The 43,974-nt window shown below is 66.0% G+C and carries 48 protein-coding genes; 15 read left to right on the plus strand and 33 right to left on the minus strand.

Features of this window, described 5'->3' with window-relative positions; genetic code table 11:
- Window positions 1–585, plus strand: a 585-nt coding sequence (locus GJ693_RS16710; protein WP_197041864.1) for a hypothetical protein, incomplete at its 5' end; no start/stop codon positions are given.
- A gap of 131 nt (window positions 586–716) precedes the next feature.
- Window positions 717–2,525, plus strand: coding sequence for a translation elongation factor 4 (gene lepA / locus GJ693_RS01225; RefSeq protein ID WP_156254515.1), 1,809 nt, complete (start codon window positions 717–719; stop codon window positions 2,523–2,525).
- 163 nt (window positions 2,526–2,688) lie between these two features.
- On the opposite strand, the gene GJ693_RS01230 is transcribed toward lepA, so the two are convergent.
- The 13 genes from GJ693_RS01230 to GJ693_RS01290 form a co-directional block, all read right to left on the minus strand.
- On the minus strand, window positions 2,689–3,579 hold the full coding sequence (locus tag GJ693_RS01230; RefSeq protein ID WP_156254516.1) for a hypothetical protein: 891 nt from the start codon (window positions 3,577–3,579) through the stop codon (window positions 2,689–2,691).
- Window positions 3,580–4,471: 892 nt separating this feature from the next.
- Window positions 4,472–5,455 (minus strand): L-histidine N(alpha)-methyltransferase, encoded by a 984-nt coding sequence (gene egtD / locus GJ693_RS01235; RefSeq protein ID WP_156254517.1) that lies wholly within the window; start codon window positions 5,453–5,455, stop codon window positions 4,472–4,474.
- On the minus strand, window positions 5,448–6,695 hold the full coding sequence (gene egtB, locus GJ693_RS01240; protein ID WP_156254518.1) for an ergothioneine biosynthesis protein EgtB: 1,248 nt from the start codon (window positions 6,693–6,695) through the stop codon (window positions 5,448–5,450). The genes egtD and egtB overlap by 8 nt, the downstream gene beginning before the upstream one ends.
- A 141-nt stretch (window positions 6,696–6,836) precedes the next feature.
- Complete coding sequence (locus GJ693_RS01245) at window positions 6,837–8,681, minus strand: SLC13 family permease (protein ID WP_328598809.1); 1,845 nt, start codon at window positions 8,679–8,681, stop codon at window positions 6,837–6,839.
- Between the two features lie 646 nt (window positions 8,682–9,327).
- Window positions 9,328–11,040, minus strand: coding sequence for an amidohydrolase (locus GJ693_RS01250; protein ID WP_156254519.1), 1,713 nt, complete (start codon window positions 11,038–11,040; stop codon window positions 9,328–9,330).
- Window positions 11,041–11,112: 72 nt separating this feature from the next.
- Entirely contained in the window at window positions 11,113–11,790 is a 678-nt protein-coding gene (gene gpmA / locus GJ693_RS01255; RefSeq protein ID WP_156254520.1) for a 2,3-diphosphoglycerate-dependent phosphoglycerate mutase, read from the minus strand.
- A gap of 90 nt (window positions 11,791–11,880) precedes the next feature.
- Window positions 11,881–13,311 (minus strand): ammonium transporter, encoded by a 1,431-nt coding sequence (locus GJ693_RS01260; RefSeq protein ID WP_156254521.1) that lies wholly within the window; start codon window positions 13,309–13,311, stop codon window positions 11,881–11,883.
- Window positions 13,295–13,633 carry a P-II family nitrogen regulator gene (locus tag GJ693_RS01265; protein ID WP_156254522.1) on the minus strand — a complete coding sequence of 113 codons (339 nt, stop codon included), beginning with the start codon at window positions 13,631–13,633 and terminating at the stop codon, window positions 13,295–13,297. The genes GJ693_RS01260 and GJ693_RS01265 overlap by 17 nt, the downstream gene beginning before the upstream one ends.
- Before the next feature lie 106 nt (window positions 13,634–13,739).
- On the minus strand, window positions 13,740–13,943 hold the full coding sequence (locus tag GJ693_RS01270; RefSeq protein ID WP_156254523.1) for a putative signal transducing protein: 204 nt from the start codon (window positions 13,941–13,943) through the stop codon (window positions 13,740–13,742).
- On the minus strand, window positions 13,943–14,500 hold the full coding sequence (locus GJ693_RS01275; RefSeq protein ID WP_156254524.1) for a pyridoxamine 5'-phosphate oxidase family protein: 558 nt from the start codon (window positions 14,498–14,500) through the stop codon (window positions 13,943–13,945). Before GJ693_RS01275 ends, GJ693_RS01270 begins: the two co-directional genes overlap by 1 nt.
- A gap of 18 nt (window positions 14,501–14,518) precedes the next feature.
- Window positions 14,519–15,949, minus strand: coding sequence for a metalloprotease TldD (gene tldD, locus GJ693_RS01280; RefSeq protein ID WP_156254525.1), 1,431 nt, complete (start codon window positions 15,947–15,949; stop codon window positions 14,519–14,521).
- 67 nt (window positions 15,950–16,016) lie between these two features.
- Complete coding sequence (locus GJ693_RS01285) at window positions 16,017–16,955, minus strand: hypothetical protein (protein WP_156254526.1); 939 nt, start codon at window positions 16,953–16,955, stop codon at window positions 16,017–16,019.
- Window positions 16,952–17,152, minus strand: coding sequence for a zinc-finger domain-containing protein (locus GJ693_RS01290; RefSeq protein ID WP_156254527.1), 201 nt, complete (start codon window positions 17,150–17,152; stop codon window positions 16,952–16,954). Before GJ693_RS01290 ends, GJ693_RS01285 begins: the two co-directional genes overlap by 4 nt.
- 87 nt (window positions 17,153–17,239) lie before the next feature.
- On the opposite strand from GJ693_RS01290, the gene GJ693_RS01295 reads away from it, so the two are divergent.
- Window positions 17,240–18,169: an ABC transporter ATP-binding protein gene (locus GJ693_RS01295; protein WP_156254528.1), complete on the plus strand. Its 930-nt coding sequence runs from the start codon at window positions 17,240–17,242 to the stop codon at window positions 18,167–18,169.
- A complete protein-coding gene (gene nadB, locus GJ693_RS01300) occupies window positions 18,150–19,787 on the plus strand; it encodes an L-aspartate oxidase (RefSeq protein ID WP_197041865.1) in 1,638 nt (545 codons plus the stop codon). Before GJ693_RS01295 ends, nadB begins: the two co-directional genes overlap by 20 nt.
- A 10-nt stretch (window positions 19,788–19,797) precedes the next feature.
- Here the strand turns inward: nadB and GJ693_RS01305 are convergent, their stop codons facing one another.
- From GJ693_RS01305 to GJ693_RS01375, 15 genes are all read right to left on the minus strand, one after another.
- Window positions 19,798–22,038 carry a putative bifunctional diguanylate cyclase/phosphodiesterase gene (locus GJ693_RS01305; protein WP_197041866.1) on the minus strand — a complete coding sequence of 747 codons (2,241 nt, stop codon included), beginning with the start codon at window positions 22,036–22,038 and terminating at the stop codon, window positions 19,798–19,800.
- A gap of 382 nt (window positions 22,039–22,420) precedes the next feature.
- Window positions 22,421–23,836 carry a 3-isopropylmalate dehydratase large subunit gene (gene leuC / locus GJ693_RS01310; RefSeq protein ID WP_156254530.1) on the minus strand — a complete coding sequence of 472 codons (1,416 nt, stop codon included), beginning with the start codon at window positions 23,834–23,836 and terminating at the stop codon, window positions 22,421–22,423.
- Between the two features lie 175 nt (window positions 23,837–24,011).
- A complete protein-coding gene (locus GJ693_RS01315; RefSeq protein WP_156254531.1) occupies window positions 24,012–25,265 on the minus strand; it encodes a cysteine desulfurase-like protein in 1,254 nt (417 codons plus the stop codon).
- Between the two features lie 29 nt (window positions 25,266–25,294).
- Entirely contained in the window at window positions 25,295–25,837 is a 543-nt protein-coding gene (locus GJ693_RS01320; RefSeq protein WP_197041867.1) for a peroxiredoxin family protein, read from the minus strand.
- A 40-nt stretch (window positions 25,838–25,877) separates the two neighbouring features.
- Window positions 25,878–26,891: a Holliday junction branch migration DNA helicase RuvB gene (ruvB, locus tag GJ693_RS01325; protein WP_156254533.1), complete on the minus strand. Its 1,014-nt coding sequence runs from the start codon at window positions 26,889–26,891 to the stop codon at window positions 25,878–25,880.
- 12 nt (window positions 26,892–26,903) lie between these two features.
- The gene (ruvA, locus tag GJ693_RS01330; protein ID WP_156254534.1) at window positions 26,904–27,500 is read right to left on the minus strand and encodes a Holliday junction branch migration protein RuvA; all 597 of its coding nucleotides are present in this window, start codon (window positions 27,498–27,500) and stop codon (window positions 26,904–26,906) included.
- The gene (ruvC, locus tag GJ693_RS01335; RefSeq protein WP_156254535.1) at window positions 27,497–27,988 is read right to left on the minus strand and encodes a crossover junction endodeoxyribonuclease RuvC; all 492 of its coding nucleotides are present in this window, start codon (window positions 27,986–27,988) and stop codon (window positions 27,497–27,499) included. The genes ruvA and ruvC overlap by 4 nt, the downstream gene beginning before the upstream one ends.
- Entirely contained in the window at window positions 27,985–28,398 is a 414-nt protein-coding gene (locus GJ693_RS01340) for a DUF4440 domain-containing protein (RefSeq protein WP_197041868.1), read from the minus strand. The genes ruvC and GJ693_RS01340 overlap by 4 nt, the downstream gene beginning before the upstream one ends.
- A gap of 23 nt (window positions 28,399–28,421) precedes the next feature.
- A complete protein-coding gene (locus GJ693_RS01345) occupies window positions 28,422–29,162 on the minus strand; it encodes a YebC/PmpR family DNA-binding transcriptional regulator (RefSeq protein ID WP_156254537.1) in 741 nt (246 codons plus the stop codon).
- A 63-nt stretch (window positions 29,163–29,225) separates the two neighbouring features.
- Window positions 29,226–29,555: a heavy metal-binding domain-containing protein gene (locus tag GJ693_RS01350; RefSeq protein WP_197041869.1), complete on the minus strand. Its 330-nt coding sequence runs from the start codon at window positions 29,553–29,555 to the stop codon at window positions 29,226–29,228.
- 11 nt (window positions 29,556–29,566) lie between these two features.
- Window positions 29,567–30,343: an FAD binding domain-containing protein gene (locus GJ693_RS01355; protein WP_156254538.1), complete on the minus strand. Its 777-nt coding sequence runs from the start codon at window positions 30,341–30,343 to the stop codon at window positions 29,567–29,569.
- The gene (locus tag GJ693_RS01360; protein WP_197041870.1) at window positions 30,336–30,812 is read right to left on the minus strand and encodes a (2Fe-2S)-binding protein; all 477 of its coding nucleotides are present in this window, start codon (window positions 30,810–30,812) and stop codon (window positions 30,336–30,338) included. Before GJ693_RS01360 ends, GJ693_RS01355 begins: the two co-directional genes overlap by 8 nt.
- A gap of 48 nt (window positions 30,813–30,860) precedes the next feature.
- A complete protein-coding gene (locus tag GJ693_RS01365) occupies window positions 30,861–31,499 on the minus strand; it encodes a glutathione S-transferase family protein (RefSeq protein WP_156254539.1) in 639 nt (212 codons plus the stop codon).
- A 14-nt stretch (window positions 31,500–31,513) separates the two neighbouring features.
- Window positions 31,514–31,753 carry a DUF2312 domain-containing protein gene (locus GJ693_RS01370; protein ID WP_156254540.1) on the minus strand — a complete coding sequence of 80 codons (240 nt, stop codon included), beginning with the start codon at window positions 31,751–31,753 and terminating at the stop codon, window positions 31,514–31,516.
- Window positions 31,754–31,788: 35 nt separating this feature from the next.
- Window positions 31,789–32,109, minus strand: coding sequence for a DUF1244 domain-containing protein (locus tag GJ693_RS01375; protein ID WP_156254541.1), 321 nt, complete (start codon window positions 32,107–32,109; stop codon window positions 31,789–31,791).
- Window positions 32,110–32,185: 76 nt separating this feature from the next.
- Between GJ693_RS01375 and pyk the strand changes: the two genes are divergently transcribed.
- Entirely contained in the window at window positions 32,186–33,637 is a 1,452-nt protein-coding gene (pyk, locus tag GJ693_RS01380) for a pyruvate kinase (protein ID WP_156254542.1), read from the plus strand.
- On the opposite strand, the gene GJ693_RS01385 is transcribed toward pyk, so the two are convergent.
- On the minus strand, window positions 33,631–34,239 hold the full coding sequence (locus tag GJ693_RS01385; RefSeq protein ID WP_156254543.1) for an HAD family hydrolase: 609 nt from the start codon (window positions 34,237–34,239) through the stop codon (window positions 33,631–33,633). The two genes, pyk and GJ693_RS01385, sit on opposite strands and share 7 nt — an antisense overlap.
- An 86-nt stretch (window positions 34,240–34,325) precedes the next feature.
- Window positions 34,326–34,451 (minus strand): type B 50S ribosomal protein L36, encoded by a 126-nt coding sequence (ykgO, locus tag GJ693_RS01390; protein WP_086116581.1) that lies wholly within the window; start codon window positions 34,449–34,451, stop codon window positions 34,326–34,328.
- Window positions 34,452–34,598: 147 nt separating this feature from the next.
- On the opposite strand from ykgO, the gene GJ693_RS01395 reads away from it, so the two are divergent.
- The 4 genes from GJ693_RS01395 to GJ693_RS01410 all read left to right on the plus strand — a co-directional run bounded on the left by GJ693_RS01395 (window position 34,599) and on the right by GJ693_RS01410 (window position 37,687).
- Complete coding sequence (locus tag GJ693_RS01395) at window positions 34,599–34,994, plus strand: RidA family protein (RefSeq protein WP_156254544.1); 396 nt, start codon at window positions 34,599–34,601, stop codon at window positions 34,992–34,994.
- Window positions 34,995–35,060: 66 nt separating this feature from the next.
- Window positions 35,061–35,696: a DUF4136 domain-containing protein gene (locus GJ693_RS01400; RefSeq protein WP_197041871.1), complete on the plus strand. Its 636-nt coding sequence runs from the start codon at window positions 35,061–35,063 to the stop codon at window positions 35,694–35,696.
- Entirely contained in the window at window positions 35,693–36,826 is a 1,134-nt protein-coding gene (locus GJ693_RS01405; RefSeq protein WP_156254546.1) for a M14 family metallopeptidase, read from the plus strand. Before GJ693_RS01400 ends, GJ693_RS01405 begins: the two co-directional genes overlap by 4 nt.
- 60 nt (window positions 36,827–36,886) lie before the next feature.
- Window positions 36,887–37,687: an enoyl-CoA hydratase-related protein gene (locus GJ693_RS01410; protein ID WP_156254547.1), complete on the plus strand. Its 801-nt coding sequence runs from the start codon at window positions 36,887–36,889 to the stop codon at window positions 37,685–37,687.
- Here the strand turns inward: GJ693_RS01410 and GJ693_RS01415 are convergent, their stop codons facing one another.
- The gene (locus tag GJ693_RS01415) at window positions 37,688–38,791 is read right to left on the minus strand and encodes an NAD(P)-dependent alcohol dehydrogenase (RefSeq protein WP_197041872.1); all 1,104 of its coding nucleotides are present in this window, start codon (window positions 38,789–38,791) and stop codon (window positions 37,688–37,690) included.
- Window positions 38,792–38,939: 148 nt separating this feature from the next.
- Here GJ693_RS01415 and GJ693_RS01420 point away from each other — a divergent pair, with 148 nt between their 5' ends.
- From GJ693_RS01420 to greA, 6 genes are all read left to right on the plus strand, one after another.
- Complete coding sequence (locus GJ693_RS01420; protein WP_156254549.1) at window positions 38,940–39,182, plus strand: exodeoxyribonuclease VII small subunit; 243 nt, start codon at window positions 38,940–38,942, stop codon at window positions 39,180–39,182.
- Window positions 39,183–39,195: 13 nt separating this feature from the next.
- Window positions 39,196–40,095, plus strand: coding sequence for a polyprenyl synthetase family protein (locus tag GJ693_RS01425; RefSeq protein WP_156254550.1), 900 nt, complete (start codon window positions 39,196–39,198; stop codon window positions 40,093–40,095).
- 278 nt (window positions 40,096–40,373) lie between these two features.
- Window positions 40,374–40,874, plus strand: coding sequence for a pantetheine-phosphate adenylyltransferase (gene coaD / locus GJ693_RS01430; protein ID WP_156254551.1), 501 nt, complete (start codon window positions 40,374–40,376; stop codon window positions 40,872–40,874).
- Window positions 40,871–41,605 (plus strand): peptidylprolyl isomerase, encoded by a 735-nt coding sequence (locus tag GJ693_RS01435; protein WP_156254552.1) that lies wholly within the window; start codon window positions 40,871–40,873, stop codon window positions 41,603–41,605. The genes coaD and GJ693_RS01435 overlap by 4 nt, the downstream gene beginning before the upstream one ends.
- A gap of 67 nt (window positions 41,606–41,672) precedes the next feature.
- Window positions 41,673–42,728, plus strand: coding sequence for a tRNA preQ1(34) S-adenosylmethionine ribosyltransferase-isomerase QueA (queA, locus tag GJ693_RS01440; RefSeq protein ID WP_156254553.1), 1,056 nt, complete (start codon window positions 41,673–41,675; stop codon window positions 42,726–42,728).
- 1 nt (window position 42,729) lies between these two features.
- Complete coding sequence (gene greA, locus GJ693_RS01445) at window positions 42,730–43,209, plus strand: transcription elongation factor GreA (RefSeq protein WP_156254554.1); 480 nt, start codon at window positions 42,730–42,732, stop codon at window positions 43,207–43,209.
- On the opposite strand, the gene GJ693_RS01450 is transcribed toward greA, so the two are convergent.
- Window positions 43,206–43,571 (minus strand): hypothetical protein, encoded by a 366-nt coding sequence (locus GJ693_RS01450; RefSeq protein WP_156254555.1) that lies wholly within the window; start codon window positions 43,569–43,571, stop codon window positions 43,206–43,208. The genes greA and GJ693_RS01450 overlap by 4 nt on opposite strands.
- Window positions 43,572–43,589: 18 nt before the next feature.
- A partial coding sequence (locus tag GJ693_RS16715; protein WP_197041873.1) for a hypothetical protein occupies window positions 43,590–43,974 on the minus strand: 385 nt, incomplete at its 5' end.

The following is a 43,974-nucleotide window of genomic DNA, read 5'->3' on the forward strand; positions in this document are numbered from 1 at the left end:
GCCGGCAATCTCGCCGCCGCGCTGCCGCACCTGGCCGCCAGTACCAACCTCGAAGCCCGCGCCCCGGCGCTCACCCGCGCCGCCACACGCCTGGCCACTGGCAACGCGCTGCGCATCGCCGCCACCCTGGCCGATGTCGCCCAGGCCGATGCCGTCACCACCCCGGTCTATATGCTGGGGCTGGAGGATCTCGCCGCCGGCCGCATCGCCCAGAGCGCCAAGCTGAAATTGTGGGCGCAGATCCTGCCCACCGAAGCCGGCGCGGTATCGGCCGAAGCCCGCGCCAGCGATGCGGCGTTCGCGCAGATGTCCAACGGGATTGGCGCCAGCCGCTTCCGCAACGCGCTCACCCGCATGGCCGCCGCCCCGCCCGCCGATGATGGCGAGGTGGCGCAGCTGCGCATCCCGGCCCTGCACATCAGCTGCCTGTGGCTGAAGGGCGGCCGCGGCGGTGACCGGTTCGAGGTGATCGAAGCGCCGCCGGGGGTGCTCACCGTCGGCCAGACTCTCAGCGCTGCCCAACTGGCCGCCGCGCTGAAAACCCATGCTGTCAGCCGCCTGGCCAACCGCGATGCGGATGGCTGAGACGGCTGTGTGGTGAGGGCCCGTCCGGGGCTGGCCGCGCCAGTGGCCGGCCCCGGATGTGGCCGGCCCCGGATGTGGGCGCGACGGCCTGACCGTTGCAACATGGGCCATGCCTGCTAAAGCCGGGGCCCATGTCCACACCGCAAGACCGTATCCGCAATTTCTCGATCATCGCCCATATCGATCATGGGAAATCGACGCTGGCCGATCGCCTGATCCAGACCACCGGCGGCCTCGCGCTGCGCGAGATGTCGGAGCAGGTGCTCGACAACATGGATATCGAGAAGGAACGCGGCATCACCATCAAGGCGCAGACCGTGCGCCTCGATTATCGCGCGGCGGACGGCAAGGATTATGTCCTCAACCTGATGGACACGCCCGGCCACGTCGATTTCGCCTACGAAGTCTCCCGGTCCCTCGCTGCCTGCGAAGGCGCGCTGCTGGTGGTGGACGCAGCGCAAGGCGTCGAAGCGCAGACGCTGGCCAACGTCTATCAGTCCATCGAGCACGACCATGAGATCGTGCCGGTGATCAACAAGATCGACCTGCCCTCGGCTGACCCTGACAAGGTGAAGAAGGAGATCGAGGACATCATCGGCCTCGATGCCTCCCAGGCCGTGCTGGCCAGCGCCAAGTCCGGCATCGGCATCACCGAGGTGCTGGAAGCCATCGTCACCCGGATTCCGCCGCCGAAGGGCGATCCGGACAAGCCGCTGAAGGCGATGCTGGTCGACAGCTGGTACGACCCCTACTTGGGCGTCGTCGTGCTGGTGCGCATCATCGATGGCACGATCAAGAAGGGCCAGCAGATCAAGTTCATGGCCGCCGACTCCATCCACCTGGTGGACCGGGTCGGCGCCTTCCGCCCCAAGATCGAACAGTTCACCGAACTCGGCCCCGGCGAAATCGGCTTCATCACCGCCCAGATCAAGGAAGTCGCCCAGGCCCGCGTGGGCGACACCATCACCGACGCCAAGAAGCCGGCCAACGAAGCCCTGCCCGGCTTCAAGGAAGTGCAGCCGGTCGTCTTCTGCGGCCTGTTCCCCACCGACGCCGCCGATTTCGAGAAGCTGCGCGACAGCATCGCCAAGCTGCGCCTGAACGACGCGAGCTTCAGTTTCGAGATGGAAACCAGCGCCGCCCTCGGCTTCGGCTTCCGCTGCGGCTTCCTCGGCCTGCTCCACCTCGAAATCATCCAGGAACGCCTGAGCCGCGAGTACGACCTCGATCTGATCACCACGGCGCCGTCGGTCGTCTATCACATCGCCATGCGCGACGGCAGCATCCGCGAACTGCACAACCCGGCCGACATGCCCGACCCGTCGTCCATCCTGCAGATCGACGAACCCTGGATCGAAGCCACCATCTATGTGCCGGATGAATATCTCGGCTCCATCCTGAAACTCTGCCAGGATCGCCGCGGCATCCAGAAAAACCTCACCTACGTCGGCGGCCGCGCCCAGGTCGTCTATGAACTGCCGCTCAACGAAGTCGTGTTCGATTTCTACGACCGGCTGAAATCCATCAGCCGCGGCTACGCCAGCTTTGACTACCACCAGATCGGCCACCGCGAAGGCGACCTGGTGAAGATGTCGATCATGGTCAACATGGAGCCGGTCGACGCCCTCTCCATGATCGTCCACCGCAGCGCCGCCGAAGCCCGCGGCCGCCACATGTGCGAACGGATGAAAGACCTCATCCCCCGCCACCTGTTCAAGATCCCGATCCAGGCCGCCATCGGCGGCAAAGTCATCGCCCGCGAAACCATCGCCGCCCTGCGCAAAGACGTCACCGCCAAATGCTACGGCGGCGACGCCTCCCGCAAACGCAAGCTGCTGGACAAGCAGAAGGAAGGCAAGAAGCGGATGCGGCAATACGGGAATGTGGACATCCCGCAGGAAGCCTTCATCGCCGCGCTGCGGATGGGGGATGATAATTGAGGCCATGATCCTCTCCCGCTGGGGGAGGTGGCGCCCGCTGGGCAACGAGGGGACGACGCCCTCTACCACAGAGTCCAAGCAGGGGCCTCCGGCGGGCAGGGTCGCAGACCCTGCACCCATGAGTGGAGTGTAAGCCTAATTGTGAGAGCGGACTTGTCTGCTACTAGCCTTGTTCCTTTTTGCGCCTTTCCTTGCGAAGGAAGATCTCCAGATAGTCCGCTAAGTCGCTCAGGCCGCTCGCAGTGATGGTTTCGGGGAAGATGAGTGTGACATCGCCGTCATCTAAGGGGAACATGGCCTTCCGCATTCCCTTTGCAGGCGGCTCGGGCGGCTCTTCTTTCGGCAGAGGCATCGTTGGGCGTTCCAAAGGAGCGCCATCTCCACCGAGTGGTCGTTGCTTAACGAAAACGTTGGCGACCTCCAGTCCAACCTCGCTGCCATCGACGAAAACCCATTTCGCGTCGCTCGAAATAGCGCGAACCCGCAACGGTTCCGCGTTAGCAATTACTCCTCCGATTTCGTAATCAACCAAGTCTCCTACTTGAGGGGCGCCAAAACGGGACTCTTCGCCAGGTTCGTTTTGCGACCCCTCGTCAGATTGCCTCTGACCTGCGCTTTGCTTGCTGGCTCCTTCATCAGTGAGTAGCTGCAGGGTGTCCAGGTAGGCCTTTGCTGCCGGCCGAATAGCAGACTGGTTGAAGCCTTTGCGGTTCAGAAATGTTTCAACGCCTTCATACGGCGGAATCATGTCGGGATAGCGGTCCTGCAACTCCCTGAACAAATTTGGTTCAAAGGCGGCAAATCTCAGCTGCTCCCTCTTCTCGGATTCGTGGTCCGGATGTAGGATTGCCTTAGCGCGAGCAGTCACCCGCATTTCGCCTTTTCCTGCCCGTTCGACCAACCCGTACTGTGCCAGCGCGGCCAAGGCTTTGTTGGCTGGGCCGCTAAGTCCCGAATAGCCAATCAGCTTCGCAGCAGCTTCTCGATCAACATTTGCATTCCGATAAAGGCGTTCAATTTTCCTCACCTCGTCCAATGCCTCACCCAAAGACATGTTTGGGTAGGATGGGCTCCGAACAGGCTGTGTCGCTGCGGCCATGTCATTCCTCCTGCGTCTCGTCAGCCTTTTGCCATATCCGAGAAAAAACAGCAATAGCGATTACTCGATGACTTGACGTCATGGCTGCCGATCCCCTATAGTGTCACGTGTGCCCAGTCGACGTAGTGCGACGCACATCGAAAGGCGGTCAGAATTATGGGCTGATGTAACGGAGCCGGCGCCGAGAGCCGGACAAGAAAAGGGCCGACCCAAAGGGCCGGCCCGTGGTTCAATCTCAGCGCCGAAGCGTCGCGATCTCTCCGTGTGGTAACTGAGAAATCGCACTTTCCGGCGCTGACTGCAAGGAAAATGCGATGATTTGGGTTTCCGCCTATCTTCGCGTGCGGTTTGGGCGTGTGGAACACGTCCGGCCGCACTGGCGTTCCTATCCTTTCTAAATAGAAGGGCTTGAGCCGTCGGAGTGCATTGCACCGCTGACTGAATTCAAAACTCTCGCCCCGCTTCGGCGGGGCGTTTTTTTGGAAATTGGGGGTTACCCTAAAACAAGCGGGTGCAGGGACTGCGTCCCTGCCCGCCGGAGGCTCCCTTTCCTCCCTCGTTGCAGCGCGCGCACATCGGGACGCTGTCCTACAGGGCGCTGGTGGCGGTATGATCGGCGTCCGATTGCCCGGGTGCTCTTTCCACTATTGACCCTGTCCAGGCGCGCGTGCGCATGAAGGGCGATTTGTAAGCTTTGTAACCTACAGCGGCGACGGCCGATGAATCGGAATCCGACACGAATCGTCAACAGTGTCAAAAATCACCGGCGCATAAGCGCTTGAAAACAAACGGGTGCAGGGACGAGTCCCTGCCCGCCGGAGGCCCCTCTTTCTTCTCCAACCGCCCTTCAGGGCTGCAGCGCGCCGTCGTGATGCCGCCACAGCTGCACGGTGAAGCGGTCGGCGTTGTCGGTCCAGGCGTGGGCGGGTGTCCAGCCGCTGGCGTGGGCCATCAGGCGGATTTCGGCGGGCGTCCATTTGTGGCTGTTTTCGGTGTGGATGGTCTCGCCCGCGGCCAGGCGGAAATTCTGCCCGGCGGCGGTGAATTGGGTGTCGCGGCGGGCGACCAGGTGCATCTCGATGCGGCCGAGGGCGGCGTTCCAGACGGCACGGTGAGCGAAATCATCGACGCGCACCGTGCCGGCGAGTTCGCGGTTGATGCGGTGGAGGAGGTTGCGGTTGAAGGCGGCGGTGACGCCGGCGGCATCGTCATAGGCGGCCTCCAGCGTGGCCACCGATTTGCCGGCGCCTGGGGCCAGATCGAAGCCGATCACCAGCCAGCTTTCCGGCCCGAGCAGGCTGGCAAAGCCGCGCAGCAGATCGATGGCGGCGCCGGGTGCCAGATTGCCGATGGTGGAGCCGGGGAAGAAGCCCAGGCGCGGCCGCGCGGCCACCTGTGCCGGCAGCGCGAAGGGCCGGGTGAAATCGGCGACCACCGGCAGGATCGGCAGGTGGGGAAACTGCACGGCCAGCGCCGCGGCCGACTGGTTCAGGAATTCGCCAGAGATGTCCACCGGCACATAGGCCGCCGCCGCCAGCGGCCGCAACAGCAGCGGGGTTTTCGCCGATGATCCCGATCCATATTCGATCACCGCCCGCCCCGGCCCCACCGCTGCGGCAATGGCGGCGGCACAATCGGCCAGGATCGCGGCTTCGGTGCGGGTGGGATAATATTCGGGCAGCTGGGTGATCGCTTCAAACAGCGCCGATCCGGCCTCATCATAGAAAAACCGGGCCGGGATGACCTTTTGCGGCTGACGCAACCCGATCAGCACGGCGCGTGCAAAGGCGTCGGCCGTGGCCGGGCCGGCCGGTTCAACCATGTCAGGCATCGCGCGCCAATCGCAGGCCGGTGAATTGCCAGCGCTGGTGGGGGACGAAGAAATTGCGCACGCTGGCCCGCGAACTGCCGCGCGGCGTGGCGCAGCTGGCGCCTTTCAGCACCATCTGCCCGCTCATGAACTTGCCGTTATATTCGCCCACCGCGCCGGGTGCCGGGCGAAAGCCGGGGTAGGGCAGAAACGCCGAGGCCGTCCATTGCCAGCAATCGCCGAACAGCCCGTCGCTGGCGCCCGTCGGCTGCACGGCCGCTGCACTGTCGAGCTGGTGGCCGGCCGCCGCATCCTGGCCGTGCGCGGCGACTTCCCATTCGGCCTCGGTCGGCAACCGGGCGCCGGCCCAGGCCGCAAAGGCGTCGGCTTCAAAATGGCTGATGTGCGTGACCGGCGCGTGCGGTGCCAGCGGCTGCCGGCCGGCCAGCGTCATGCTGGTCCAGCCATCGGTGCCGGCCTGCCAGCGCAATGGCGCCGTGATCGCGCAGCGCTGCACCCAGGCCCAGCCGTCCGACAGCCACAGGCGGGGATCGGTGTAGCCGCCATCCGCGATGAAGGCCTGCCATTCGGCGTTGGTCACCAGCATGTTCGCCAGTTGAAAGGGCCGCAGCAGCACATCGTGCGCCGGCCCCTCGCAATCAAAGGCAAAGCCGCTGCCGGCATGGCCGATCCGCACGATGCCGCCTTCATGGCTTTCCCAGCGACGGGCGCGGGCCGGCGCGTCGATCGGTGGCGCCGGCAGATAGGCCGGCTCCAGCGGATTGGCGGCAAACAGATCGAGGAGATCGGTGAGCAGCAATTCCTGATGCTGCTGTTCGTGATTGATGCCCAGCGTCACCAGCGCCAGCGCGTCCGCATCCAGCCCGGGCAGCGCGGCGGCCAGCGCGTCATCCACATGGCCGCGCCAGGCCAGCACATCGGCCAGCGCCGGCCGGGTGAGCAGGCCGCGCCGATCCCGGGCATGGCGCGGGCCAGCCGCCTCATAATAGCTGTTGAACAGAAAGCCGTAGCGATCATCAAACGGCCGATAGCCTGGCACATTGGCCAGCACGAACGTTTCGAAAAACCAGGTCGTGTGCGCCAGATGCCATTTCGCCGGCGAGGCGTCGGGCATCGACTGCACACTGGCATCGGCATCCGACAGCGGCGCGGCCAGCGCCACGCTCAGGCTGCGGGTGCGGTGCAGGGCAGACTGCAACGACGCCAGATCAACAGTTGCTGTGCCAGTGTTGGTGGCCATGCGGCGGTGCCCTCCCGGTCAGTCAGCAGTTCGCATCGGGCAGCGAAGGCGTTGCACCCTTTGCCTTACCCTCGCCACGGCCAGCCGAAAATGCAAGCCCGGCGGCCGTTGCGACCAGGGCCGGCAGAGCAAGGCAGGCCATCACAGGCCATAGCGCAGCGCGAGCAAGGTCGAGAGCGTGACCACCATCAGCGCAACCAGCGGCAGGCCGGTGCGCAGATAGTCTTTGAACTGATATTCGCCCTCCGACATGATCATCATGTTGGTTTGATAGGCAACGGGCGTCGCATAACAGAGATTGCAGCCAAACAGCACGGCCAGCACCAGCGGTTCGGCCGGCAGGCCCAGCGTGTTGGCCAGGCTGAAGGCAATCGGCGTTCCCACCGCGGCCGCCGTCGCGTTCGATGCGAAATTGGTCAGCACCGTCACGAACAGCATGATCGCGGCCAGCACACCGGCCGCCGGCAGATTCTGCATGCCCGATGCCAGCAGGCCGCCAATCCAGGCAGCCGCACCGCTCACCAGAACGAACTTGCCCAGCGCAATCGAAGCCGCCACCAGTACGATCACCTTGGCCGATAGCGCCCGCCCGACCCGATCAAACTTCACGCAGCCGGTGATGAACATCAGCACGGCGCCGCCCAGCGCCGAAACCGCGATCGGCATGACTCCGGTGCTGGCCAGGCCAACGGCAACCGCCATGATGATCAGCGCCAGGGTGGCCTTGTTCGATCGCGGCATCTCGCGGCCGCCTTCCAGGATCAGCAGGCCGTCGCGGCGGGCAAAGGCCTGGGCGTTGGTGATGGTGCTCAGCACCAACAGCACATCGCCCTCGCGCAGCAACGCCTCGGCTGACTGATCGGCCGTGTCGTGCATCAGCCGGCGCACCCGGTGCACCCCCAGCACCGCCACAGCTTCCAGGCCGGCGGTCTGCAGCGTCAGGCCGATCAGCCGGCTGTCGGGCGCGATGGTCATCTCGATCTGCGCCAGATCCTGTCCGTCCATCGCCGCTTCCCGGCGCAAGCGCGTCAACAGCCAGTCCGGCGCCGGCGTGGCGCCCAGCCGCCGCGCCGCTTCCTCCAGCGCCTCCTGCGAGCCTGACAGGTTCAACCGCGCGTCCGGCAACACGCTGGCATCGCCGCCCGGCGCAATGGCAACATCGCCCGGCAGCATCGCCGCCAGTTGCGCCATTGATTTGCCCAGCGCCGGCGCGTCCGATCCGAAACGGAAGGTGGCATGATACAGCCGCAGCTCTGGCGTGAGCGCGCTGCTGTTATCAGGTAGCAGGCGCGGCATCACCAGCCAGATATAGGGCAAGGCCACTGCGGCTGCCGCCAGCACGATCCCGGTGTAATGGAACACCCCGATCGGTTTCATGCCCAGATCGGTCGCGATCGACACCACCAACAGGTTGGTGGACGTGCCGATCGTCGTCGACATGCCGCCGATCAGGATCGCCGAATTGACCGGGATCAGCGTTTTCGACGCCGGCATGCCCCCCTTGCGCGCCAGCTGCACCAGGATCGGCAGCAGCAGCACCAGCACCGGCGTGTCGTTGATGATCATGCTGGCAAACAAGGCAATCACCAGCGTGACCAGCAGTCCGACCCTGGTGTTGAACCGCCACACCGTGTTGAGCACCCGCGCCGCCGGATCAAGCGCCCCCGTCACCACCAGCCCGCGCCCCAGCACCATCAGTGCGCAGATGGTGATCAGGGCATGATGGCCAAACCCCTCGAACGCCAGCGCCAACCCGTCCTGCGGCGCCGTACCCGGCAGCGGATAGAAATAGAGGCCCAGCGCGAGTGCGCCGATGGTGAGCAGCGAGATGATCTCGATCCGCGCCCGCCCCCGCGCAAACCCCGCAAACATCGCCACCGCCAGCGCGATCGCTGCAATCGCGTGCCAGGGGGGAAAAGCGGCCATCAACAAGATGTAGGCCGGACCCGGCCGCTTGACCACCACGTCCCACACGCGCCGCCGCACCACCCCCACACCCGGCCGCCAGCGGTGGCAAGGCGATTACCCGCGCCTGGGGCGGGGCGGACTGAGGGACGTCAGGTGGAAAGGAAGACGGCTTCCGGCGGGCAGGGTCTGAGAACCTGGGCCCACGTTCGTTGGCATCGCCCCTTTCCCCATCACCCGGGATTTGTTGCAGCGCGCACATCGTGGCGCTGTCCTACAGGGCGCTGGCGGGGTTATAATCGGCGACCGGCCCGCCCGGATGCTCTTTCCACGATTGATCCTGTCCAGACGCGCGTGCGCATGAAGGGCGATTTGTAAGCTTTGTAGCCGACAGCGGCGACGGCCGATGAATCGGAATCCGACACGAATCGTCAACAGTGTCAAAAATCACCGGGGCATAACCGCTTGAAAACAAACGGGTGCAGGGACTGAGTCCCTGCCCGCCGGAGGCTTGGCTGGCTGTCGTTCGCGACAAAAACGGCGAGATTTGGGGAAAGCCTGTGTTTTCAGGCTTGTAGACGGTTCAATCTGTCAAATGTGTCAAATAAGCCGGCAGGCGCCACCCCCTCCACCACGGCCCCTCCACCACCTTCGGTGGTCCCCCTCCCCGTCCTGCGGACAGGGAGGATCAGTCACCCCCGTCCTTCGGGCAGGGAGGAATGGCGGATCAGGGTTTGCGTTCGAACACCACTTTGCCCCGGAACAGCGTCATGTCGGCCTTCATGTCCTTCACCGCGGCGGTGGGGACCGAGTAGGGGTCTCGGTCCCACACGGCGATGTCGGCGGATTTGCCCACGGCGAGCACGCCGGAGTTGTCGGCGCGGATCAGGGGGGCGGCCCAGCGGGTGTAGCTGGTGAGCGCGGTGGTGATGGGGACGGACTCGGCCGTGCCGAAGGGTTGGGCGCCCCACACCTTGCCGCTGGTTTCGCGGGCGGTGGAGGCCCAGAGGCCGAGGCGGGCGGGGAACGGGGTGACGCCGGTGTCGGAGCCGCCGCCCCAGCGGATGCCGTTTTTCACGTAGGTGGCGTAGGGGTTGAGGCGCTGGCTGCGGGCCGGACCGAGGTTGGCGGCGTAAATGTCGCCGATCCACCAGGTGAAGGTGGGCTGGGTTTCGGGGTAGCCGGAGCCATAGTCGCGTTGCAGGGCGGCCATGGTGGCAATCGCGTGATCGGTGGGAATGTTGGCGTGGATGATGGAGAGGCGCAGGTCCTTGGTCGGGTGGGCCTTCAGGGCGTCGGCATAGCCGTCCACCACCCAGTCGATGGCCTTGTCCCCGATCGCATGGGTGCCGATGCCGATGTCTGAATTGATGAACATGGCAATCATCTGGCGATATTCGGCCGGGTCGATCTGGGGATAGCCGCTGTTGCCCCTGGCGATTTCGGTGCGGTGGTGGTTCCAGTCCTCATACATCCAGGCGGTGGGCGCGGCGCCGCTGCCGTCCATGAACAGCTTGACGCCGCAGACGGCGAGGCTGCTGTTCTTCACCGGCGCGATTTCCGCCTTGGCCTGTTTGATTTCGGCCAGCGCCTTGGTGGCCGTGGCCAGGGAGCGGCCGCCGGAAAAGAGCACGCAGGCGTTGATCGGGAATTGGCCGGCCTTCACCAGTCCCAGATAGGCCAGCCAATCCTCGCGGCCGATGGAGGGGTCCTTGAAGCCGGTCATGCCTTCTTCGTGGAGGCGGCGGATCATGTGGGAGAGCGCGGCCTGGCGCTGGGCCACTGTGGGTTCGGGGATGAGGCGGGTGACGAGTTCCTGCGCGGTTTCCTTCATCACGCCGGCGGGGCTGCCATCGGGCAGGCGCTCGATGGTGCCGGCGGTGGGGGTGGCTGTGGCGGCAGTGACGCCGGCCATTTTCAGGGCGAGGCCGTTGGCGACGCCATAATGGCCGGTGGTGTGTTCGAGCCAGACCGGGTTGTCGGGGGAGACGGCGTCGAGATCGGCAGCGGTGGGATAGGTGGTGGTGGCGAACTTGCCTTCATCCCAGCCGACGCCGAGGATCCACTGGCCCTTGGGCGTGGTGGCGACACGGGCCTTCACCGCGGCCACCATGTCCGCCACCGAGCGGGCGCCCGCCAGCGGGATCTGGTTCAGCTCACCCAGGCCGGTGGAGAGGATATGGGCGTGGGTGTCGATCAGCCCGGGGGTGGCGGCGCGGCCATGCAAGTCGATCACCTTCGTCCTGGGGCCGACCAGTTTCTTGATGGCGGCATCGCTGCCCACTGCGCTGATCTTGCCGCTGGTGATGGCGAGGGCCTGCACGACGCTGTCCTTCGCGTCGGCCGTGAGGATGCGGCCGTGGAGGAGGACGGTATCAGCGGGCGCGGCCAGTGCCGGCGAGGCGAGAATCATCGATGCTGCGAGGAATGTCCGGATCATGTCTGCCCCCTGCCCTGTGGTTGCCGGCAGTCTGGCAGTATCTTGACACTCGTCAAGCTGTTGGGGTGGCCCTCAGATGTAGCGCCGGGAGATCGCCGTCAGATCGTCCGCCAGCTCATAGACCATCGGCTGGCCGGTCGGGATTTCCTCGTGGACGATCTCGTCGTCGGACAGGCCGGAGAGGTGCTTGACCAGGGCGCGCAGCGAGTTGCCGTGGGCGGCGATGATGACGCGCTTGCCGGCCTTGAGTTCGGGGGCGATGGCGGCTTCCCAATAGGGCAGCACGCGGGCGATTGTGTCTTTCAGGCTTTCCGCAGTGGGGATGGCAATGCCGGCGTAGCGGCGGTCGGCGGCAAGATCGAAGTCGCCACCGGGGGCGAGCGGCGGCGGCGGCACGTCGAAGCTGCGACGCCAGATCTTCACCTGGTCCTCGCCATATTTGGCGGCGGTGTCGGCCTTGTTGAGCCCGGTGAGGCCGCCATAGTGGCGTTCATTGAGGTGCCAGTCTTTCGTGACCGGCAGCCAGAGGCGGCCCATGCTTTCCAGCGCCAGGTTGAGCGTCTTGATGGCGCGGCTCTGCACGCTGGTGAAGGCGAGATCGAAGTCGAGGCCGGCAGCGGCAATGCGCTGACCCGCGGCGATGGCCTCGGCGATGCCCTGGTCGGTCAGGCCGACGTCCCACCAGCCAGTGAAGCGGTTTTCGAGGTTCCACTGGCTCTGGCCGTGGCGGAGGAGGACGAGTGTCGGCATGGGCAGCGTCTTAGCGGCGGCCTTGGGCAAAGCCAAAAGAAAATGGCCGGGAGGTTTCCCTCCCGGCCATGCTTACGCTGGGTACGCCACTCAGTAGTTGTAGGCGCGTTCGCCGTGATCGTTGATGTCGAGGCCTTCGCGTTCGACATCGGCGGTCGGGCGCAGGCCAATCGTCTTCTTGATGACGAAGAACAGCACGAAGGAGACAAGGCCGGACCAGACCACGGTATAGCCCACGGCGGTGGCCTGGGTGATGACCTGGCCCATCATGTCGTAGGCGCCGGCGGTGGCCGGGAACACGGTGTAGTCAACCCAGCCCTGGCCGCCCAGCGCCGGATCAGCGACAATGCCGGTGCCGATGGCGCCGACGATGCCGCCGATGCCGTGCACGCCGAACACATCGAGCGAGTCGTCATACTTCAGCATCGACTTCACCTTGGAGACGAACAGGAAGCAGATCGGCGAGACGATGAGGCCAAGCAGGATGCTGGTCATCGGCGCGGCAAAACCCGACGCCGGGGTGATGGCGACGAGGCCGGCGACGGCACCCGAGGCAGCGCCCAGCATGGAGGGCTTGCCGTGGACGATCTTGTCGCACAGCGCCCACGACACGGCGGCCGCGGCGGTGGCGACGAAGGTGTTGATGAAGGCCAGGGCAGCAAGGCCGTTGGCTTCCAGGTTGGAGCCGGCGTTGAAACCGAACCAGCCCACCCACAGCAGCGAAGCGCCGATCATGGTCATGGTCAGGCTGTGCGGGGTCAAGGCCTCCTTGCCGTAACCGATGCGCGGGCCGATCACGAGGCAGCCCATCAGGCCGGCGATACCGGCGTTGATGTGGACGACCGTGCCACCAGCGAAGTCCAGCGCGCCCTTCAAGTAGAGCACACCGGCGTCGTCCTTGGCGTCGGACAGGAAGTCAGGGCCAGCGAAATACCAGACCCAGTGGGCGACCGGGAAATAGACGATGGTCAGCCACAGCACGGTGAACACCATCAGGCCGGTGAACTTCACACGTTCGGCAAAGGCGCCAACGATCAGCGCCGGCGTGATGCAGGCGAAGGTCATCTGGAAGATCACATAGGTATATTCGGGGATGTAGACGTTGTTGGAGAACGTCGCGGCATAGGTGCCGACGTTGACGCCCTGCAGGAACGCCTTGGAGAAGCCGCCCACCCACGGCGAACCGCCAGTGAAGGCCATGGAATAGCCGTAGCAGACCCAGAGCAGGGCGGCGACCGAGACGATCATGAACACCTGCATCAGCACGCTGAGCATGTTCTTGGTGCGCACCAGGCCGCCATAGAACAGGGCCAGGGCCGGGATCGACATCAGGAGCACCAACGCGGACGAGACGAGCATCCAGGTGGTGTCACCCTTGTTCACCATGCCCGCCATCTGTTCGGCGGTGGGGGCCTTGATCAGGTCTGCGGCCAGGGCGGGCGCACTGGCAAGGCCCGCCAGCAGCCCGGCGGGCACCAGGGCCAGCGCACGGCGCGGCGAGAGGTCAAAGAGCGGTTTCATCAATTTCCCCTGTTCTGATCCGGACAGCCGTTTCGATACCGGCCACGAAGATCTTGCCATCCCCGATGCTGCCCGTGTGGGCAGCCTGGGTGATGGCATCCACCACGCGGGCGGCATCATCATCTTCCACGACCACTTCGATTTTCAGCTTGGGCACCAGGTTGACGTTATATTCTGCACCCCGATAGATTTCGGTCTGGCCCTTCTGGCGGCCGAATCCGCGCACTTCGGACACGGTCATGCCCTGCACGCTGCACAGCATCAGCGCCTCGCGGACATCTTCCAGTTTGAACGGCTTGATGATTGCCGTGACCAGCTTCATGGCCAAACGCTCATCCTTGTGGTTGCAGTGCAGCAGCCTTGCCGCAGCGCGCGCGGCCGCAACATAAGGCGTTTGCCGCAGCGGCAGGCCGCCGCCGCCGGCTGCGTCAGTGCGGGCTGGCGAGGATGGCGCGGGCGGCGCTGGCATCTTCTTCGGCCACCATCAGGCGGATGCCGGAAATGCCGGGGCCGATCAGGCTGGCGATGCCGGCATCGAACAGCACGGCGGGAATGCCGGCCGAATCGAGCAGGCTGCGCAAGATTTCCGCCTCCACGGGTGAGAAGACAGTTTCAACGCAGGCGAGCGCCATCAGCTGTAAGGCAGCAGCGACGGCGGCGTGACCGGCAGCCCATCGATGGAGCGGTTGCGCTGTTGATATTTGGCCAGGCGTTCGGCCGGCTCTTCCTGGGCGTGGAACTTGCGTAGGGTCTGGCGTTCCTCGACCAGCTTCATCTTGGGCACCGCCCAGCCGCAGCTGGTCTGGGTCGATTCGACGCTGATCACGAAGATTTGGCGCACACCGCGTTCGATGGTGAACTGCGCGGCCAGGCCATCCCATTCCGCATCCTGCGGCAACACGAAGCGGCCGCGGCCATAGATGCGGTAGATCAGCGCCGGCTGATCAAAGGCGCAGAACATGATGGTAATGCGGCCATCGGCGGCCAGGTGCGCGTTGGTTTCATTGCCGCTGCCGCCATAATCGAGATAGGCGCAGCTGCGCCCGTCATTGAGCACACGGAACGTGTCGAGCCCCTTAGGGCTGAGATTGATGCGCGAATCGGGCGCGGCGGTGGCGACGAAAAACACCGGCTGGCGGGCGATGAAGGCCGCGTGATCGGCCGTGATATGATCAAAAAAGTCCGACATGCCGCCCTCCCGCTGTGTTCAGGCGGCCGTGCCGCCGACGGTCAATCCTTCCACCAGCAAGGTCGGCTGGCCAACGCCGGCCGGCACGCTCTGCCCGGCCTTGCCGCAGATACCGACGCCTTCATCGAGCGCCATGTCGTTGCCGATGGCCTTCACCCTGGTGAGCACGTCCGGGCCGTTGCCAATCAGCGTGGCGCCCTTCAGCGGACGGCCAAGCCGGCCATTTTCGATCTCATAGGCCTCGGTGCAGGAAAACACGAATTTGCCGCTGGTGATGTCAACCTGGCCGCCGCCGAAGCTCTTGGTGTAGATGCCCTTCTTGACGCTGGCGAGGATATTGCCCGGGTCTTCATTGCCGCCCAGCATGAAGGTGTTAGTCATGCGTGGCATCGGGGCGTGGGCATAGGATTCGCGGCGGCCGTTGCCGGTGGGGGCGACCCCCATCAGGCGGGCGTTCAGCCGGTCCTGCATATAGCCCTTCAGGATGCCGTCCTCGATCAGCACCGTGCGACCTGTGGGCGTGCCTTCATCGTCCACGGTCAGGCTGCCGCGGCGCTGATCGAGGCTGCCGTCGTCCACCACGGTCACGCCCGGCGCCGCCACGCGCTCGCCGATGCGGCCGGAAAAGGCGCTGGTGCCCTTGCGGTTGAAATCGCCTTCGAGACCGTGGCCGATGGCTTCGTGCAGCAGGATGCCTGGCCAGCCGGGGCCAAGCACGACCGTCATCTCGCCGGCCGGGGTATCGACGGCGTCGAGGTTCACCAGCGACTGCGCCAGCGCGATGTCGATGGCACCTTCCCAGGCATCGTCCTTGAACAGCGCATCATAGAGATAGCGCCCGCCGAGGCCGTGGAAGCCGGTTTCGCGGCGGCCATTCTTTTCGGTGACGATCTGCACGTTCAATCGCACCAGCGGACGAACGTCGCGCACGCGGGTGCCGTCACCGCGCAAGATCTCGACGACGCTCCAACTGCCGAGCAGGCTGGCCGAGACCTGGACGACACGCGGATCACGGGCGCGGGCGGCGGCATCGATCTGCTGCATCAGCGCGACCTTGGCCGAAAAATCCACGCCAGAGAGCGGGTTGGCATCGGTGTAGCGGCGCGCGTTGGTCGGCATCGGCGGCAGCGCCATGGTGCCGCCATGGCCATCGCGCACCACCTTGATGGTGTCAGCGGCGCGGGCAATCGCGGCCTGGCTGAGCTCGTTGGCGTGCGCAAAGGCAGTCATCTCGCCAGCGACGCCGCGCAGGCCGAAGCCCTTCATCGTGTCGAAGCTGGCGGATTTCAGCCGGCCATCATCGAAGGCGAAACTCTCCGACACCGCATATTGCAGATAGAGCTCGCCATCATCGCAGCCATTCAGCGCATCAGCGACCTGGGCGGCAGTGCGGTCCGGATCGAGGCCGGTATCGGTGTAGAACAGCTGGGTGGCATCAGGGGTCGTCATGGCCAAGATATGGGCCAGCGGGGGCAAAAGGGAAAGGGGGGCGGCAATCAGGCCAGCCGCTTGGCGCTCAGCTGAACTTGCAGGTGAGCAGCCAGCGTTCGCCGACACGATCGAAGCTGATGCGGCTGCAGTAATCGAGCACGTCGCGGCCGATCAGGATCCACGGGTCGCGGCCGCGCTTGCGCTTGCGATCGGCGGACACGGTGATCGTGTCCTCATCGTCACTGGCAGTCGACGTTCCCTTCGCAGCCGCATCGATGGCGCGGGCCTGGCTTTCCGACACGCGCACGCCCAACTGCCGCATCGGCAGGCCGGCGATGGTCAGCCCCGATTTCGGTGTCAGCGCCTGGTAAGGCAGCGCGACGCCCGGGAACGGCCGCCAATAGCCGACCGCGTTGGCGCGCTTCGCCAGGCCGGCCTCCACCAGCGCTTCACCGGCGCGGGCGTTCATCACCGTGGTCGGGCTGTTGAGCTCCAGGCTGACATCCACCTCCTCGTCACCGATTCGCGAGGTGATGCCGGTTTCGCCGCTGCCCTTTTTCTTGAGGACAAAAGTCTGGCTGCCTGGCGGCGTCTCTTTCAGGATCACGTCGATGCGGTCGGCCTTCAAAGCGCCGATGGTCAATATGCCATCGGCGTCGCTGGCGATGGCGCGGCTCACCCACACCGCCGGCACCTTCTTCGATGGCAGGCCGGCCGGCGTCATGGTGGCAAGGTTGAAGCGGAAGGTCGCCTCTCCGCCGGGGATCAAGGCGTTCTTGAAGGTGCGCTTGCCAAAGAAGGGAAAGGGCTTCAGTCCGGCGCGGGCGGCCGGATCCATATTGAGGATGAGCGCAGTGTCGAAGCTCAAGGCGATGCGGATGTTGAGCGTCGCCTGCTTCACCGTGACTGGCAGATAGGGGTTGCCGGTTTCGGCCGCGCGCAGCGTAAACACGGCCGGCGGAGCGATCTTGGCCGCGTTCACCGGCACCGCCGCCAGCAGCGCCAGCGCCAGCAGCGCCCTCATCGCTTGTCAGCCGGGCCGCCCGCCAGGATAAAGCGGCGATCGCAATAGCCGCAATCGGCAAAGCCCGACGCATCGATCTGGATCCACACGCGCGGGTGGCCGTCGCCGCCGCGTTCATCGCCATCACAATAGACGCGGGCGGTGTCGGAGACGTAGGTTTCGGGGGCCGGAATGGCGAGGGCGCGGGGCACAGTCATGACCTTATTCTATCAGCGCGGCGCGGCAAAGTCACCCTGCCGCACCCTCCCCTTGCCCCACTTCCCGCCCCGGTCTATCCCCAAGCCATGAGCGACACTGCCATCAGCCTGAAGGGCCTGACCAAGACCTATGCCGGCGGCAAGCAGGCGCTGAAGGGCATCGATCTCGACATCCCGCGCGGCTCCATCTTCGGCCTGCTCGGGCCAAATGGCGCCGGCAAGTCGACTACCATCAACATCCTGGCCGGTCTGGTGAACAAGACCGCCGGCACGGCGCGCATCTGGGGCTTCGACATCGACGAGCATCCCAGGAACGCCAAGGCCAGCATCGGCATCGTGCCGCAGGAACTGGTGTTCGATGCCTTCTTCACGCCGTTCGAAACGCTGGAATTGCAGGCCGGCCTGTTCGGCGTTCCCAGGGCGCAGCGCCGCACGATGGAGTTGCTCAAGGCCGTGCGCCTCGACGACAAGGCGCATGTCTATTCGCGGACACTGTCAGGCGGGATGAAGCGGCGGCTGCTGGTGGCCAAGGCACTGGTGCACAACCCGCCCGTGCTGGTGCTGGATGAACCGACGGCGGGCGTGGATATCGAGCTCAGGCAATTGCTGTGGGATTATGTCCGCACCCTGCACGCGGCCGGCACCACCATCGTGCTGACCACCCATTATCTCGAGGAAGCCGAGAGCCTGTGCGACCGCATCGCCATCATCAACCATGGCGAAGTGGTGGCCAATGACGAGACGGCCAAGCTGCTCGGCACCACTGGCGACAAGGTGCTGGAAGTGGTGGTGGACCGCGATCTTGCCGCCGTGCCGCCGGCGCTGGCCGGGTGCAAGGCGGTCGAAATGAAGGGCCCGCGCACGCTGGTCATCACCTATGACAAGCGCACCAACAATGCCGGTGCTGTTCTGGCGATGGTGGGTGCTGCCGAGCTGGGCGTGGTCGATGTCTCCACCCGCGAGGCCGATCTGGAAGACGTCTTCCTGGAATTGACCAGTGGCAAGACTGCCGCCTGAGGCCCGCCATTTCGATGCCATCGTCATCGGATCGGGCGCGGCCGGGCTGACGGCGGCGTTGCACCTGGCCGAACGCGGGACCGTAGCTGTGCTGGCCAAGGGCGATCTGGCCGACGGATCCACTGCGTGGGCGCAAGGCGGCATCGCGGCGGTGCTCGATGCCGGTGACACGGTGGAAGCCCATGTCGAAGACACGATGGTGGCCGGCGCCGGGCTCAATCACCGCGCCACGGTGGAATATGTCGCCGCCAATGCCAGTGCCGCGATTGATCGGCTGGCAGCGTTGGGCGTGCCGTTCAACCCGGGCGAGACGGTCTCCGAACGCTGGCACCTTACCCGTGAAGGCGGCCACAGCCATCGCCGCATCGTGCATGTTGATGATGCCACCGGATGGGCGGTGAGCCAGGCGCTGATCAAGGCGGCGCAGGCGCACCCCAACATAACACTGGTGCCGCACATGGCCGCGGTGGATCTGATCACCCATCGCCACGTGCTGCACGAACGCTTCCCGGCGCGACGCTGCCATGGCGTCTATGCGCTGGATGTGAAGAAGCGCCATGTCGTGCGCTTCCTGGCGCCGGCCACCGTGCTGGCCACCGGCGGGGCGAGCCGCGTCTATCTTTATTCCACCAACCCCGATGGCGCGACCGGGGACGGCATCGCCATGGCCTGGCGCGCCGGCTGCCGTGTGTCGAACATGGAATTCAACCAGTTCCACCCGACCTGCCTCTATCACCCCAAGGTGCGCAATTTCCTGATCACCGAAGCCGCGCGCGGTGAAGGCGGCCAGTTGAAGCTGCCCGACGGCAGCCGTTTCATGGACCGTTATGACGAGCGGCTGGAACTGGCGCCGCGCGACGTGGTGGCCCGCGCCATCGATGCCGAAATGAAGCGGCTCGGTCTTGAACATGTGCTGCTCGATCTCACCCATCTCGGCGCCGATTTCGTTACCTACCATTTCCCCACCATCCACGCCCGTCTGCTGGAACTGGACATTGATTGCACGCGCGTGCCGATCCCGGTGGTGCCGGCCGCGCACTACAGTTGCGGCGGCGTGATGGTCGATCTGGACGGCCGCACCGATCTTGATGGCCTGTGGGCGGCTGGCGAAGTGACACAGAGCGGCCTGCACGGCGCCAACCGGCTGGCGTCGAACTCGCTGTTGGAATGTCTGGTGTTCGGCCAGGCCGTGGCCGACGATATCAATGCCCAGCGAATCCACGCCGCTTCCGCCCCGGCGGCGGCGCCCGAGGTGAAACCGTGGGATGAAAGCCGGGTGACCGACAGCGACGAGGAAGTGGTGATCGCCCACAACTGGGACGAGATCAGGCGCACCATGTGGGATTATGTCGGCATCGTGCGCACCGATAAGAGGCTGGAGCGCGCGGCCCACCGGGTGAAGAATCTGCGCAAGGAAGTGCAGGACTATTACGGCAATTTCCGCGTCACGGCCGACCTGATCGAACTCAGGAACCTGGTGACCGTGGCCGATCTGATCGTGCGCTCTGCCCGGCGCCGCCGCGAAAGCCGCGGGCTGCATTACAGCACCGATTATCCCGGGCTTGCCACCGAGGCTGTGGACACCATCCTCGATCCCAGCCTGACCCGCGAAGCGTGAAATTCAGGGCCTAGGCTGCAGCCTGGCGCGGTTCCGGGAACGGCTTGGGCTGGCCATAAAGGAAGCCCTGGGCCAGGTCGCAGCCCATTCGGCCCAGCACCGTGGCCTGGCTTTCGGTTTCGACGCCCTCTGCCACCACCTGCTTGCCCATGCTGTGCGCCAGATCGATGGTGGCACGCACCACCTGCTGGTTTCCGGCTGATTCTGCCAGCCGGGCGATGAAGCTGCGATCGATCTTGACGATGTTTGCCGGCACGTCGCGCAGCTGGATAAGGCTGGCGTGGCCGGTGCCGAAATCGTCCAGCGCCACGCCAACCCCGGCATCGCGCAGACATTCCAGCGCCTCGATCAGGGCGCCGCCCAGGCCGCCCATCACCACGGCTTCGGTCACTTCCACCACAAGCGCCTGCGGCGGCAGCCGGTGGCGGGCCAGTTCGTCAAGCACCGCAACTGCGGCCGCCGTGCCCTGCAACTGGCTGCCGACGAAGTTGATCGACATGGTCAGTTCTTCGCCTTCGGCGCGCAGCCGCGCCGCCTGTTCCAGTGCCGATTGCAGCACGAAGGCTTGCAGTGTCGGCAGCATGGTCGATTCGCGCAGCACGTCAGCAAAATCGCCGGGGCTCAGCAGGCCCAGGCGCGGATGTTGCCACCGCAGCAGCGCCTCGTGGCCAACCAGCGTGCCATCGAGCTCCACGACCTTCAGATAGTGCAGCAGGAACTGGCCAGTGGCGAGACCAACCCGGGCTTCGGACAGCAGCCGGGTGCGGGCTTCGGCCGCATCGGCCATGCTGGCATCATAGCTGCGCCAGCACCCGCGGCCGGCTGCCTTGGCCCGATACAGCGCGAGATCGGCCTGCTTGAAGATGCGCGACAGCGAGACATTGCTGTCATCCGACGAACTGTGGCCAGCGCAGATCGAGATGGTGAGATTATGCCCCGAATGGCGCAGCGGCACGCCCGACGACAGCGCAATCATCTGGCGGACAGCCGGCAGGCGATCGCGGGCCTCGCCGGTCAGCAGGATGACGAACTCATCGCCGCCGACGCGGGCGATGCTGGCTTCCGGGCCAGCCGCAGCGGTCAGCCGTTCGGCCACCGCGACAATCAGCGCGTCACCGGCATCATGGCCGGCCATGTCGTTGGTCTGCTTCAGGAAGTCGATATCGATGGCGATCACGTCGATGCCGCCCTGGCGGGCCAGCGGCTGATCCAGCATGTTCTGGAACAGCGCGCGATTGCCCAGGCCGGTGAGCGGATCGGTGGTTGCCACGCGGAACAGGGTTTCACGCTCGGCATCGGCAGCGTCGGCATCGCGGCGCAGCTGGCGGAAGCGATCGGCAATTGCGAGGGAAAGCAGCAGCGATTCCCAACCGATGGCAGAGAAGCCGGCGAGATCGACCAGATCATCCTGGGGCAGCAGGCCGAAATTGCGGAACAGGCGCAGCACCAGCACGGCCAGCGCCGGCAGCCAGCCGGCCAGATAATACCAGATCGCTCGGCTGCCGTTGATCGCGGCCAATGCTGCGCCGGCGGCCAGGCTGAGCGTGACCGCCACCAGCGCAAGGTTGAGCAGCAGGTCGCCAAGGGCGGCCGGGAAGACCACATCGAAGGCGGCCAGCACCGCGCTCACCGCGACAGCCATGCCGGCGATCTGGCCGAACTCGACCAGCCAGGGCGGTATTTTGTCCTTCTCGATCAGGCTGAAGAAGAAGGCGGCGCCCGACACGACGATCAGCCCCAGCAGCAGATAGGACGTGCGCACCGACGCCGGGCCGGCGAGGAACGGGAAGATGTTGAGGATCGAGCCCGTCCACACCAGCAGATAGGCAAGGCTGCCGGCAAGCCAGACGACATACCAGCGTTGGAAGCCGGTGCGCAGCCAAGTGAGCAGGAACATGTTGTAGACAAAGGCCGAAAACAACATGCCCATGACCAGCGCCACCTGCACCGACCAGCGCAGCACATGGCTCTGGTGACTGGCGTCGTCCATCGCCTTGATGGTGCGCAGCAGGGCAGGCGAATCCAGGTTGCGATAGCCGATCTGCAGCGCGGTCACATCGCGGCCGGCAACCGGCACCACGAAGCGCAGATTATTGCCGAGCGTCCAGTTGTGCTGCAGCGCGAACTGGCCGCGGCGCAGCACCGACACGCCGTCCCTGTGCACGACGCGGATCTCGATGGCGCTGAAACGGGTGTTGTCGACAATCAGATTCCAGCTGGCGGGCATTCCGGCCAGGCGGGTGGTGTCCACGGCGAACCAGGTCCAGCGCCCGGCTTCAGCCTGTGATCCAGTTGTCGGCGTTGCCGCCGCACCAGTGCTGCCGGACGGACACGGCGCAGCACTGCACCCGCCTTGCATCGTGTAAGCCAGCTGCACCGTTTCCGCACGCGCCGGCGCTGCCAGCAGTGCGAGAAACAGACCCAACGCCAGAACAGCCAGACCCCATGACTGCCTTGCGAAGGGGACCATCCGGTTCAGGCGAACCGGCTTCGGTCTGCTGCTCTTGCGCAACATTCCGTCCATTCTTTGCCCCTCGTCGAATCGGGACATAGAAGGAAAGGCGTTTAAGAACGATTACCTGAGCAGTTTATGTGACATTTCAACGAATAAGCCGGCCTATATTGGCTGATTTTCAGCCCATGAATTGCCGCACATCGGTGAGTCGGCCAGTGATCGCCGCCGCCGCCGCCATCGCCGGTGACACCAGGTGCGTGCGCGCGCCAGGCCCTTGGCGGCCCACGAAATTCCGATTCGAGGTCGAGGCGCAGCGCTCGCCCGCCGGCACCTGATCGGGATTCATGCCCAGGCACATCGAACAGCCGGGCTCCCGCCATTCAAAGCCAGCGTCGATGAAGATGCGGTCCAGCCCCTCGGCCTCGGCCTGGCGCTTGACGAGACCGGAGCCCGGCACGATCAGCGCCTGGCGGATGTTGCCGGCCAGCCTGTGGCCCTGCACCACGGCGGCGGCGACGCGCAGATCCTCGATGCGGCTGTTGGTGCAGCTGCCGATGAAGATATTCTCCACGGCCACATCTTCCATGCGGGTACCGGGAGTGAGGCCCATGTAATCCAGGCTCTTGGCCGCCGCCTCGCGCTTGGCGGCATCGGCAAAGCTGGCGGGATCGGGCACGGTGCCGGTGATCGCCACCACGTCTTCTGGGCTGGTGCCCCAGGTGACGAGCGGCGCGATGGCGCTGCCGTCGATCACGACGCGCTTGTCATAGGTGGCGCCCGGATCGGTCTTCAGCGTTTTCCACCAGGCCAGCGCCTTGTCCCACGCCTCGCCGGTCGGCGCCCGCGGCCGGCCCGCAACATAAGCGAAAGTCTTTTCATCCGGCGCGATCAGCCCGGCGCGGGCGCCGGCCTCGATCGCCATGTTGCACAGGGTCATGCGCCCTTCCATGGAGAGCGCCTCGATCACCGGGCCGGTATATTCGATCACATGCCCGGCGCCGCCGCCCGAACCGAGCACGCCGCACACGGCGAGTGCGACATCCTTGGCGGAGACCGAGAAGCCCAGTTCGCCCGTCACATGCACTTCCAGCGATTTCGACTGGCGCAGCAAGAGCGTTTGCGTGGCAAACACATGCTCCACTTCCGACGTGCCGATGCCAAAGGCCAGTGCGCCGAACGCACCATGGGTGGCGGTGTGGCTGTCGCCGCACACCATGGTGACGCCCGGCAGGGTGAAGCCCTGTTCCGGGCCAATGACGTGAACGATGCCCTGTTCCGGCGCATCGATATTGTAGAGCTCGACGCCGAAATCGGCGCAGTTCTGCACCAGCGCTTCCAGCTGCGCCTTCGACATCGGATCAAGAATAGGCAACCGGCGATCAGTGGTCGGCACATTATGATCGGGCACGGCCAGCGTCAGATCGGGCCGGCGCAGCTTGCGGCCAGCGAGGCGCAGCGATTCAAATGCCTGCGGGGTCGTCACCTCGTGGATCAGGTGGCGATCGATGAAGATCAGCGCGGTGCCGTCGTCGAGCGACTGGACGACATGATCATCCCAGATCTTCTGGTAGAGGGTGCGGGGGGTGCTGGTCATGGGGGCGGCTCTGCCAAGGCTTTCAGGCAAAATCCAGCGGCATTTCGGCGCCGCCATTTTTGTCGTTTTTGACACTTCGTATCGAATCTGGAAAAATCAGGCCGGTCCGGATTGTTCGCCATTGCGGCCAAGCGATTGATGATAATGACAGATTCGGCCTGTGTAGGACAGGATTTCAGACCCTGTTGGAAATCGCGCCAAGCGCCGCGATCAGCGTGTCCACCTCGTCCAGACTGTTATAGTGGGTGAAGCCCACCCGCACCGCACCCCGTTCCCGCAAGCCCAGCACGCCGGCCGGTTCCCACGCATAATAATAACCGTTCCAGACGAAGATGTTGCGGGCGGCAAGCTCAGCCGCAATGGCATCGGCACTGTGGCCTTCGATCTCGAATGTGAAGGTCGCCACCCGCTCGTGCAGCCGGTTGGCGTTAGCGATGCCGTGCAGCGTGACGCCCGACACCGTGGCGATGCCGGTCAGGAAACGCCGCATCAGCTCGGTCTCGTGCGCCTGTGCCGCCCCAAGCCCGGCGACCAGCCGCTGCCTGAGCGGCGCGTCGGCGCGCACCGTGCCGGCGGCTTCCCCCAGCCAGGCCAGATGCGCGATCGCCGCCGTGGTGCCGGCCATGGCTTCGAAGCTGGGGGTGCCGGGCATCAGCCGCGTCGGCATCTCGTCAACCGACGGGCGCACTTTCAGCGGCCGGATCAGGCCCTGAAGACGCTTTGAAATATACATCACGCCCAGGTGCGGCCCGAAGAATTTGTAGGCCGATGCCGCCATCAGGTCGCAGCCGATGGCGCCGACATCCAATGCAATGTGCGGCGCGGACTGCACGGCATCGACAATGCTCACCGCCCCCACCGCGCGGGCGGCGGCGCAGACGGCGGCGACATCGTTGATGGTGCCCAGGAAATTGCTGGCATGGCCCACGGCAACGGCGCGGGTGCGGCTGTCGATCAGCTCGCCAAGCGTTTCCAGTTTCAGTGCGAAGGTTTCGCGGTCCCACTCCAGGAAGCGCACCTCCACCCCACGCGCCTCGGCGGCCTGCAGCCAGGGCGAGACATTGGCGTCATGGTCCATGCGGGTGAGGAGGATATTGTCGCCGGCCTGCCAGTTGGCGGCGATCAACGGCGCCATCTGGAAGAACAGGCTGGTGGTGTTGAGGCCGAAGATCACTTCGTCTTCGGCGCAGTTGAACAGCGCGGCGGCGGCGGCCAGCGCGGCTTCGACGATGGCGCCCGTGGCGACGCTGGTGCGGAAGCTGCCGCCATCATTGGCACAGGCGGCGATCATGGTGTGGCTCATCGCCTCCACCACCCGGCCCGCAACCTGGGTGCCGGCCGGCGCATCGAGATAGAGGCGGGGGCGCCCATCATCGCGCAAGGCCAGCGCCGGAAAGGCAGCGCGCACCACGTCGATCGGCAAGTTCATTCTGGCTCCCCCGCTTGTCTGCGGGAGGCTTATTGGCCCAGCGCGTCCACCGCGGCAAGCACCGCTTCGGGCTGCGGGCGCACACGGTAATTTTCTTCCATCAGCCGGGCGCGAATGATGCCCTTGCGATCGATCACATAGACCGCCGGGCGCGGCACGCCATAGGCGCGGTTGCCGGCCGGATAGGCCGGGTCGCGCAGCTGCCAGCCATCGATCACCTGGGATTTGGGATCCGACAGCAAGGGCCAGCCGATCTTGCGCTCCACGGCGAACTTGGCGAGCACTTCAGGCGAATCATAGGACAGGCCAACCAGCGCATAGCCCTTGGCAGAGAGCGCCGCAGCCGCCTTGTCGTTCATGGCGATCAGTTGCGCCTTGCAATAGGGGCACCAGGAAGCGGAGCGGAAGAACATCAGCACCGTGCCCTTGCGGCCCGCCACCTGTTTCAGCGAGCGGGTCTTGCCGCTGATATCAGTGCCGGAAACGGCGGGCGCCTTCTCGCCCACGGCGGGAATGGCGGCGGCCGGCGCGGCGATGACGGTGAGGGCGATGAGGGCGGGAATGATGCGCATGCCAGCCATTCGCACCAGCTCCGCGAAAAGTTGCAGCGCCCTATTCGTCATCGAGCAGCGGCAGTTGCACCTGGTCCGCCGGCGGGATCAGGCCGAGATGCTTCCAGGCCGGGCCGTTGAGCATGCGGCCGCGCGCGGTGCGGGCGATCAGGCCCTGCTGGATCAGGAACGGCTCGATCACGTCTTCCACCGTGTCGCGCGCTTCCGACAGGCCAGCGGCCAGCGTCTCGATGCCGACCGGGCCGCCGCGATAAATGTCGGCGATCATCATCAGATAGCGTCGGTCCATGGCATCGAGGCCGAGGCGATCGACTTCAAGCCGGCTGAGCGACGCATCGGCCAGCCGCGCATCCACCGGCTTGCCACCGGCAAAATCGCGCACGCGCCGCAGCAGGCGCCCGGCGATGCGCGGCGTGCCGCGGGCGCGAGCGGCAATCTCGCGCGCGCCATCGGCAGTGAGTTGCAGCTCCAGCAACCGCGCGGCGCGGGTGACGACCTGTTCCAGCTCATCGACATTGTAGAAATTCAGCCGCAGCGGGATGCCGAAGCGGTCGCGCAGCGGTGTCGTCAGCAGCCCGGCGCGGGTGGTGGCGCCGACGAGCGTGAACGGCGGCAGATCGATGCGCACGCTGCGCGCCGACGGGCCTTCGCCGATCATGATGTCGAGCACCCGGTCTTCCATGGCCGGATAGAGGATTTCCTCCACTGCCGGTGACATGCGGTGGATTTCATCGATGAACAGCACGTCGTGCGGTTCAAGATTGGTGAGGATCGCCGCAAGGTCGCCGGCCTTGGCGATGACGGGGCCGGAGGTGGCGCGGAAGCCCACACCAAGCTCGCGCGCAACGATCTGCGCCAGCGTGGTCTTGCCCAGGCCGGGCGGGCCGTGCAGCAGCACATGGTCCATGGCCTCGCCGCGCGACCGTGCCGCTGCGATGAACACGCCGAGATTTTCGCGCAGGGACTGCTGGCCGATGAACTCGTCCAGCCCCTTCGGTCGCAGCGCGGCGTCGATGTCGTCAGGGCGACGTTGCGGGGAGAGATCGGCGGTCATGGGCGAGCCGTCTTAGCGCGCGCTCTTCTTCAAAGCTACGCGCACCACGTCGTTGAGGCCGGCCCCCTCGCCCAGTTCGGCCAGCGCTTCGGAGACGGCGCGGCTGGCGTCCATCGGTTTGAAGCCCAGCGCTGCGAGCGCCGAGACGGCGTCCTCGACGATCCGGGCGCCGGCCGTCACCGGCAGTGGCGCCCCGGCGACAAGCGCCACGCCGCCCATCTTGCCGTTCAGTTCATTGGCGATGCGCGCCGCTAGCTTCGGCCCGACACCATTGGCGCGCGCCAGTGAGGCGGCATCGCCGGCTGCCACCGCGTGCGCGACCTGGTCCGGAGTGAGCACGGAGAGGATATTAAGCGCAACGCGGCCGCCCACGCCCTGCACGGTGATCAGCGCGCGGAAGGCCGCCAGCTCGGATTCCGACGGGCAGCCGAACAGGGTGATGGCATCCTCGCGCACCTGCGTTTCGATGTGCATGGCGATGGGCTGGCCGACGGACAATGTGGCCAGGGTGCGGGTGGAGGCCTGCACCAGATAGCCGACGCCGTTCACGTCCATCACCAGCGCGTCGGCCGACACGCTGTCCACCAGGCCTTTCAGTCGCGCGATCATTGCATCAACTCACGCATGCTTTTCACCAGGTGCGCGTGGGCAATGGCCACCGCCAGCGCGTCAGAGGCATCGCTGCCAGCAATTTGCGCGCCCGGCAACAGCCGTTCCACCATCGCCTGCACCTGGGGCTTTTCGGCTGCGCCTGTGCCGGTCAGCGCTTTCTTGACGGCACGGGTCGAATGCTCGCCCACCATCAGGCGCGCCCGCCCGACACACAGCAGTGCCACACCGCGCGCCTGCACCAGCTTGATCGCAGACTGGGGATTGGAATTGACGAACACCTCCTCCACAGCCGCTTCGGTGGGCTGGTGGGCGGCGATCACCGCCATCAACTCGTCGTGCAGCAGCCGCAGCCGCTCCACCATCGGTTCGGTGACCCGGGTCTTGATGGTGCCGTTGGCGATGTGCCGCAGCCGGTTGCCCTCGGCCACGATCACCCCCCAGCCAGTGGCGGCCAGGCCGGGATCAAGGCCGATGATGGTCCTCACGGCCTGGTGGGCGCTCCGTTCGTCAAGGTCACAAACGTCTCGCTGCGCAGTTTCCAGCCCTGGGAAGTCGGCACCCAAACTGCCAGATATTCGCCGCTGAAGCGGCCATTGACGCTGCCGCCTGACCAGTGGCCGCGCTCCATGGCGCGCACGGGCGGGGTGGCGACGGTCACCACGTCGGGCGTGCGCACGAAGCCGAGGAAGCCCGGCGTCTTGAAACTGCGGGCGAAATAGTCGGTCATGGCCTCCGCGCCGCTGATCACTTCGCCGCCGCTGCCAGCGATGCCGACATAGGGATCGCCCAGCGCGGCGCGCACGCCGGCGGGGTCGCGGGCGGCTATGGCGGCGTTGTAGGCAGCCCGAGCGGCCCTGATTTCGGCCACCGGGTCGGCCGCGGCGGGGGTGGCCATGATCATCAACAGCGCCGCCAGCTTCACAGCGCGGCCATCACGTCGTCGGGCACGTCGTAATTGCCCCACACCGTCTGGATATCATCATCCTCTTCCAGCGCGTCGATCAGCTTCATCAGCTGCGCGGCGTCTTCGGCGCCCACGGTCACCATCGTGCCCGGCTTCCAGCCCAGCCTGGCCTGGCCGCTGTCGCCCAGCACCGGCTCCAGCGCGCGGGCGACGTCATGCAGCGTCTCGATGCCGACCCAGATTTCGTGGCCGTCCTCGCTCGACTGCACATCGTCGGCGCCGGCTTCCAGCGCGGCTTCGAACACGGCATCGGCGCTGCCGGCGGTGGCCGGATAGGAAATCAGCCCCAGCCGCTCGAAGCCGTGGGACACGCTGCCCGAGGCGCCGAGGTTGCCGCCATTCTTGGCCATGATTGTGCGCACGTTGGTGGCGGTGCGGTTGCGGTTGTCGGTCAGGCTCTCGATGATCAGGGAAACGCCGCCGGGGCCGAAGCCTTCGTAGCGCACTTCCTCATAGTTGGCGGTGTCGCCTCCCTGCGATTTGTCGATGGCGCGCTGGATATTGTCCTTGGGCATGCCTTCAACGCGGGCGGCGAGCACGGCGGCGCGCAGGCGCGGATTGTTCGCCGGATCGGGCATGCCCATCTTGGCCGCCACGGTGATTTCGCGGGAGAGCTTGGAAAACAGGGCGCTGCGCTTTTTGTCCTGCGCGCCCTTCCTATGCATGATGTTCTTGAATTTGCTGTGGCCGGCCATGATCGTTCAACTGGTTGGAAACGGGATGGCAGCGGCCTTAGCAACCCGTCCGCCAAACGGCAATCAGCCCAGCTTCACCGCCGTGCCGACCGCGCCCACCATCAGCATCGAATCCGATGCGCCCAGCGCGGCATAGCTGATCTGCACGCCGATCACGGCATCAGCCCCCAGCGCCAGCGCCCGATCGGACATTTCACGCAAGGCTTCCTCGCGGGCATCCTGCATGACGGTCTCATAGGAACCGGACCGGCCGCCGACGATATCGCGGATGCTGGCGAACAGGTCGCGGAAGATATTGGCGCCCATGATGGCTTCACCGGCGACGATGCCGAGATGATGCGTCGCCATGCGGCCTTCGACCGTCGGCGTGGTGGTGACGATCAGGTTCGGCATGCCGGTCTCCTTCAGGCCAGGGTGGCGAGTGCCTGTTTCAGCATAACGCCGCACAAGTGCGCGCGATACTCGGCACTGGCGTGGATGTCGCTGTTGAGATCATCGGCGGCCAGCACCAGGCCCGCTGTATCGGTGCCGGCGTTCAACGCGGCTTCGGCGTCCGTCCAACGGAACACGCCCGGCCCTGCCCCCGTCACCGCCACGCGCCAGCCACCAGCATGGCGGGCGACATAGACGCCGACCATCGCATAGCGCGACGCCGGATGGCGGAACTTGGCATAGGAAGATTGCTGCGGGATGGCGAAACCGACGCGGGTGATGATCTCGCTTTCGGCCAGCGCCGTGGTGAACATGCCCTGGAAGAAATCATCGGCCGTGTGGCTGCCGCGATCGGTCTCGATCACCGCGTCCAGCGCCAGCGCGGCGGCGGGATAATCGGCGGCGGGGTCATTGTTGGCCAGGCTGCCGCCCAGCGTGCCGCGGTTGCGCACCTGCGCGTCGCCGATGCCGGCGGCCAGGCAGGCGAGGCCCGGAATGGCGGTGGCGCCGGTGGCAACATCGGCATGGCGGGTGGTGGCGCCGATCCACAGCCGGTCGCCGTCCCGGCTGATGCCGGAAAGGCCAAGGCCTGTCAGATCCACGAGCGCATCGGGCATGCGCAGCCGCGATTTCATGGCCGGGATCAGCGTGTGGCCACCGGCGAGATAGGCGGCTTCGCCATCGGTGCCGGCAAAGGCGGCGGTGGCTGCCGAAACGCTGGCCGGGCGGTGCAGGGCAAAATCACGCATGGGCCGTCTCCATCGCAGCCGCGCCGGCGACGATTGCCTTCACGATATTGATATAGCCCGTGCAGCGGCACAGATTGCCTTCGAGCTCATGCGTGACCAGTTCCGGCGTCAGCTTAGTGCCATGCTTGCGCACGATTTCGAGGCCGGCCATCACCATCCCCGGCGTGCAGAAACCGCACTGCAGGCCATGAGCGTCGCGGAACGCCGCCTGCATGGGGTGCAGGGCGGCTTCGCTGCCGATCCCTTCAATGGTGGTGACGCTCGATCCATGCGCCTGCGCGGCCAGCATGGTGCAGGCCTTCACGGCCGCGCCGTCCACCAGCACGTTGCAGGCACCGCACTGGCTGGTGTCGCAGCCGATGTGAGTGCCAGTCAGCCCGAGCTGGTCGCGCAGCACCTCCACCAGCAGGCTGGCCGCCGGTGCCTCCACGCTGTGGCTCTCGCCGTTGATGGTCAGCGTCATCTGCATCAGCTCTTCCCCTTGTGTGGCCAGCTTAGGGGCCAGACCGCCCGGCAATCAAGCCCGGCTGGCCAACATCTGCTTCAAGCCTTCGGCCTGCTCGGCAATCGCCTGCGCGCCCAGTGCACTGGCCTTGGCGCGGGCCCACCAGGCCGCCAGGCCCGGCCGGGCGGCAATCAGCGCCTTGGTCGGCATCGGGCCGTCGAGCGCATCCAGGAAGAAGAACAGCGGGATCAGCGCCGCATCGGCCTGGGTAAAGCTGCTGCCAAAGGCAAATTCGTCAGCAGCGTTGCGGTAATGCTCGATATAGCCCAGCGCCTCGCCCATGCCTTTCAGCGCATCCGGCACGCCGGCCGGGTTCTCGCGGCCGCGGAACAGCCCGCCCAGCTGCGGCACCACATAGGTATCGGCCAGCCGCACCAGCAGCCGCACCTTCGCGGCACCGGCGGCATCGGCCGGCACCAGCTTCGGGCCCGGCAGCGCCATGTCGAGATAATCGGCAATGACCTGGCTTTCCGGCAGCGCCAGATCGCCATCGACCAGCAGCGGCATCTTCCCCGTCGGGCACAGCGCCAGATATTCCGGGCACTTGATGCCGCCTTCGAACTGCGCCAGCGTCACTTCGGCAACCTTGGCGCGGCTCACCAGCAGCGGCCGCATCACGAACGGCGACAGCTTGCCCCCATAAAGGATCATGTCATTCCCCCCAATTACAGGCCGATGGCGGCCCTGTAGGTTTCCAGCAGCGCCTCGGCCTCCTGCCGCGCCGCCGTCTCCATCTTCCTGAGCCGCACCAGCGTCTTCATCGTCTTGATGTCGAACCCGGTCGCCTTGGCTTCGGCATAGACGTCCTTGATGTCGTCGGCGATGCCCTTCTTTTCCTCTTCCAGCGTCTCGATGCGCTCGATGAACAGGCGCAGCTGGGTGGCGGACACGTTTTCTTCGCTCATGGTGGTCCCTGAAGTGAATTGAGATGCTGAGCGGGTTATCTGACCGCCTCGTTCTTCGCCAGCGATTCGGCCATCAGGTCCAGCTGCGCTTGCGTGGCCGGCTGCTGGTAGCGTTCCTTCCACGCGGCCTGGCTCATGCCATAGACGTGCGTGCGGCCCTCGTCCTTGCTCAGTGCCAGGCCCATCGCCTCGGCCTCCTCGTGCAACCAGTCGCCCAGGCAGTTGCGGCAGAAACCGCTCCAGCCCATCAGGTCGATATTCTGCACGTCACTGCGTTGGCGCAGGTGCTGCACCAGCCGGCGAAAGGCTGCGGCTTCAAGCCGTTCCCGCACTGCATCATCGGCAAATATGGTCATCGTCTTGTCTCTCTCCTGTGGCAATGCGCCGCATCAGCCGCTAGGGTGGCGGCGACTTCGAATAACGGGACGCAGTATGAGCCGACATCTTCAACCGCGGGGCCGCCGGGTCAAGGTGCTTGCCACGCTGGGGCCAGCCTCGAGCAGCGAGGAGATGATCAGCCGCCTGCACGCCGCCGGTGCCGATGCCTTTCGCGTCAACATGAGCCACGGCAGCCACGAGAGCCAGGGCCGGCTGATCGAGGCGGTGCGTGCGGTGGAAAAGGCCAATGGCCGGCCGATCGCCATCCTGGCCGATCTGCAGGGTCCCAAGCTGCGGGTGGGCCGTGTGGCTGGCGGCAGTGCGGAGCTGGCGAAAGGCCAGGCCTTCCGCTTCGATCGCCATGCCACGCCGGGCGACGCGGCGCGCGTGTGCCTGCCGCACAAGGAGATCTTTGCTGCGCTGCGCCCCGGTGCGCGCCTGCTGGTGGACGACGGCAAGATCGTGCTGCGCGCCACCGCGGTGTCGGCTGACGCCATCGACTGCGTGGTGGAGGTGCCCGGCACCATCAAGGACAACAAGGGCGTCAACGTGCCCGACGTGGTGGTGCCGCTGCCGGCGCTGACGCCGAAAGACCGTGCCGATCTGGCCTTCGCGCTGGATTGCGGGGTGGACTGGATCGCGCTCAGTTTCGTGCAGCGCCCCGAAGACGTCGCCGAAGCGCGCCGGTTGATCGGCGGCCGCGCCTCGTTGCTCGCCAAGATCGAGAAGCCGGCGGCGCTGGAGCGCCTGGAGGAGATCCTCGAAATCGCCGACGCGGTGATGGTGGCGCGCGGCGATCTGGGCGTGGAACTGCCGCCGCAGAACGTGCCACCGGCACAGAAGCGCATCGTTGCCATGGCACGCAGCCTGGGCAAGCCGGTGGTGGTGGCAACGCAGATGCTGGAATCGATGATCACCAGCCCCTCGCCCACCCGCGCCGAAGTGTCGGACGTGGCGACCGCCATCTATGACGGCGCCGATGCGGTGATGCTGTCGGCCGAAAGCGCCGCCGGCGCCTGGCCGGTGGAAGCCGTGACCATGATGGACGCCATTGCCGCCCAGGTGGAGGCCGACCCCGGCTATCACGGCCGGGTGCATTTCACCGAAGTCGCCATGGGCCGCTCCACGCCGGCGGCGATCACGGCGGCGGCGGCCGAGATCAGCAGCACGGTCGGCGCGCGCGCCATCGTCTGCTTCACGATTTCCGGTTCCACCGCCGGCCGCGCCGCCCGCGAGCGGCCGACCGTGCCGGTGCTGTGCCTCACCCCCAGCCAGACCACGGCGCGGCGCATGGCGCTGGTGTGGGGCATCCATTCCATCACCACCCGCGACGTGGTCAGCTTTGAAGAGATGGTCGCCAAGGCCAAGCGCATGGCACTGCGATCGGGCCTGGCGCGCGGCGGAGACCCGCTGGTGCTGATCGCCGGCGTGCCCTTCTCCACGCCCGGCAGCACCAATGTGCTGCACGTGGTGCGGTTGACCGGGGATGAACTGAAGAATTATTGAGCGAGCAGGCCGAGGCGCGCCAGTTCGGCGGCCAGCGGTTCGTGACCAGTGAACAGGTGGCCCACAAAGCCATTGGCCTCGCCAGCGGCCACATTGTCAGCACGGTCATCGACGAAGATCGCTTCGCCCGGCGCCAGGCCAAAGCGGCACAGGGCCAGCGCATAGATGGCCGGGTCCGGCTTCACCAGCCGCTCGGCGCCCGACACGATGATGTCGGTGAAATGGTCGAAAACCGGTGCGGTGGCGCGGAATGGCGCCCAGAACTCGGCGGAGAAATTGGTGATGCCAAACAGCGGCACGCCGCGCTGCGCCAGTTGCTCGACCAGGGCCAGCATACCGGGAATTGGCCCCACGATCGTCTCGTTGAAGCGCGGGCCGAACTGGCGGATCAGATCGGCTTCCTCGGGAAAGCGGGCGATCAACTCGGCGCTGGTTTCGGCAAACGGGCGCCCGGCATCGTGCTGGAAATGCCATTCCGGCGTGACCACCTCGCGGCAGAACCAGGCGAGGCGCTCGGGATCGGCGATCAGCGGGCGATACAGCGCCGCAATGTCCCAGCCATAAAGGACATTGCCGACATCGAATACCACCGCTTTTGCCATGACGATTCCCACAAAGAGCAAAACCCCCGCCGAATGGCAGGGGTTGCTGTGTCAACCGGCCGGCCGATTGGCCAGCGGCGCCCTGTTCAGCCCTGGCGGGCCTTGAAGCGACGGTTGGTCTTGTTGATCACATAAGTGCGGCCATGACGGCGCACGACCTGGCAATCACGATGGCGGCCCTTGAGGCTCTTGAGGCTGTTGCGGATCTTCATGATCAATTCCGGCAAGTGAATCGGTGGTCGAACGGAGGCCGGTCGCTAAGGGAGGCCGGCTGCTTTGTCAACCGATGCCGGCATTTGCCAGCGCCATTCCCGTGTGAGACGCTGTGGCCCTTCGAACGACAATGGGGGGACTCAATCATGGAACGCCGTGCCATCAATCCCACGCCCTGGCTTGCCCATTTCAGTGTGAACCACGCTATCGAGGTGAAGGGCGGCAGCCGTACCCTCTATCTGTCAGGGCAGACATCCACCGCCGCCGACGGCTCCACCCTTCATGCCGGCGACCTGGTGGCGCAGTTTGCCACCGCCTGGGCCAATCTCAAGGACGCGCTGGCTGCGGCCGACATGGCGCCGACCGACGTGGTGCGCCTCAACTTCTACACCACCGATGTCGAGCAATTCATGGCCCGGGCCGGCGAACTCGTGCCGATCTATGCCGCCGATGGCGTGCAGCCGACCTGCACGCTGCTGGGCGTGACCCGCCTGTTCGATCCAGACGTGATGATCGAGCTGGAAGCCACCGCCGTCGCTTGACGGATACTTGCAGGCGCGGCGCTGAAGTGCGACCAGTTGGGCATGCGTATTGTTGGAGTAGAGCCCATGGTTCGTCACATCCTGCCCGCCGCCCTGTTGCTGTGCCTGTCGCCGGCCGCGGCCAACGCCGCCACCGCCACCGTCGAAGTCACGCGCTTTCACTTGCTGGCGCCCCCGGCCCCGGCCATCACCGGCGCCAGCATCGCCTTTGAACCTGCGCCAACGCCAGAGGCGGCCGCCACCCCAGCAGCGGCCCCGGCCCCACCCTCGCTGCAGTTTGGTGCGCTGGCCGCCGCAGCCAGCGGCGAATTCGCCAAGGCCGGCTTCAAGCCGGTGGCGAGCGGCCAGCCCGCCGACTATGTGGCGCGGCTGTCGCTCACCGGCACCAGCCAGGTCGTGCCCAAGCGCTCGGGCTTCTCGATCGGGCTGGGCGGCAGCACCGGCGGCTGGCGCGGGGGCGGTGTGAGCGGCGGCGTCTCCTTTCCGATCGGCAGCACCACCAAGACGGTGACCGCAGCGCAGATGACGGTGCAGATCCGCCGCGCCAGCGACAACAGCACCGTGTGGGAAGGCCGCGCCAACAGCATCGCTCCCGGCGCCGATCCGATCAGCGCGGCGCCGGCCCTGCTGCAGGCGCTGTTGAAGGGCTTTCCGGGCCCCAGCGGCCAGGCGGTGAAAGTGAAAGTGAAAACGACCCCATGATTCGCATCGACAGCGCGTTCGACTCCGGCAACATCAAGGTCGAGCGCATTTCAGGCCCGCACGAGATCGTGCTGACCATCCCGCAGGACGCCCACAGCGATTTCTATCAATGGTTCCATTTCCGCCTGTCGGGCGCGAAGGGCCAGCGCTGCACCATCCGCATCGTCGATCTGAAGGGCAGCGCCTATCCCGATGGCTGGCCGGGCTATCGCGCCTGTGTTTCCGACGACCGCCAGACCTGGCGGCGGGCCGAGACCAGCTATGACGCCAAGTCCGCCAATGGCACGCTGACCATCAGCGTCACCCCGGCGGTGGACCAGGTCTGGCTGGCCTATTTCGCGCCCTATTCGCTGGAACGGCATCACGACCTGATCGTCCGCATCGCCGCCCGGCCGGGCGTGCGCGCCGACGTGCTGGGCCACAGCCTTGATGGCCGGCCGATCGACCGGCTGGTGATCGGCGATGGCCCGAAGACTGTCTGGCTCTATGCCCGCCAGCATCCTGGCGAGAGCATGGCCGAATGGTGGATGGAAGGCGCGCTCGAACGGCTCACCGATGCGGCCGACCCGGTGGCGCGCAAGCTCCGCAGCCAAGCCACCTTCCACATCGTGCCCAACATGAACCCGGATGGCAGTTTCCGCGGCCATCTGCGCACCAACGCCGCCGGCGTGAACCTCAACCGCGAATGGCACGCGCCATCAGCGGAAAAGTCGCCCGAAGTGCTGTGCGTGCGCGATGCGATGGACAAGACCGGCTGCAACCTCGCCGTGGACGTGCACGGCGACGAGGCTATCCCGCAGGTGTTCATCGCCGGCTTTGAAGGCATCCCGTCGATCACCGAGAAGCAGCTGGCACTGCTCGCCGACTACAAGGCGCGGTTGGCGCGGATCACGCCGGATTTCCAGACGGCGAAGGGCTATCCCGTCGCCCGCCCTGGCACCGCCAACCTGGCCATGAGCACCAACCAGCTCGCCGAACGCTTCCGCTGCCTCGCCATGACGTTGGAAATGCCGTTCAAGGACAATGATGATCTGCCCTGCGCCGAGTTTGGCTGGTCGCCGGAACGCTCCAAGCTGCTGGGCCGCGATTGCCTGGCCGCCATCTTGGAAACGCTGCCCGACCTTGGCTGATTGATGGGGTGACGGCGCCGGCGCGCCGCCCCTATCGTGCCGGCCAAAGGGAGACCAACCATGGCCTATGAGCATATCCTGTTCGACGAAGCCGACGGCATCGCGACGCTCACCATCAACCGCCCGCAGGTGATGAACGCCCTGCACATCGGCGTGATCGAAGAGATGATCGACGCCGTTGACCGGGTGCGCGACGAGGGCACGGCGCGCGTTCTCGTGCTCACCGGCACCGGGCGCGCCTTCTGCTCGGGCGCCGATCTGGCCGGTGGCGGTGCCGGTGGCGGCAAGCGTCGTTCCGGCCCGCCCGACGCCGGCGCGGTGCTCGAATCGCATTTCAACCCGCTGCTGGAGCGGCTGTTCGCGCTGCCGGTGCCGTTCATCACCTCGGTCAACGGCGCGGCGGCCGGGGCCGGCTGCTCCTATGCGCTGGCCGGTGACATCGTGATTGCCGGCAAATCCGCCTATTTCCTGCAGGCCTTCGTCAACATCGGGCTGGTGCCGGACGTCGGCTCGACCTGGCTGCTGCCGCGCCTCGCCGGCCGCGCGCGGGCGCAGGCGATGATGATGCTGGGCGAGCGCATTCCGGCCGAGACCGCGCTGGATTGGGGCATGGTCTACAAGGTGGTCGATGATGCCGAACTGGCCGCTGCCACCCGCGCCGTTGCCGAAAAGCTGGCCAAGGGCCCGACCCGCTCCTACGCCCTCATCCGCACGGGGCTGCGCGAGTGCCTCGACAAGCCATTGTCGGAAGGCCTGATGGTCGAACGCCGCAACCAGCTCGTCGCGGGCCGGACGGCGGACTTTGTCGAAGGGGTGAGCGCGTTCCTCCAGAAGCGGCCGGCACAGTTCAGCGGCAAGTAATCAGTCCATCACCAGCACAGGCTTCACCGCCACCCCGCTGGCCATGTCCGCAATCGCTTCGTTGATCGCGGCCAGCGGATATTCGCGCACCAGCGGCGCATGGTTGAAACGGCCGGCGCGGTGGCGGTCGATCAGCCACGGGATGAACACTTGCGGGTCGGCATCGCCTTCCACCGCGCCGCGCAATGAGCGCCCGCCGAGCAGCGTGTTGGGATTGAACGTGATTTCCGTGCCCGGCGCCGTCACCGCCAGCATGGCGAGTTCGCCGCGGCTGGCCAGCGCCTCCAGCCCGGCGCGGATCACCGGGGAGGCGCCGGTGGTATCGACGATGCGATCGATGCCGGTGGCGATGATCGCGCGCAGCGCCAGCATCACGTCCTGGCCATCGGCCAAAATCGTGTGGGTTGCGCCCAGTTGCCGGGCCAGATCAAGCCGGGCGGCCACCCGGTCAATGGCGACGATGGTGTGGCAGCCACGGTCCACTGCCGCCAATAACGCCGCCAGCCCGACGGTGCCCGCCCCCATCACCGCGAAACTGTGGTGCGCCTGCACATTCAATGTGTTGTAGGCGGTGCCGGCGCCGGTCTGCAGGCCGCAGCCAAACGGGGCGGCGAGCGCAAACGGCACATCGTCGGGCAGCTTCACCGTGTTGCGGGCATAGGCGATGGCATGATCGGCAAAGCTGGATTGGCCGAAGAAGCCGCCATAGACCGGCTCCTCGCCGCGGTGCATCGGCACCCGGCCATCGGGCAGCACGCCCGAATAATTGAGCGCCATGAAGTTGGCACAATATTGCGGATGGTCGTGGCTGCAATTCGGGCAGGTGCCGCAGCTGGCATAGCTGAGCACCACCCGGTCCCCCGGCGCCACGTGGGTGACGCCCTCACCCACGCTGAGCACCGTGCCGGCGCCCTCATGGCCCAGCACGTGCGGCAACGGCGTGCCCTGCTCATAACGCTGCACGCCAACATCGGTGAAGCAGATGCCGGTCGCCGCCAGCTTCACCAGCAACTCCCCGGGCCCGGGATCGGCCAGCGTGACGGTTTCGAGGGCAAAGGGCGCGCCCCGCTGGCGCAGCACGGCGGCACGCGTGGTGGTCGGCATTCTCACTCTCCCCAGGAATCTTGGCCAGTGTCGCGCCATGGTCCGGCGCCGGCCAGCCCGCCTTAATGGCAGTGACGCGCGCGCGCCCCACCTGCAGGCTCGACCCAACGCTTGACCACCGGCCATCACCCGTCCAGATACGGCGTCCATGGATACGCCTGCTGCCACCCAGCCCTCATTCGAAGCCGCCCTGCGTGAGCTGGAAGACATCGTGCGCAAGCTGGAATCTGGTGATCTCAGCCTGGATGACAGCATCGCCCTCTACGAGCGCGGCCAGGCGCTGAAAGCCCTGTGCGAAGCCCGGCTGAACGATGCCCGCATGCGCATCGAGCAGATCCAGCAGAATGCCGCTGGCGATGCTGTCGCCACCCGCCCCTTTGATGCCCAATAAGGGGGGCACGCTCATGGTTCCCGCCTCGCTCAGCCTGAAACCGGCCCTCGATGCCATTGGCAAGGCCATTGATCAGCGCTTCGACAAATTGCTGGCCGTTCCCGACGACAGCCGCGCCCGCCTCTATGAAGCCATGCGCCACGCCGTCATTGGCGGCGGCAAGCGCATGCGCCCGCTGCTGGTGGTGGCGGCCTGCGACATCTTCCATGTCGATCGCGAACGGGCGCTGCGCGTCGCGCTCGCCATCGAATGCATCCATTGCTACAGCCTGATCCACGACGATCTGCCCTGCATGGACGATGACGACATGCGCCGCGGCAAGCCGACCGTGCACAAGGCCTTCGATGAAGCCACCGCCGTGCTGGCCGGCGACTGTCTGCACGATATCGCCTTTGAAATCCTCGCCGATCCCGCCACCCACGAAGATCCGTTCGCCCGGCTGGAGCTGGTGACCGAACTCGCCGTGCAGTCCGGCCCGGCCGGCATGGCCGGCGGCCAGATGATGGACCTGGTGGCCGGCGACGTGACCTATGATCTGGCTGGCATCACCCGGCTGCAGCAGCTGAAGACCGGCGCCCTCATTCAGTGGTGCCTGGAAGCCGGCGCCATCATGGGCCGTGCCACGGAAGCCAACCGCAAGTCGCTGCGCGCCTATGCCCGCGATCTCGGCCTCGCCTTCCAGATTGCCGACGACCTGCTCGATGTCGAAGGCGAATCCGCCAAGACCGGCAAGGCCGTGCAGAAGGATGCCGCCGCCGGCAAGGCGACGTTCGTGTCGCTGCTCGGCATCGAACGCGCCCGTGACCAGGCCAATGCGTTGATCGATCAGGCCATCGGGCACCTGTCGGGCTTTGGCCCGGAAGCCGATCTGTTGCGTGCGATTGCCCGTTTCGCGGTCGAACGCGACCGTTAGGGCCCAAACTCGGTGAGGATAGGGGTCGGCATGGGCTGGAGAGACAATATGGCTAGGCGCGGGCGCGCTGGCGGGGCTTCGCCCCCCGGCAAGCGACCGCAACGACGCCATATTGTCTCTCCAGCCCACCCGGAGGGCGCCGTCAGGAAGGCCGATGGCGCGCTCGCTCGATTGCCGGGTAGCGCTGCTACCCGGCTGCACTCGCTCACTCCCATCGGCCTTCCTGACGGCGTGACGACGCCTATCCTCACTGAGTTTGGACCCTTGAGGAGCGCACCATGACCCGCATCGGCGTCTATCCCGGCACGTTCGATCCAATGACCCTGGGGCATATGGACATCATCCGGCGCGGCGCCCGGCTGGTCGATCGGCTGGTGATCGGCGTGGCCACCAACCCGTCGAAATCGCCGATGTTCACCCTGGCGGAGCGCAAGGCCCAGATCATCCGCGAGACGGCCGATATCCCCAATGTCGAGGTCGTCGATTTCGATGAGCTGCTGATGAGCTTTGCCGAGCGCCTGAACGCCACGGTGATTATCCGCGGCCTGCGCGGCGCCGGCGATTTCGAGTATGAGTTCCAGATGACCGGCATGAACCGGGCGCTGAATGACGATATCGAACAGGTGTTCCTGATGGCCGATGTCGCGCTGCAGCCGATCGCTTCACGTCTGGTCAAGGAAATCGCTGTCTATGGTGGCGACATTCGCAAGTTCGTTCCGCCCAGCATTGCCGCCGACGTGGTGGCGCGTGTGGGCGAAATGGGCATGAAAGGCCAATGATGCGTTCCCGGATATTGATTGCTGCCCTGTTTTCCCTGGTTGCCCTGCCAGCGCTGGCCCAGCAGCAGCGCATCGATCCCAAGGATCTGAAGGCGCCGCCCAAGCTGCCGGCGATGGCCGCCCCGTCCAACATTGCTGGACAATTGGCGCAGGTGAGCGATGAGAATGTGCTGTTTCTCGACCTGTCGTCGGGCGGCCGGGTGAAGATCGTCATGCGTCCCGACGTGGCGCCCAAGCATATCGAGCGCATCAAGACCTTGGTGCGCCAGGGCTTTTACAACGGCACCATCTTCCACCGCGTCATCGATGGCTTCATGGCCCAGGGCGGTGATCCGACCGGCACCGGCACCGGCGGCTCCAAGCTGGAAGACCTGAAGGCCGAATTCAACGATCTGCCGCACGTGCGCGGCGCCGTTGCCATGGCCCGCGCCCAGAGCGAGGACAGCGCCAACAGCCAGTTCTACATCGTGCTGATGCCGGTGCTGAAGCTGGATCGCACCTACACGGTGTGGGGCCGCGTTGTGGACGGGATGAAGTGGGTGGACGGCATCGAAAAGGGCGAGCCGCCGGAGAATCCGACCAAGATCATCCAGGCCAGCATTGCCGCCGATCATGTGCCGCCGCCGGATTTCGCGGCGATCAAGCCGGCGGCCACGCCGATTCCGGCCGGGGCGCTGAACCTGCCGCCGCCGGCATCCGGCACGCCGTCGGGGCCACAGCCGCCGCGGTGATGCCGCCGCGCTGATCCTTCCCCTCCCCCCTCTCCGCCAAAGGGCTGTTCCCCCGATGCTGCCAGAGATGCTTGTTTCCGATTTCGATTTCCATCTGCCCGAAGACCGTATCGCGCTGCGGCCGGTGAGCCCGCGCGACTCTGCCCGATTGCTGACCGTGCGCGGCAAGAATCTTGGCTCGCTGGCCGATCTGCATTTCATGGATTTGCCCGGCCAGCTTCGCGCCGGCGATGTGCTGGTGGTCAACGACACCCGGGTGATCCCGGCGCAATTATTTGCCCAGAAAGGCGACGCGGCGATCGGCGTCACGCTGCACAAGCGCGAGACCGCCAGCCGCTGGTGGAGCTTCGTGAAGAATGCTCGACGGCTGCGCGATGGCGACACGATCGATTTTGGCCGCGGCGTGGTGAAATTGACCGGCACCGTGGTCGAGAAAAGCGCAGAAGGCGGCGTGCTCTGGCAGTTCACCACCGATGGACAGCCGCTGGAAAGTGCGCTCCAGGCCGTCGGCGAGATGCCGTTGCCACCCTATATCGCCCGCCGCCGCGGCATCGATGCCCAGGATTTCAGCGATTATCAGACACTGCATGCACGGAAGGACGGCGCGGTGGCCGCCCCCACCGCCGGCCTGCACTTCACGCCGCGCCTTTGGGAGGCGCTGGCCGCTGCCGGCGTGACCCGCGAGACCGTCACGCTGCACGTGGGCGCCGGCACCTTCCTGCCGGTGAAGGTGGACCGCGTTGAGGATCACCAGATGCACGCCGAATGGGGCAGCATCGCTGCCGACACCGCCGCCCGCCTCAATGCCGCCCGCGCTGCCGGCGGCCGCATCATCGCGGTCGGCACGACCTCGCTGCGCCTACTCGAATCCGCCGCCGATGATGGACGCACCATCCATCCCTTCACCGGGGACACTTCGATCTTCATCACGCCCGGCTATCGCTGGAGGGCGATCGACGGTCTGATCACCAATTTCCACCTGCCGCGTTCCACCTTGTTCATGCTGGTCAGCGCGCTGATGGGCCTGGACGTGATGCGCAAGGCGTACGCGCATGCCATTGAAAAAGAATATCGTTTCTATTCCTATGGCGATGGCAGTCTGCTGATTCCCAGCGAGACCTGAGATGAGTGTCGCCTTCACCAAGGAATCCGACGCGGAGGCCGTCGCCGCCAATCTGCCCGACCGGCCGATCCCGGCGCACCCGAACCTGGTGACGGCCAGGGGGCTGGCGCAGATCGAGGCCGAACTGGCCGCCGCCCGCGCCGCCTATGCTGCGGCCCAGGCCAGCGACCAGATCAGCAGTGACCGCACTGCCATGGCGCGCGCCACCCGCGATCTGCGCTATTGGTCGGCCCGCCGCGCCTCGGCCCAACTGGTCGAACCGCGCGCCGGGGACGGCAGCATCGCCTTTGGCAGCCGCGTTAGCTTCGAGCGTGCCGATGGCCGCCGCCAGACCTACGCCATCGTTGGCGACGATGAAGCCGATCCGGCTCAGGGCAGCGTGTCCTACGTCTCGCCGCTGGCCCGCGCCATGATCGGCAAGGCGGTGGGCGATGTGGTGATGCTGGCCGGCCAGGAGGTCGAGATCGTCGCCGTCGATTAAGGCAATACGTTCAGCGTCCACACGGCGAGCGCAATAAAGGCGCTGCCGCCGATGAAGGCGTGGGCGGCCAGCGCAGTGCCAACGATTTCCGGGCGCGGTTTGGCCATGATGCCGGCGAACAGGCCGGAGACAACGGCAAAACCCAGCAGCACCAGCGCGATCGTGCTGTTCTGGGTCAATGCGGCGTCGCCCCGGCTCATCCGGGTGACCAGCATCACCACTTCCAGCCCGCCAAAGCCGGTGAGGAAATGGATGGCCTGCACCGCCTTGGGCGGCCGGCGTTCCGACAGGAAATACCAGCCCAGCACCAGCCCCAGCGACACGGTGGTGCCATAGATGATGATCGGCAACCAGACCTGCATGGACGCCCCTCCTCGTCGTTAAAGCGCTACACCATCTGGTGGCGGCGCAACAGCCGATGGCAGCAGCTTCAGCCACAGCCGGCGCTCACCGGGACCACCGGCCAGTGTGCCGGGTCGCGCCATCAGCACCGGCGTGACCGCCTGGAAGGCCACAGGATCGACATCGGGCGCCGGCACCAACCGGGTGATGGCGCCGCTGGCATCGATGGTGACGATCATCTCGAGCCGCACGCCGCCCGGCGGCAGCGCCAGCCGCCCGACCGCCGCCGCCAGATCACTGTCTACTTGGCTCCAGGCCGGACCGGGCATCGCCATGGACACGTCAGGCTGGGGCGGCGGCGCCGGCCGCACGTCCCCGCAGGGCACGGCCTGGCGCCGCAGCACCACCGGCCACCACCAGCCC

This window comes from Sandarakinorhabdus oryzae (assembly GCF_009733735.1).
Taxonomy (GTDB): Bacteria; Pseudomonadota; Alphaproteobacteria; order Sphingomonadales; family Sphingomonadaceae; genus Sandarakinorhabdus; species Sandarakinorhabdus oryzae.

What these genes read in the sequence shown, in the direction of transcription:
- GJ693_RS01275 (WP_156254524.1), bottom strand. Translation starts at nt 14,500, where the DNA reads ATGTCGGACTTTTTTGATCATATCACGGCCGATCACGCGGCCTTCATC.
- GJ693_RS01450 (WP_156254555.1), bottom strand. Translation starts at nt 43,571, where the DNA reads ATGCAGGTCTGGTTGCCGATCATCATCTATGGCACCACCGTGTCGCTG.
- leuC (WP_156254530.1), bottom strand. Translation starts at nt 23,836, where the DNA reads ATGACCAGCACCCCCCGCACCCTCTACCAGAAGATCTGGGATGATCAT.
- ruvB (WP_156254533.1), bottom strand. Translation starts at nt 26,891, where the DNA reads ATGACCGCCGATCTCTCCCCGCAACGTCGCCCTGACGACATCGACGCC.
- ruvA (WP_156254534.1), bottom strand. Translation starts at nt 27,500, where the DNA reads ATGATCGCGCGACTGAAAGGCCTGGTGGACAGCGTGTCGGCCGACGCG.
- GJ693_RS01230 (WP_156254516.1), bottom strand. Translation starts at nt 3,579, where the DNA reads ATGTCTTTGGGTGAGGCATTGGACGAGGTGAGGAAAATTGAACGCCTT.
- gpmA (WP_156254520.1), bottom strand. Translation starts at nt 11,790, where the DNA reads ATGCCGACACTCGTCCTCCTCCGCCACGGCCAGAGCCAGTGGAACCTC.
- GJ693_RS01315 (WP_156254531.1), bottom strand. Translation starts at nt 25,265, where the DNA reads ATGAACTTGCCGATCGACGTGGTGCGCGCTGCCTTTCCGGCGCTGGCC.
- GJ693_RS01400 (WP_197041871.1), top strand. Translation starts at nt 35,061, where the DNA reads ATGGTTCGTCACATCCTGCCCGCCGCCCTGTTGCTGTGCCTGTCGCCG.
- greA (WP_156254554.1), top strand. Translation starts at nt 42,730, where the DNA reads ATGAGTGTCGCCTTCACCAAGGAATCCGACGCGGAGGCCGTCGCCGCC.
- GJ693_RS01385 (WP_156254543.1), bottom strand. Translation starts at nt 34,239, where the DNA reads ATGGCAAAAGCGGTGGTATTCGATGTCGGCAATGTCCTTTATGGCTGG.
- GJ693_RS01340 (WP_197041868.1), bottom strand. Translation starts at nt 28,398, where the DNA reads ATGGCCACCCCCGCCGCGGCCGACCCGGTGGCCGAAATCAGGGCCGCT.
- GJ693_RS01435 (WP_156254552.1), top strand. Translation starts at nt 40,871, where the DNA reads ATGATGCGTTCCCGGATATTGATTGCTGCCCTGTTTTCCCTGGTTGCC.
- GJ693_RS01285 (WP_156254526.1), bottom strand. Translation starts at nt 16,955, where the DNA reads ATGAGGGCGCTGCTGGCGCTGGCGCTGCTGGCGGCGGTGCCGGTGAAC.
- GJ693_RS01360 (WP_197041870.1), bottom strand. Translation starts at nt 30,812, where the DNA reads ATGCAGATGACGCTGACCATCAACGGCGAGAGCCACAGCGTGGAGGCA.
- ykgO (WP_086116581.1), bottom strand. Translation starts at nt 34,451, where the DNA reads ATGAAGATCCGCAACAGCCTCAAGAGCCTCAAGGGCCGCCATCGTGAT.
- GJ693_RS01320 (WP_197041867.1), bottom strand. Translation starts at nt 25,837, where the DNA reads ATGCGCATCATTCCCGCCCTCATCGCCCTCACCGTCATCGCCGCGCCG.
- GJ693_RS01410 (WP_156254547.1), top strand. Translation starts at nt 36,887, where the DNA reads ATGGCCTATGAGCATATCCTGTTCGACGAAGCCGACGGCATCGCGACG.
- GJ693_RS01405 (WP_156254546.1), top strand. Translation starts at nt 35,693, where the DNA reads ATGATTCGCATCGACAGCGCGTTCGACTCCGGCAACATCAAGGTCGAG.
- lepA (WP_156254515.1), top strand. Translation starts at nt 717, where the DNA reads ATGTCCACACCGCAAGACCGTATCCGCAATTTCTCGATCATCGCCCAT.
- GJ693_RS01355 (WP_156254538.1), bottom strand. Translation starts at nt 30,343, where the DNA reads ATGCGTGATTTTGCCCTGCACCGCCCGGCCAGCGTTTCGGCAGCCACC.
- GJ693_RS01270 (WP_156254523.1), bottom strand. Translation starts at nt 13,943, where the DNA reads ATGGCGCTCGCCTGCGTTGAAACTGTCTTCTCACCCGTGGAGGCGGAA.
- egtD (WP_156254517.1), bottom strand. Translation starts at nt 5,455, where the DNA reads ATGCCTGACATGGTTGAACCGGCCGGCCCGGCCACGGCCGACGCCTTT.
- GJ693_RS01260 (WP_156254521.1), bottom strand. Translation starts at nt 13,311, where the DNA reads ATGAAACCGCTCTTTGACCTCTCGCCGCGCCGTGCGCTGGCCCTGGTG.
- coaD (WP_156254551.1), top strand. Translation starts at nt 40,374, where the DNA reads ATGACCCGCATCGGCGTCTATCCCGGCACGTTCGATCCAATGACCCTG.
- GJ693_RS01290 (WP_156254527.1), bottom strand. Translation starts at nt 17,152, where the DNA reads ATGACTGTGCCCCGCGCCCTCGCCATTCCGGCCCCCGAAACCTACGTC.
- GJ693_RS01425 (WP_156254550.1), top strand. Translation starts at nt 39,196, where the DNA reads ATGGTTCCCGCCTCGCTCAGCCTGAAACCGGCCCTCGATGCCATTGGC.
- GJ693_RS01375 (WP_156254541.1), bottom strand. Translation starts at nt 32,109, where the DNA reads ATGACCATATTTGCCGATGATGCAGTGCGGGAACGGCTTGAAGCCGCA.
- GJ693_RS01420 (WP_156254549.1), top strand. Translation starts at nt 38,940, where the DNA reads ATGGATACGCCTGCTGCCACCCAGCCCTCATTCGAAGCCGCCCTGCGT.
- queA (WP_156254553.1), top strand. Translation starts at nt 41,673, where the DNA reads ATGCTTGTTTCCGATTTCGATTTCCATCTGCCCGAAGACCGTATCGCG.
- GJ693_RS01345 (WP_156254537.1), bottom strand. Translation starts at nt 29,162, where the DNA reads ATGGCCGGCCACAGCAAATTCAAGAACATCATGCATAGGAAGGGCGCG.
- pyk (WP_156254542.1), top strand. Translation starts at nt 32,186, where the DNA reads ATGAGCCGACATCTTCAACCGCGGGGCCGCCGGGTCAAGGTGCTTGCC.
- tldD (WP_156254525.1), bottom strand. Translation starts at nt 15,949, where the DNA reads ATGACGACCCCTGATGCCACCCAGCTGTTCTACACCGATACCGGCCTC.
- GJ693_RS01295 (WP_156254528.1), top strand. Translation starts at nt 17,240, where the DNA reads ATGAGCGACACTGCCATCAGCCTGAAGGGCCTGACCAAGACCTATGCC.
- GJ693_RS01370 (WP_156254540.1), bottom strand. Translation starts at nt 31,753, where the DNA reads ATGAGCGAAGAAAACGTGTCCGCCACCCAGCTGCGCCTGTTCATCGAG.
- egtB (WP_156254518.1), bottom strand. Translation starts at nt 6,695, where the DNA reads ATGGCCACCAACACTGGCACAGCAACTGTTGATCTGGCGTCGTTGCAG.
- GJ693_RS01415 (WP_197041872.1), bottom strand. Translation starts at nt 38,791, where the DNA reads ATGCCGACCACCACGCGTGCCGCCGTGCTGCGCCAGCGGGGCGCGCCC.
- GJ693_RS01250 (WP_156254519.1), bottom strand. Translation starts at nt 11,040, where the DNA reads ATGATCCGGACATTCCTCGCAGCATCGATGATTCTCGCCTCGCCGGCA.
- GJ693_RS01265 (WP_156254522.1), bottom strand. Translation starts at nt 13,633, where the DNA reads ATGAAGCTGGTCACGGCAATCATCAAGCCGTTCAAACTGGAAGATGTC.
- GJ693_RS01365 (WP_156254539.1), bottom strand. Translation starts at nt 31,499, where the DNA reads ATGATCCTTTATGGGGGCAAGCTGTCGCCGTTCGTGATGCGGCCGCTG.
- GJ693_RS01395 (WP_156254544.1), top strand. Translation starts at nt 34,599, where the DNA reads ATGGAACGCCGTGCCATCAATCCCACGCCCTGGCTTGCCCATTTCAGT.
- GJ693_RS01350 (WP_197041869.1), bottom strand. Translation starts at nt 29,555, where the DNA reads ATGCCGAACCTGATCGTCACCACCACGCCGACGGTCGAAGGCCGCATG.